Annotated in this window: 51 protein-coding genes and 1 tRNA gene; 26 read left to right on the top strand and 26 right to left on the bottom strand. The window is 74.0% G+C overall.

Features of this window, described 5'->3' with window-relative positions; genetic code table 11:
- Both PKA89_RS16290 and PKA89_RS16285 read left to right on the top strand, forming a co-directional pair.
- Positions 1–1,186 (top strand): hypothetical protein (locus tag PKA89_RS16290; RefSeq protein WP_324421234.1); only part of this gene is annotated, 1,186 nt, incomplete at its 5' end.
- Between the two features lie 84 nt (positions 1,187–1,270).
- Positions 1,271–3,187, top strand: a complete 1,917-nt coding sequence (locus PKA89_RS16285; protein WP_324421233.1) for a hypothetical protein — start codon at positions 1,271–1,273, stop codon at positions 3,185–3,187.
- Positions 3,188–3,214: 27 nt separating this feature from the next.
- Here PKA89_RS16285 and PKA89_RS16280 read toward each other — a convergent pair whose 3' ends face one another.
- The 4 genes from PKA89_RS16280 to PKA89_RS16265 form a co-directional block, all read right to left on the bottom strand.
- Positions 3,215–3,952 (bottom strand): phosphoglyceromutase, encoded by a 738-nt coding sequence (locus PKA89_RS16280; RefSeq protein ID WP_324421232.1) that lies wholly within the window; start codon positions 3,950–3,952, stop codon positions 3,215–3,217.
- Between the two features lie 64 nt (positions 3,953–4,016).
- On the bottom strand, positions 4,017–4,532 hold the full coding sequence (locus PKA89_RS16275) for a YbjN domain-containing protein (protein WP_324421231.1): 516 nt from the start codon (positions 4,530–4,532) through the stop codon (positions 4,017–4,019).
- Positions 4,529–5,845 carry a D-inositol-3-phosphate glycosyltransferase gene (mshA, locus tag PKA89_RS16270; RefSeq protein WP_324421230.1) on the bottom strand — a complete coding sequence of 439 codons (1,317 nt, stop codon included), beginning with the start codon at positions 5,843–5,845 and terminating at the stop codon, positions 4,529–4,531. The genes PKA89_RS16275 and mshA overlap by 4 nt, the downstream gene beginning before the upstream one ends.
- Positions 5,842–6,642, bottom strand: coding sequence for a hypothetical protein (locus tag PKA89_RS16265; RefSeq protein WP_324421229.1), 801 nt, complete (start codon positions 6,640–6,642; stop codon positions 5,842–5,844). Before PKA89_RS16265 ends, mshA begins: the two co-directional genes overlap by 4 nt.
- A gap of 75 nt (positions 6,643–6,717) precedes the next feature.
- On the opposite strand from PKA89_RS16265, the gene PKA89_RS16260 reads away from it, so the two are divergent.
- Positions 6,718–7,521, top strand: coding sequence for a class I SAM-dependent methyltransferase (locus PKA89_RS16260; protein ID WP_324421228.1), 804 nt, complete (start codon positions 6,718–6,720; stop codon positions 7,519–7,521).
- Here the strand turns inward: PKA89_RS16260 and PKA89_RS16255 are convergent.
- The 9 genes from PKA89_RS16255 to PKA89_RS16215 all read right to left on the bottom strand — a co-directional run bounded on the left by PKA89_RS16255 (position 7,506) and on the right by PKA89_RS16215 (position 14,266).
- Positions 7,506–7,841: a DUF2516 family protein gene (locus tag PKA89_RS16255; protein ID WP_324421227.1), complete on the bottom strand. Its 336-nt coding sequence runs from the start codon at positions 7,839–7,841 to the stop codon at positions 7,506–7,508. The genes PKA89_RS16260 and PKA89_RS16255 overlap by 16 nt on opposite strands.
- 16 nt (positions 7,842–7,857) lie before the next feature.
- On the bottom strand, positions 7,858–8,283 hold the full coding sequence (gene dtd / locus PKA89_RS16250) for a D-aminoacyl-tRNA deacylase (RefSeq protein ID WP_324421226.1): 426 nt from the start codon (positions 8,281–8,283) through the stop codon (positions 7,858–7,860).
- Positions 8,280–9,302 (bottom strand): asparaginase, encoded by a 1,023-nt coding sequence (locus PKA89_RS16245; RefSeq protein ID WP_324421225.1) that lies wholly within the window; start codon positions 9,300–9,302, stop codon positions 8,280–8,282. The genes dtd and PKA89_RS16245 overlap by 4 nt, the downstream gene beginning before the upstream one ends.
- 132 nt (positions 9,303–9,434) lie before the next feature.
- Complete coding sequence (locus PKA89_RS16240) at positions 9,435–10,139, bottom strand: hypothetical protein (RefSeq protein ID WP_324421224.1); 705 nt, start codon at positions 10,137–10,139, stop codon at positions 9,435–9,437.
- Between the two features lie 85 nt (positions 10,140–10,224).
- Positions 10,225–10,599 carry a helix-turn-helix transcriptional regulator gene (locus PKA89_RS16235; protein ID WP_324421223.1) on the bottom strand — a complete coding sequence of 125 codons (375 nt, stop codon included), beginning with the start codon at positions 10,597–10,599 and terminating at the stop codon, positions 10,225–10,227.
- A 638-nt stretch (positions 10,600–11,237) separates the two neighbouring features.
- A complete protein-coding gene (locus PKA89_RS16230) occupies positions 11,238–11,732 on the bottom strand; it encodes a DUF4395 domain-containing protein (protein WP_324421222.1) in 495 nt (164 codons plus the stop codon).
- A 151-nt stretch (positions 11,733–11,883) separates the two neighbouring features.
- Positions 11,884–12,744, bottom strand: coding sequence for a 3-keto-5-aminohexanoate cleavage protein (locus tag PKA89_RS16225; RefSeq protein ID WP_324421221.1), 861 nt, complete (start codon positions 12,742–12,744; stop codon positions 11,884–11,886).
- A gap of 74 nt (positions 12,745–12,818) precedes the next feature.
- On the bottom strand, positions 12,819–13,850 hold the full coding sequence (locus PKA89_RS16220) for a folate-binding protein (protein WP_324421220.1): 1,032 nt from the start codon (positions 13,848–13,850) through the stop codon (positions 12,819–12,821).
- Entirely contained in the window at positions 13,847–14,266 is a 420-nt protein-coding gene (locus PKA89_RS16215) for a Fur family transcriptional regulator (RefSeq protein WP_324421219.1), read from the bottom strand. Before PKA89_RS16215 ends, PKA89_RS16220 begins: the two co-directional genes overlap by 4 nt.
- A gap of 58 nt (positions 14,267–14,324) precedes the next feature.
- Between PKA89_RS16215 and PKA89_RS16210 the strand changes: the two genes are divergently transcribed.
- The gene (locus PKA89_RS16210) at positions 14,325–15,413 is read left to right on the top strand and encodes an LCP family protein (RefSeq protein ID WP_324421218.1); all 1,089 of its coding nucleotides are present in this window, start codon (positions 14,325–14,327) and stop codon (positions 15,411–15,413) included.
- Between the two features lie 38 nt (positions 15,414–15,451).
- On the opposite strand, the gene PKA89_RS16205 is transcribed toward PKA89_RS16210, so the two are convergent.
- A complete protein-coding gene (locus PKA89_RS16205; protein ID WP_324421217.1) occupies positions 15,452–15,961 on the bottom strand; it encodes an FABP family protein in 510 nt (169 codons plus the stop codon).
- A 12-nt stretch (positions 15,962–15,973) separates the two neighbouring features.
- Between PKA89_RS16205 and PKA89_RS16200 the strand changes: the two genes are divergently transcribed.
- Positions 15,974–16,345: a DsrE family protein gene (locus tag PKA89_RS16200; RefSeq protein WP_324421216.1), complete on the top strand. Its 372-nt coding sequence runs from the start codon at positions 15,974–15,976 to the stop codon at positions 16,343–16,345.
- 63 nt (positions 16,346–16,408) lie between these two features.
- On the opposite strand, the gene PKA89_RS16195 is transcribed toward PKA89_RS16200, so the two are convergent.
- Together PKA89_RS16195 and PKA89_RS16190 are read right to left on the bottom strand one after the other, a co-directional pair.
- Positions 16,409–17,323: a hypothetical protein gene (locus PKA89_RS16195; RefSeq protein ID WP_324421215.1), complete on the bottom strand. Its 915-nt coding sequence runs from the start codon at positions 17,321–17,323 to the stop codon at positions 16,409–16,411.
- Between the two features lie 16 nt (positions 17,324–17,339).
- A complete protein-coding gene (locus tag PKA89_RS16190; protein ID WP_324421214.1) occupies positions 17,340–17,645 on the bottom strand; it encodes a MoaD/ThiS family protein in 306 nt (101 codons plus the stop codon).
- A 21-nt stretch (positions 17,646–17,666) separates the two neighbouring features.
- Here PKA89_RS16190 and PKA89_RS16185 point away from each other — a divergent pair, with 21 nt between their 5' ends.
- The 8 genes from PKA89_RS16185 (at position 17,667) to pstB (ending at position 27,126) form a co-directional block, all read left to right on the top strand.
- Positions 17,667–18,383: a response regulator transcription factor gene (locus PKA89_RS16185; protein ID WP_324421213.1), complete on the top strand. Its 717-nt coding sequence runs from the start codon at positions 17,667–17,669 to the stop codon at positions 18,381–18,383.
- Entirely contained in the window at positions 18,384–19,280 is an 897-nt protein-coding gene (gene mshD, locus PKA89_RS16180; RefSeq protein WP_324421212.1) for a mycothiol synthase, read from the top strand.
- Positions 19,281–19,509: 229 nt separating this feature from the next.
- On the top strand, positions 19,510–21,831 hold the full coding sequence (locus PKA89_RS16175) for an RNA degradosome polyphosphate kinase (protein ID WP_324421211.1): 2,322 nt from the start codon (positions 19,510–19,512) through the stop codon (positions 21,829–21,831).
- 50 nt (positions 21,832–21,881) lie between these two features.
- The gene (locus PKA89_RS16170; protein WP_324421210.1) at positions 21,882–22,784 is read left to right on the top strand and encodes an NUDIX hydrolase; all 903 of its coding nucleotides are present in this window, start codon (positions 21,882–21,884) and stop codon (positions 22,782–22,784) included.
- A gap of 225 nt (positions 22,785–23,009) precedes the next feature.
- Positions 23,010–24,119, top strand: coding sequence for a phosphate ABC transporter substrate-binding protein PstS (gene pstS / locus PKA89_RS16165; RefSeq protein WP_324421209.1), 1,110 nt, complete (start codon positions 23,010–23,012; stop codon positions 24,117–24,119).
- A gap of 124 nt (positions 24,120–24,243) precedes the next feature.
- Positions 24,244–25,188, top strand: a complete 945-nt coding sequence (pstC, locus tag PKA89_RS16160; RefSeq protein WP_324421208.1) for a phosphate ABC transporter permease subunit PstC — start codon at positions 24,244–24,246, stop codon at positions 25,186–25,188.
- 134 nt (positions 25,189–25,322) lie between these two features.
- The gene (pstA, locus tag PKA89_RS16155) at positions 25,323–26,312 is read left to right on the top strand and encodes a phosphate ABC transporter permease PstA (protein ID WP_324421235.1); all 990 of its coding nucleotides are present in this window, start codon (positions 25,323–25,325) and stop codon (positions 26,310–26,312) included.
- Positions 26,313–26,346: 34 nt separating this feature from the next.
- Positions 26,347–27,126, top strand: coding sequence for a phosphate ABC transporter ATP-binding protein PstB (gene pstB, locus PKA89_RS16150; RefSeq protein ID WP_324421207.1), 780 nt, complete (start codon positions 26,347–26,349; stop codon positions 27,124–27,126).
- 101 nt (positions 27,127–27,227) lie between these two features.
- On the opposite strand, the gene PKA89_RS16145 is transcribed toward pstB, so the two are convergent.
- The 5 genes from PKA89_RS16145 to PKA89_RS16125 all read right to left on the bottom strand — a co-directional run bounded on the left by PKA89_RS16145 (position 27,228) and on the right by PKA89_RS16125 (position 31,427).
- Positions 27,228–28,259, bottom strand: a complete 1,032-nt coding sequence (locus tag PKA89_RS16145; protein WP_324421206.1) for a hypothetical protein — start codon at positions 28,257–28,259, stop codon at positions 27,228–27,230.
- Positions 28,260–28,471: 212 nt separating this feature from the next.
- A complete protein-coding gene (locus PKA89_RS16140) occupies positions 28,472–29,467 on the bottom strand; it encodes an inorganic phosphate transporter (RefSeq protein WP_324421205.1) in 996 nt (331 codons plus the stop codon).
- Between the two features lie 6 nt (positions 29,468–29,473).
- Positions 29,474–30,097, bottom strand: coding sequence for a DUF47 family protein (locus tag PKA89_RS16135; RefSeq protein WP_324421204.1), 624 nt, complete (start codon positions 30,095–30,097; stop codon positions 29,474–29,476).
- Between the two features lie 75 nt (positions 30,098–30,172).
- The gene (locus tag PKA89_RS16130; RefSeq protein ID WP_324421203.1) at positions 30,173–30,391 is read right to left on the bottom strand and encodes a hypothetical protein; all 219 of its coding nucleotides are present in this window, start codon (positions 30,389–30,391) and stop codon (positions 30,173–30,175) included.
- A gap of 391 nt (positions 30,392–30,782) precedes the next feature.
- Positions 30,783–31,427, bottom strand: a complete 645-nt coding sequence (locus tag PKA89_RS16125; protein WP_324421202.1) for a hypothetical protein — start codon at positions 31,425–31,427, stop codon at positions 30,783–30,785.
- A 143-nt stretch (positions 31,428–31,570) separates the two neighbouring features.
- Here PKA89_RS16125 and PKA89_RS16120 point away from each other — a divergent pair, with 143 nt between their 5' ends.
- The 6 genes from PKA89_RS16120 (at position 31,571) to PKA89_RS16095 (ending at position 37,021) form a co-directional block, all read left to right on the top strand.
- Positions 31,571–32,719 (top strand): YihY/virulence factor BrkB family protein, encoded by a 1,149-nt coding sequence (locus PKA89_RS16120; protein ID WP_324421201.1) that lies wholly within the window; start codon positions 31,571–31,573, stop codon positions 32,717–32,719.
- A 114-nt stretch (positions 32,720–32,833) separates the two neighbouring features.
- Positions 32,834–33,958, top strand: coding sequence for a serine/threonine-protein kinase (locus tag PKA89_RS16115; RefSeq protein WP_324421200.1), 1,125 nt, complete (start codon positions 32,834–32,836; stop codon positions 33,956–33,958).
- 122 nt (positions 33,959–34,080) lie between these two features.
- Positions 34,081–34,371, top strand: coding sequence for a DUF4193 family protein (locus tag PKA89_RS16110; RefSeq protein WP_324421199.1), 291 nt, complete (start codon positions 34,081–34,083; stop codon positions 34,369–34,371).
- 58 nt (positions 34,372–34,429) lie between these two features.
- Positions 34,430–35,071 (top strand): helix-turn-helix transcriptional regulator, encoded by a 642-nt coding sequence (locus PKA89_RS16105; RefSeq protein WP_324421198.1) that lies wholly within the window; start codon positions 34,430–34,432, stop codon positions 35,069–35,071.
- Between the two features lie 166 nt (positions 35,072–35,237).
- Positions 35,238–36,269, top strand: a complete 1,032-nt coding sequence (locus PKA89_RS16100) for an ATP-binding cassette domain-containing protein (RefSeq protein ID WP_324421197.1) — start codon at positions 35,238–35,240, stop codon at positions 36,267–36,269.
- The gene (locus tag PKA89_RS16095) at positions 36,266–37,021 is read left to right on the top strand and encodes an ABC transporter permease (protein WP_324421196.1); all 756 of its coding nucleotides are present in this window, start codon (positions 36,266–36,268) and stop codon (positions 37,019–37,021) included. The genes PKA89_RS16100 and PKA89_RS16095 overlap by 4 nt, the downstream gene beginning before the upstream one ends.
- 40 nt (positions 37,022–37,061) lie before the next feature.
- Here the strand turns inward: PKA89_RS16095 and PKA89_RS16090 are convergent, their stop codons facing one another.
- From PKA89_RS16090 to PKA89_RS16080, 3 genes are read right to left on the bottom strand one after another with little or no spacing between them, the layout of a single operon-like run.
- Complete coding sequence (locus tag PKA89_RS16090; RefSeq protein WP_324421195.1) at positions 37,062–37,790, bottom strand: glycosyltransferase; 729 nt, start codon at positions 37,788–37,790, stop codon at positions 37,062–37,064.
- On the bottom strand, positions 37,787–39,175 hold the full coding sequence (locus tag PKA89_RS16085; protein ID WP_324421194.1) for a PIG-L family deacetylase: 1,389 nt from the start codon (positions 39,173–39,175) through the stop codon (positions 37,787–37,789). The genes PKA89_RS16090 and PKA89_RS16085 overlap by 4 nt, the downstream gene beginning before the upstream one ends.
- Positions 39,172–40,209, bottom strand: coding sequence for an acyl-CoA dehydrogenase (locus tag PKA89_RS16080; protein ID WP_324421193.1), 1,038 nt, complete (start codon positions 40,207–40,209; stop codon positions 39,172–39,174). The genes PKA89_RS16085 and PKA89_RS16080 overlap by 4 nt, the downstream gene beginning before the upstream one ends.
- A gap of 161 nt (positions 40,210–40,370) precedes the next feature.
- On the opposite strand from PKA89_RS16080, the gene asd reads away from it, so the two are divergent.
- The 4 genes from asd (at position 40,371) to PKA89_RS16060 (ending at position 43,168) form a co-directional block, all read left to right on the top strand.
- On the top strand, positions 40,371–41,222 hold the full coding sequence (gene asd / locus PKA89_RS16075; protein WP_324421192.1) for an archaetidylserine decarboxylase: 852 nt from the start codon (positions 40,371–40,373) through the stop codon (positions 41,220–41,222).
- Between the two features lie 112 nt (positions 41,223–41,334).
- Positions 41,335–41,407, top strand: a tRNA-Lys gene (locus tag PKA89_RS16070).
- A gap of 232 nt (positions 41,408–41,639) precedes the next feature.
- The gene (locus PKA89_RS16065; protein ID WP_324421191.1) at positions 41,640–41,939 is read left to right on the top strand and encodes a helix-turn-helix domain-containing protein; all 300 of its coding nucleotides are present in this window, start codon (positions 41,640–41,642) and stop codon (positions 41,937–41,939) included.
- On the top strand, positions 41,936–43,168 hold the full coding sequence (locus tag PKA89_RS16060; protein ID WP_324421190.1) for a tyrosine-type recombinase/integrase: 1,233 nt from the start codon (positions 41,936–41,938) through the stop codon (positions 43,166–43,168). Before PKA89_RS16065 ends, PKA89_RS16060 begins: the two co-directional genes overlap by 4 nt.
- An 88-nt stretch (positions 43,169–43,256) precedes the next feature.
- On the opposite strand, the gene PKA89_RS16055 is transcribed toward PKA89_RS16060, so the two are convergent.
- Together PKA89_RS16055 and PKA89_RS16050 are read right to left on the bottom strand one after the other, a co-directional pair.
- Complete coding sequence (locus PKA89_RS16055) at positions 43,257–44,741, bottom strand: hypothetical protein (RefSeq protein WP_324421189.1); 1,485 nt, start codon at positions 44,739–44,741, stop codon at positions 43,257–43,259.
- The gene (locus PKA89_RS16050) at positions 44,738–45,091 is read right to left on the bottom strand and encodes a hypothetical protein (RefSeq protein ID WP_324421188.1); all 354 of its coding nucleotides are present in this window, start codon (positions 45,089–45,091) and stop codon (positions 44,738–44,740) included. The genes PKA89_RS16055 and PKA89_RS16050 overlap by 4 nt, the downstream gene beginning before the upstream one ends.
- A gap of 234 nt (positions 45,092–45,325) precedes the next feature.
- Between PKA89_RS16050 and PKA89_RS16045 the strand changes: the two genes are divergently transcribed.
- The 3 genes from PKA89_RS16045 to PKA89_RS16035 all read left to right on the top strand — a co-directional run bounded on the left by PKA89_RS16045 (position 45,326) and on the right by PKA89_RS16035 (position 47,949).
- Positions 45,326–46,186 (top strand): hypothetical protein, encoded by an 861-nt coding sequence (locus PKA89_RS16045; protein WP_324421187.1) that lies wholly within the window; start codon positions 45,326–45,328, stop codon positions 46,184–46,186.
- 256 nt (positions 46,187–46,442) lie between these two features.
- Positions 46,443–47,384, top strand: a complete 942-nt coding sequence (locus PKA89_RS16040; protein ID WP_324421186.1) for a hypothetical protein — start codon at positions 46,443–46,445, stop codon at positions 47,382–47,384.
- 193 nt (positions 47,385–47,577) lie between these two features.
- Positions 47,578–47,949, top strand: a complete 372-nt coding sequence (locus PKA89_RS16035) for a hypothetical protein (RefSeq protein ID WP_324421185.1) — start codon at positions 47,578–47,580, stop codon at positions 47,947–47,949.
- Positions 47,950–48,011: the final 62 nt, after the last annotated feature.

Raw genomic sequence — 48,011 nt, 5'->3', positions numbered from 1 at the left:
GGTCGCCTGGGCCGCCGCCGGCTCCACCGGCTCCACCGCCTCAGGGCCGCCGGTCCGGCGCACTCCGCGACCGGCGCCGTCGACGGCCGGCCCGGACGACCCCGCGTGGGCCTCGACGACCCGCTGGCCGCCTCGGGGCTCGCTGGCCGGCGACCCAGGGGTGGCGGCGCTCGTCGCCACGGCGGGCAACCTCTCCCGGCTGCTCTACGCCGCGGACGCGGGTCCCCTGCGCGTCGTCGTGGCGACCGACCCGCAGGTCGACGACCCCCTGTCCTCGGTCGTGCGGGCCTGGAGCGGACCGGCGGGCACGGCCGTCCCCGGGCTGACCGTCGCGGAGCTCGGGTACAACGGCATCTACGACCGCCAGGACCTCGTCGCCGTGGCCCTGCCGAGCAGCGGCGGCGCCCTCGTCGTCACCCTCGCCCGCCCGGACGTCGACGGCGCCGAGGTCTCGCTCGCCGTCCGCCCGCTCCCCGACGGCCGCATCGAGCGGGCCTGGCAGGCGGTCCCGATGACCGAGGGCGTCGGCGCGGTGCGGCTCGAGCGCGCCGCCGGACCGGCCAGCCGGCTGCGGATGGCCGGCTACGACGGGCCCCTGCCCCACGTCGACCCGGCGCGGAACGGCGAGGACCTGGTGGCTGCGGCGGTCGCCGACGTCGCGGCCTGCGTCGACGTCCCGGTGGGGCGGCTCGCGGTCCGCACCACCCGCTTCCCGCTGCCCGAGGGGGCGATGCAGGAGATGATGGGGAGCCCGGCCGCGGGGACGCTCGACGTCACCGCCGTCACGACGCCCGGCGGCGGTGTCGTCCGGTTCGCCTCGTACCGCACCGGCTCCGCCGAGTCCTACGCCGCCTTCACCGACCAGCCGCTCGTCGTGCCGGCCCGCGAGCGGGACGCCCCGTTCGTCCTCCAGCTCGGCACGGACGTCGAGGGACGTCCGCGCACCATCGTCACCTCCCCCGCGCAGGCGGCGACCGTGCAGGTGCTGGGCGTCGACGGGCAGGTCCTCTCCCGGCCGACGCGGCTCGTCGGGCGACTCGCGGTCGTCACCCTCACCACCTCGCCCGCCGACGGCTCCGACCTGCGCATCGTCGTCCGGGCGGCCGACGGGCGCGTCGTCCGCGACGCCGTGCACGTCGACGGGCGACCCCTCTACGACCTCTCCCCCGAGGGCGCGCTCTTCTGACCTGGCCCCGCCGACCCGGGTCGGTGCGCTGTTCCCCCTGTTCCACCCGTCCGGGACCGCCGCCGCCGGGGTGATGATGGGGCGGTGGCGGTCGACGGGCGCGGTGCGGCGGACTTCGTCACCGCGCGCTGGTCGGAGCTCGAGGCCGTCGCCCTCCTCGCCACCCTCGACCCCGTCGGGGCGCGCGAGACGACGGCGGCCGCGCTCACCGCCGTGCGCAACCGGTGGGCGGAGGTGCTCGAGGAGGGGCGCCCGACGGCGACGGCCCGCGACGAGCTGCTCGCCCGGCTGGCCCGTTCCGGTGCGCGGCCGCGTCCCCGGCGCGAGCCGCCCGCACCCACCCCCGTGCCCGAGGTCCTGCGGACAGCCGCCGTCGACCCCGCCGACCCGGACGACCCCGTGCCGCTCTCGCTCCTGGCCGCCCTCGCCCGCGAGACGCCCGGGGCCCGGGCAGTGCTGGCCGCCGGCGTGGCGTGGGACGACGACACGCAGGCCCGCCCCCCGGACGACGTCCGCGCGCGCCTGCTCGACGCGCACCGCAGCGCCCGGGCGGCGGCCGGCCTGCCGTCGGACGACCGGCTGCTCGGCCCCGACCTCGTGGCCCTCGTCGAGCGACTGGCCCGGACCCAGCCGGACCCGCCCGACCCCGCCGTTCTCGTCGAGGACCGCGTCCGGGGGATGCGCCGCCGCTCGCTGGTGGTCGGCGGCGCCCTGGCGGCCGGGGTCGCGGCCACCGGCTGGGCGGTCGGGGCGGCGCGCGACGGCTCGGGGGGCGCGTCCGCGGCCCGTCGGCCGGCCGGCGCGCCGACGACGGCCGGTCCCGACGACCCCGCCTGGACGACGACGCGCCAGGCCCGCTCCAGCGAGCGCTCAACGAGCCGGTGGCCGGCGCGCGGGCGGCTCGCGACGGACGCCGGGGTGCGGGCAGTGGTGGACCGCTCCGGCCACCGGGCCCGACTGCTCTGGGCCGACGACGTGCACGGCGTCCGGGTCGTCGTCGCCGCTCGGTTCGACGACGGCACCCCACCGGGCAGCACCCGGGTCGAGGTGTGGTCGGGGCCGCTCAGCACCCCGGCCGCGCGGCTCGCCGGCGTCCCCTACGCCGCCGACGTGCTCCACGGGTCCGAGGACGTCGTCGCCCTCGGGGTGCCCGCTCCGCGCGGGGCCGTGCTCGTCGTCCTCGGTCGGCCCGGCGTCCGTGACGGTGACTTCTCGCCGGTCGTCCACCCGACGGCCGCGGGCTCGGTCGAGCGGACCTGGCGCGCGGTCCCGGTGCGCGACGGGGTGGGCAGCGCCCTCGTCGAGCGGCCGTGGGGCTCCGCGGGCCGGGTGCGCTGCGGCTCCTACGACGGCTACGTCCTCGTGCCGACGGCCTGGGGTGCGGCGACGCAGCCGGGCCGCGGCGACCCCGTCGCCGAGCTCGTGGCGACGGTGGCCTCCGCGACCGGCCTGCCCCGCACCCGGTTGCGTGGTGAGGTCGTCGTCGACTCGATCGCGAGCGGGAGCGTCATCGACCCCTTCGCCCTCTCCGCGACCGACGGCGACGGCCGGGTCGTGCTCACCCGGGTCACGACACCCGAGGGCGCGGTGGTCCGGGCCATCGAGGTGCACGACGACGGCCGGTCCACCTCGCCCACCCGCCTCGACTTCGGGCCGTTCGTCGTCCCGGCCGACGCCGGTGACGAGCCCGCCGTCGTCTGGCTGGACGACATCCGGCCGGGCACGGGCCGCTACCTCGTCGTCGTCCCGGCCGGGGGGCGCACCTGCCGGCTCCTCGCGACGAGCACCGGCGCGCACCCGCTCTCGAAGGCGGTCCCCCTCAAGGGCCGCAGCGCGGTGGTCCCGGTGCTGGACGCACCGGGCCCGAGCGCGGTCCGGCTCGTGGTCGAGGACGCGGCCGGGAGACGCACCTACGACGGAGTCCCGCCCGGCGGCCGCGACCTGTTCGGCGCCGCCGTGCCCGGCACCACCTGGCTCGGGCTCCCGGCCGACCACGCCTGAGGCCGGCGGGCGCGGCCCCGGCTCTGGTCAGCGGCCCTGGTTCGCCACCGCCGCGGCGGCAGCGGCCGCGGCCTCCGGGTCGAGGTACTCGCCCGGGCCGGTCGGCATGAAGTCGTCGCCGAGCCGGTAGACGAGCGGCATCCCGGTCGGGATGTTGAGTCCGGCGATGTCGTCGTCGCTGATGCCGTCGAGGTGCTTGACGAGTGCCCGCAGGCTGTTGCCGTGCGCCGTGACGAGAACGGTGTGCCCGGCCGTGAGGTCGGCGCGAAGGTCGTTCTCCCAGTAGGGCATCATCCGCGGGATGACGTCGGCGAGGCACTCCGTGGCGGGCACCTCGACGCCGGCGTAGCGCGGGTCGCCGGTCTGGTCGAACTCGCTGCCGGCCTCGATCGGCGGGGGCGGTGTGTCGAAGCTGCGCCGCCAGAGCATGAACTGCTCGTCGCCGTACTTGTCGCGGGTCGCGGCCTTGTCGAGGCCCTGGAGCGCGCCGTAGTGCCGCTCGTTGAGCCGCCAGCTGCGGCGCACCGGGATCCAGTGCCGGTCGCAGGCGTCGAGCGCGAGGTTGGCGGTCGTGATGGCCCGGCGCAGCACCGAGGTGTGGACGACGTCGGGGAGCAGCCCGGCGTCCTTCATCAGCTGCCCGCCGCGCACCGCCTCCGCGCGGCCGGTGTCGGACAGGTCGACGTCGACCCACCCGGTGAAGAGGTTCTTGCGGTTCCACTCGGACTCGCCGTGCCGCAGGAGGATGAGGGTGTGCTCCGTCATGTCGCCAGCCTAGCGACGGGTGGGTGCACCGGTCCGGGGCGGGCGCCGGGCTGAGACCGGCCGGTCAGCCCTCGCGGGGCGGGTCGCCCGGCCGCTCGAGGATGTGCCGGAACGCCTCGAGGTTGCGCAGGCTCTCGCCGCGGGAGACGCGCCACTCCCACTCCTTGCGCATCGAGGAGAGGAAGCCCATGACGAGCAGCTCGTTGAACGGCTCGTCCGCGGCCGAGAGCACGACACCGAGCAGCTGGTCGAGGTAGTCCTCGTCGACCCCGGCCACCGGGACGCGTCCGGTGACGAACACGTCGCCCGAGCGGTCGACGGCGTAGGCGAGCCCGGGCAGCCGGAGGTTGCGGCTGAGGAGGAACCGGTAGACCTCCCCGTGGTTCTCGTCCGGGTTGCGGATGACGAACGCGGACACCGAGAGGGCGGTCTCGCCGCAGACGAGCGAGACGACCGTCTTGAGCTTCTTCTCACCGGGCAGCGCGACGACGACCTCGTCGTCACGGGCACCCGGCTCCCACTCGAGGCCGGACCCGTCGAGGAACCCCCGGACGGTGGCGAGGAGGTCGGCTGCGCTCACGGGATGACCGCCCGTGGCACGTCGCTGATGCGCTCCGCGTCGTGGATGGACACGTCCTTCGGGCGGGCGAGGGCGGCGCCGTAGACCTCGAGCAGCCGCTCGGCGGTGCGGGCCCAGCCGAAGCCCTGGGCGTGCTCGACGGCCCTGCGGGACAACGAGGTCCGCAGCTCGCGGTCGAGGGCGACGCGCCCGAGCGCGGTGGCCCAGTCGGCCGTGTCGTGGCCGTCGACGAGCAGGCCGCCGTCGCCGACAGCGGTCGGCAGCCCACCGACGTTCGCCGCGACGACCGGGGTGCCGCAGGCCTGGGCCTCGACGGCGACCAGGCCGAAGGACTCGCTGTGCGACGGGACGGCCACGACGTCGGCGGCGCGGTACCACTGCGCGAGCGTCTCGCGGTCGACCGGCGGCACGACCCGGAGCAGGTCGCCGATGCCGAGCCGTTCGGCGAGCTCGGGCAGGCCCATCGGGCTGCGCACACCGGAGCCGCTGGCCCCGCCCAGCACCGCGACGACGAGCCGGTCGCGCAGCTCGGGCCGGCGGCGCACCAGCTCGGCGGCCGCCCGGACGAGGACGTCCGGGCCCTTGAGCGGCTGGATCCGCCCGACGAAGGCGAGGACGACGGCGTCGACCGGCAGCCCGACCGCGGCCCGGGCCCCGGTGACCGACCCCGGGGCGAAGGTCACGAGGTCGACCCCCGGCTCCGCGACCGCCACCCGCTCGGGGTCGGCGCCGTAGAGCTCGACGAGCTCGGCGGCCTCGCGCGCGGTGTTCGCGACGAGCCGGTCGGCGGCCTCGACGACCTGGGCCTCCCCGATCTCGCGGCCGCGCGGCTCGGGCTCGTCGCCGTCGGCGAGGTGGAGGTTCTTGACCCGCGCCATCGTGTGCATCGTGTGGACGAGCGGCACGCCCCAGCGGTCGGCGGCGAGCCAGCCGACCTGGCCGGAGAGCCAGTAGTGCGAGTGGACGAGGTCGTAGTAGCCGAGGGGGGCGTGCGCGGCGACCCGCATCATCCCCGCGGCGAAGGCGCACAGCTGACCCGGCAGGTCCTCCTTGGACAGGCCCTCGTAGGGCCCGGCCGCGACGTGCCGGACGACGACGCCCGGCTCGACCTCGACGACGTCCGGCTGGGCCGCGCTCGTGGTCCGGGTGAAGAGGTCGACGGCGGTCCCCTGGCGGGCGAGCTGGCGGGCGACCTCGAGGACGTAGACGTTCATCCCGCCCGCGTCCCCGGTGCCGGGCTGCGCGAGCGGTGAGGTGTGGACGGTGACCATCGCGACCCGGCGGGGTCGCCCGGCGCCCGCGGGCTCAGTCATGGCGCCGAGTCTTCCACGGCCGGGCGGGGGGTGTCCGTGACGGTGACCACGGCCCGTGGCGACCACACATGGATGCCGATGCGGCCGTCCTGGCGCAGGTCGACGGCGCGCGGGACCTGGACCGGGCCGATCGAGACGTCGGTGCCGAGGATCCACGTGAACGCCGGCTGCTCGGTGACCGTCGGGTCGACCCAGTACGCCTTCGCCTTGAGGTTGCGCTCGGGCAGGGCCGGGGCGATGCCGGTCGTGGCCGGGCGCCAGTCGAGGTTGACGGTGACCGCCGAGGCACCCTCGACGGCGACGTCCATCCGGATGCGGCCGTCGGTCGGCTCGAAGGTGATCCGCATCGGGAGGCTGTCGGCGTCGTCGTGGACGACGCCGCTGTAGGTGACGCTCTCGCCGTCCCGGGACACGGCGTCGATGCTCACCGCCGGGTAGACGCGGGTGACCTCCTCGCGAGGGTGCTCGTCGCCCGGGTCGAGGGTGCCGCGGAGCGCGACGACCGGCGCGCCCTTGGTCACCGTGTCGGCGAGGATGGTGCTGCCCCGGGAGAGGCGGAAGCCGCGGTCGTAGAGGGTGACGGTGAGCCCCGCCCCGAGCGACTGGACGCCGAACGCGCCCTGGGCCACCTGGAGCAGGCCCGGCTCGGCGTCGGTGATGCCGATGTCGCGGGCGAGCACCTGGGGGACCCAGGAGGTGAGCCCGAGGACGAGCGCGGCGGACAGGCTGAGGACGAGCGAGACCATCGACAGGCTCACCCGCTGCTCCCGGCCCTCCGAGCGCCACCACCTCAGCACCGCTCCAGCGTAGGTGGGCCGGCCGGGCATCCGGGACGTCGGGGCGCCCCCGTGCGCGCGGCCTACGCTGGTGCGGTGGCCGTCCAGCGCCCCGTCGGGGTCATCACCCGGGGGACGACGAACCCGAACCGGCTGCGCCGCTGCGACCGGTGGCTCGCGGGTCCGCAGGCGTGGCGGCTGCGCCGGGCGCCGGCCACGCCGGTCGTCGTCGACCTCGGGTACGGCGCGTCACCGGTCACGGCCCTCGAGCTGCACGACCGCCTGCGGCGCGTGCGTCGCGATGTCGAGGTCGTCGGCGTCGAGATCGACCCGGACCGGGTGGCGGCGGCCCGGCCGCTCGAGCGTCCCGGGCTGCGGTTCGTCCGCGGCGGGTTCGAGGTGCCGGTCCCCGGGGGGCGCCGGCCGGTCCTCGTGCGCGCCTTCAACGTGCTGCGCCAGTACGCGGAGGACGAGGTGGAGCCGGCCTGGGCGACGACGGTGGCCCGGCTGGCCCCGGACGGCCTCCTCGTCGACGGCACCTGCGACGAGCTCGGCCGGCTCGCCGCCTGGGTGGCGGTCGGGGCGGGCGGCCCCGAGTCGCTGACGCTGTCGTGGCGGCTGCGGGGGCTGGAGCGGCCGGGGGTCGTCGCGGAACGCCTGCCGAAGGCGCTCATCCACCGCAACGTGCCGGGTGAGCCGGTGCACGCCCTCCTCGCCGCCCTCGACGAGGCGTGGCTGCGGCAGGCGCCGCTCGCGTCCTACGGTGTGCGGCAGCGGTTCATCGGCACGGCAACCGCGGTGCGGGACGCGGGGTGGCCGGTGCTCGGCGGGCCGTCCCGGTGGCGCCTCGGGGAGCTGACGCTCGCCTGGGACGCCGTCCGGCCTCACCAGGGGCCGTAGGGACCCTGCCGTCCGCCGCCACCGCCGCGCCCGGTCACCTGGTCGAGCGCCGGCCGGACGTCGGCGAGGTAGACGCCCGCCCCGATGATCGCCGCGATGCCGAGCAGGCCGAGCGCCCGCGAGTTGCCGACCGTGATGAAGCCGAGGAGGGCCGCGACGCCGGTGACGAGCAGCCAGAAGTTCTTCGTGCGCTTCCCGGCGGCGACGAAGGCGTCGGCGCGCCGGCGGACGCAGTCGACGAGGGCCCACAGCTCGACCCCGAGGGCGACGACCGACAGCACGAGGATGACGACGTACTGGGCGTCGGCGAGCGCGTTCATGGGTCCAGCCTAGGTGTCAGACGTCGAGGACGATCGTCACCGGGCCGTCGCCGACCAGCTCGACCTCCATGTGCGCCCCGAACCGGCCGGTGGCGACCTCGACCCCGCGCCCGCGCAGGGCATCGGCGACGGCGTCGACGAGCGGCTCGGCGACCGGGGCGGGGGCCGCGGCGTTCCACGACGGGCGGCGGCCCTTCCGGGTGTCGGCGTAGAGGGTGAACTGGCTGACGACGAGCACCGGCGCGGCCTCGTCGAGGACGGAGCGCTCGCCGTGGAGGATGCGCAGCTCGGCGATCTTCCGGGCGGTCGTCTCGACCTGGGCGGGTCCGTCGTCGTGGGTCGCGCCGACCAGCGCGACGAGACCGGGCCGGGTGATCTCGCTCACCACCTCGCCGTCGACCCGGACGGCGGCCCGGCTCACCCGCTGGAGGACCGCCCTCATCCGGGGTCCCGGTCGATGCCGACGGCGACGACCGCCCCGACCGGCTCGCCGTGGCCGAGGACCGGGGCGTCCTCGAGGCGGTCGTAGGCGGCGGACTCGACGCCCAGCCGGCGGAGCACGGCGGCCAGGACGACCGGGCGGGCCCGCTGCCCGCCGTCGGCGACCTTGAGGGCGACGCCGCGGCCGTCGGGCAGCCCGACGGCGTAGACCGACTCGGCGCCGTCCTTGGCGACCACGCCGGCCGTGCCCCGCATCAGCGCGGTCACGTCGCGCCGGGAGCCGCCGACGAGCTCGGGATGGGTCCGCATCGCGGTCGCGACGAGGCCCTCGGGGGTGGCGGGGTCGGCCGTCGCGACGCGCCCGAAGGCGCGGGCGAGGCCGGCCAGCGAGATCGCCATCACCGGTGCGCCGCAGCCGTCGACGGCCGTGGCGGCGACCGGCTCGCGGGCGAGGTCCTCGATGGTGTCGGCGACGGCCCGCTGGAGCGGGTGCCCCGCGTCGAGGTACGTGGCGGTGTCCCAGCCGGCGACGCGACAGGTCGCGAGCATCGCCGCGTGCTTGCCCGAGCAGTTCTGGGCGAGCGGGCGGGCCGAGCGCCCGGCGGCGACCCACACGTCGCGCTCCTGCGGGTCGTAGGGCAGGTCGGGGGTGTTCTGGAGGTCGGCCTCGGTCAGGCCGGCGGCGGCGAGCATCTCGCGGACGCCGTCGAGGTGGACGGGCTCGGCGCTGTGGCTCGCGCACGCGAGCGCGAGGTGCGCCACCGGGAGGCGGAGGCCGGCGCGCAGCATCGCAAGCGCCTGGAGCGGCTTGTTCGAGGAGCGCGGGAAGACCGGGTCGTGCGGGTCGCCCCACGCCTCGAGGAGCGAGCCGTCGGGGCCGGTGACGGCGATGCTGGCGCGGTGCGGGGCCTCGACGCCCCCGCCGCGCACGACGGGGGCGAGGAGGGGGGCGTCGGCGGGGGCGGGGGGGGTGGGTCGCGCGGGGGGTGGGGCGGCGGGGCGGGGGTCCTGCGTGGGCACCCGCCGACCCTAGCGCCGGGGGCCGCGGCGGCCTCCCCCGCCCACGGCCCCCACCGGTCGAACGACGAGAACATGCCGTGCTCCCTGACGGGTGCACGGCATGTTCTCGTCGTTCGTCCGGGGCGTCCCGGGTCAGTCGCCGATCTTCTCGGCGGCCTTCTCGGCGGCCTTCTCGGCGGCCTGCGCGGTCTTGCGCGCGCTCGTCGTGGCGCCCTTGGCGGAGGAGGTCGTCCGCTTGCTGGCCTTCTTCGTCGTCGTGCTGGTGCGCTTGGCGGCGGTGCGGGTGCGCTTGACCGACGCGGCGACCTCGGTCTGGGCCTCCTTGGCCTCCTCGGCGACGGAGTCGGTGAGGACGGTGGCGACCTTGGCCATCTCGTGGCGGCCGGTGGTGATGGTGGCCTTGGCCGAGCGCTCGATGTCCGCGGCGGCCTTGCGGGCCGTGGTCACGGCACCCTTGGCCTGGGCCACGGTGGTCTCGGCCTGCGCGACGAGGTCCTTGGTGGACTGCTGGGTGCGGATGCGGTTCACGATGCTCTTGCCGCGGGTGGCGAGGTCGGCGTAGCCCTCGGTGACCTTGCCACCGACGACGAGGCCCTGGTTGAGGGCGAGCGCGGGGAGCTCCTTGACCTGCTCGGTCACGGCCTCGACGCGGGCCTGGAGGGCGGCCGGGGTGAGGTCGGCGCGAGCGGCCTCGGCGCGCTTGGTCAGCTCGGCGCGGCGGGCCTCGGCGCGCTTCTGGGCCTCGCGGACCTTCTCGACGGCGAGGTCGGTGGCGCCGGCGAGGGCGTACAGCGGAGTGGTGTCGACGGTCTTGCGGAGGTCGTCGATGACGGCCATGGCGTGCTCCTTCGGATGGTGCGGTGCGGACGTGGTGCGGTGGTCTGGGGGCCCGGTCGGCGACGCTGCCGGGGGCGGTGCGGCCTCAGGGCCGGGCGTCGTCCTCGACGTAGGACAGGTAGATGTCGAGGAGGGTCTTCTTCTGCCGGGCCGTGAGGAGGGGGTCCTCGGCGATGGCCCGGCGGACGTCGGGGGCCTCGGTGGCCGGCGCGGCGTGCTCGGCGTCGAGGATTCCGGCGCGGACGTAGAGGGACTCCGCCGACACCTCTAGGCCCTTCGCGAGCTGTTGGAGGATCTCGGCGCTCGGGCGCTTCAGACCCCGCTCGATCTGGGAGAGGTAGGGGTTGGAGACCCCCGCGAGCTCGGACAGCTGACGGAGGGAGAGGCGGGCGGCCCGGCGCTGGTCGCGCAGGTACTCGCCGAGGCTCTCGCCCAGGTCGTTCAGCGGATTCTTGCTCACGCGTCCATTGTGCTTGCTCCAGTTAGCACATTGCAAACTGAGGCAAGCGTGAGGCCCGCCACACCGCCGCCCGGAGACCTCGTCGGCGGCCGATCCTCCATCCAGCCGGCCGTCGTGGGCCGTTCGCCGGGGACTATCGGTTGCCCACCCTCACGAAGCATCCCCGACGAGCGGTGACGTGCACCACCGCTCGGGGCATCCCAGACGGACGGCCCTGTGCGCCACCCCTCGACGCATCCACGACGAGCGGCGCGGTGCGCCCTCACCCTGCGCATCCCCGACGAGCGGTGACGTGCACCACCCCTCGACGCATCCACGACGAGCAGCGCCGTGCTCCCTCACCCTGCGCATCCCCGACGAAGGGCGACGTGCGCCACCCCTCGACGCATCCACGACGAGCGGCGCCGTGCTCCCTCACCCTGCGCATCCCCGACGCACGGCCATGTGCGCCACCGCTCGGGGCATTCACGACGACAGCCTGTTTGCCCCACCGCCCGGTGCAACCGACCGCTCGTCGGGGATGCGTCACGTCAGCGGGCATCCGATAGGACGCGACAGGAGTGGTACCCACCCGGCGGCCGCACCTCACGCTCCGGATCGAGCGTCGACCGGCCGGACCGCCTCGCGGGGCGGGAGGCTCAGGCGGCCGCGGGCTCGCGGCGGCGAAGGGTGATGTCGGCGCACTCGACGCAGGTGTCGTCGGAGACCAGCCCGACCCGCATGAGCTGCCCGAAGACGAAGCAGCCCGCGCAGAAGCCGACGAACGCCTCCAGCGCGGCGAACCCGAGCAGCACGGCGAGCAGTCCGATGGTCACCACCGGCGTCCCGAGCACCCACGCCACCGTCGCGGCGGTCGTGAACGCCAGGCCCACGCCCTGCGCGAAGCGCTTCGGCGCACCGGAGACCATCCGCGCGGCGCCGAGCCGCGGGGCGAGCACCTTCGTCGCGAGCTGCCCGAACGGGTCGACGCGCGGCCCGGACGCGACGCGGAGGGCGAACCCGACGGCGAGCACGGCGCTCAGCCAGAGCCATCCCGTGGCGAGCGCGACCGCCGTGACGAGCACGACCATCGCCGCGACGGCCCGCGCCGCCTTCTCGTTGACGACGGCCGGGAATCCGATAAGGGAACGCATGCTCGCCATAACCACCAATTATGGGATGGCATTCCGTCCGCGCCCAGCGGGGTCCATCCCTCGGACCGGCGCGAGTACCCGCGAACGGGTGTGAACCCGCCGAACCGTCCCGGCGGGTCCACGCCCGTTCGCGAAAGGGCCGTCGACCCGCTCAGCGGCCGGAACGCCGCTCCTTGACGCCGAGCAGCTCGCGGGCCTCGGTGCAGGTGAGCGGCGGCCGCTGCAGCAGCGTCGCCAGCTCCGCGGCGCGGGCCACCAGCTCGTCGTTGTGCTCGACCACCTGGCCGCGCCGGAAGACGACGTTGTCCTCCATCCCGACCCGCAGGTGCCCGCCCGCGGAGAGCGCCGCCGCCATGACCGGCAGGTGCCCGCGCCCGATGCCCGTCGCGGACCACGACGTGACCTCCTCCGGCAGCATCGCCACCCCGGCCATCAGGGCGGCGGTCGTCGCGGGCATCCCGCCCGGCACCCCGGTGACGAAGTCGACGTGCACCCGTCCGCCGAACGGCAGTCCGTGCGTGTCGAGCAGCCGGCGCAGCGCGTGGACGTGCCCGAGGTCGAACAGCTCGAACTCCGGCACGACCTCGCGCTCCTGCGCCTGGACGTAGAGATCGCTCATGAACGGCCACGGGTTGAGGAACACGTCGTCGCCGAAGTTCGTCGTGCCGCAGGTGAGCGAGCAGGAGTCGGGCTCCGCGTCGAGCACGGTGAGCCGCTGCTCGAGGGGGTCGTGGACCGAGCCGCCGGTCGAGAGCTGGACGACGAGGTCGGTCGCCTCGCGCACCGCGTCGACGGCCGCGCGCAGGTGGCCGGCGTCGAGGGTCGGCCGGTGCTCGGCGTCGCGGATGTGCAGGTGGATGAGGGAGGCCCCCGCCGCCTCGCAGCGGACCGCCGTGGAGACGACCTCCTCGAGGGTCGTCGGCAGCTGCGGGAGGTCCGCCTTCGCGTGCTCGGCCCCGGTCGGCGCGACGGTGATGAGCGTGCCGGTCACCCCGGCGGACGACGTCGTCATGCCGTCATCCTGTCAGGGCGGGGCAGGCCCGCGCCATCCGGCCGGACCGGACGCGAACCGGAAGATCTGCGGCGTCAGCCCGTGACGACGACGGTCTGTGCGGCGGCGATGCCGTCGACGAGGAACTCCGCGTCCTCAGGGACCGACCGCTTCACGACCGCGAGCGCCACCGGGCCGTCCTCGTGGTGCCGGGCGACCGAGGTCAGCCGGCCCACCTCTCGCTCGCCGAGCAGCACCGGCGACCCCACGGCCGGCAGCACGTGCCCGGAGCCGTCGAGGTGGAGGAAGACGAGCCGGCGCGGCGGGCGCCCGAGGTTGTGCACCCGCGCGATCGTCTCCTGCCCCCGGTAGCAGCCCTTGTGCAGGTGCACCGCCGTGCGCAGCCAGTCGACCTCGTGCGGGATGGTGCGGTGGTCGGTCTCGAGCCCCAGCCGCGGTCGCCACGCGGCGACGCGCAGTGCCTCGGCGGCCCAGGTGCCGGCCAGCGGCCGGTCCCCGACCGCCGCCTCGAGGCCGTCGCGCGGCACGAGCAGCTCGCGCCAGGCCCGCCCGGCCCCCGGGTGCCCGTCGACCGGCCCGTAGGCGACGGTGTCACCGACCAGCCCGGGCCACGGGTCGACCCAGGCCAGCGGCTCGCCGTCGGCCGACTCGCTGCCCATCGGCTCCCCGAGCACGGCCCACTCCGCCGACACGTCGGCGACCTCGACCCGGAGCATGAACCGCATCGACTCCAGCCACGCGACGAGCGCCGCCGCGGTGCCCGGCTCGACCCCGAGCCACGTCGTCGTGCCGTCGTCGACGACGTGCAGCGCGTGCTCGACGTGCCCCTTGGGTGACAGGACGAGCGACTCGCGCGAGGTGCGCGGTGCCAGCCCGGTGAGCTCCTGGGTCGTCATCGAGTGCAGCCAGCTGAGCCGGTCCGGGCCGGAGACGGTGACGACGCCGCGGTGCGACAGGTCGACGACGCCGAGCCCCTCCTCGAGCAGGCGCTGCTCACGGACCGGGTCGCCGTAGTGCGCGGCGACCCCGGCGTCGGGCCCCTCGCCCTCGACCGCGCCGTGGCGGTCGAGGAGCGGCGAGGGGGCGATGTTGACGGATGCGGTCACGGGTCCTCCCGGCAGGTGCGGCACAGCCCGTGGACGGCCGCGTGGCTGACGTCGGCGGCGAAGCCGAGCTGGTCGTCGACCCGCGCCACGAGCTCGTCGGCGGCGTCGAGCGGCATCTCGCCGACCCACCCGCAGCCCCGGCAGACGAGGTGGAGGTGGGTGGCGTGCTCGGCGACGTGGTAGCTGGGCGTGCGGTGGTCGACGTGGGTGTGCCCGACGAGCCCGAGCTCCTGGAGCGCGTCGAGCGAGCGGTAGACGGTGGAGACCGGCAGGGCGCCGGCGCCGTCGGAGGCGACCGACTCGGCGATCTCGTCGGGGGTGCCGTGGCCGAGCCGCCCGACGGCGGCGAGCACCCGCTCGCGCTGGGTCGTCAGACGCTTGCCGCGGGCCCGCAGCCGCTCACCGAGGTCGCTCACCCCTCCAATGTAGGCGGGTCGGCCTGCACCCTCGACGAAGGCTTCCTATACTGCTCCAGTGAGTGACCGGAACATCGACCTGCTCGGCTTCGACGTCGCCGAGTCAGATGAGGGGTCGGGGGGCCACGACGAGCAGACCCGACGCCAGCGCCGCACGCCGCCCCGGCGGCGGCGACTCCGACGAGCACTGATCATCGCCGGGGTGCTCGTCCTCCTCGTCGTGCTCTCCGTCGGGGGATATGTCGGCTACCTGGGCTGGAAGGTCTCCGGCAACGTGACCCAGGCCGAGCTGCTGCCCAGCGCACCGCCGCCCACGACGGCCCTGGACGGCACCCCGATCCAGGTCCCGGCGGCCGGCAACGGGACGAACTTCCTCGTCGTCGGAGCCGACAGCCGCGGCAAGAACGACCGCGGCCGGGCCGACGTCATCGTCCTCGTCCACGTGCCGGCCGACCCCACGTCGATCCAGATGATCCACTTCCCCCGCGACCTCTTCGTCGCCATCCCCGGCCACGGCAAGAACAAGATCAACGCCGCGTACGCGTACGGCGGCGAGCCGCTGCTCGTCGAGACGATCCAGAACCTCGTCGGCATCAAGATCGACCACGTCGCCCGCACCGACTTCGACGGCTTCAAGAACATGACCGACGCCGTCGGCGGCGTGCGCGTCTACGCCGAGGAGCCCAACGACGCCTCCGGCAACGGCGGCACGGCCATCAAGAAGGGCTGGAACGACCTCAACGGCACCCAGGCCCTCGCCTTCGTCCGCGAGCGCTACGAGCTGAGCCAGGGCGACATCTCCCGCGGCCGCCGGCAGCTGGCGTTCGTCAAGGCGCTGCTCCTCAAGGCGACGAGCCCGGAGACGATCCGCAACCCGCTGGCCATCGCCCGGTTCGCCGACGCCGCGACGAAGAACCTCGTCGTCGACAAGGGCCTGAGCATCGGCGTGATGAAGGACTACGCGCTCGAGCTGCGGCACATCCGGGCCTCGGACGTCGTCTTCGCCACCGCACCGTTCACCGGCTTCGGCAGCGACCCGAACGCCGGCAGCATCGACATCGTCGACACCCAGGGCATGAAGCTGCTCGGCGACGCGCTGCGCAAGGACAGGATGGACGACTACCTCGACGTGTTCGTGACGCCCTGAGGCCGGGCCGGCCGGCGTCACTCGCCGGCCGGCCGGCGTCACTCGAGGCGCTTGAGCTCCGCGGAGACGTGGGACTGGAGCGGCTGTCCGACGGCCGCCATGTCCATGACCCACATGAGGTTGGAGTTGACGTACCCGTAGAGCCGGTGCGCCGCGGTGTACTCCTTGGCGTCGGGGCTGCGCATCACGCCGTCCGTGCGCACCTCGACCTTCGCGGGCTCGGCCACTCCGGCGTACATCTCGACGAAGCCGGTCGGGTGGGCGAGCAGCAGCTCGACGTTGGAGCCGTCGCTCGAGCCGGAGACCGGGCGCCAGAAGCCGGTCTCGGTCGCGAGCGGGCGCACCTGGTTGCCGTCGTCGTCGAGGAGCCACGTGCGCGAGTCCCAGCGGAGGAAGCGCCGGCCGTCGTGGCTGCAGACGACCTCCTGCCCGAAGCGCACCGACTCGATCGTCGGGTAGCCGACGACGCCGGCCCCCGCCCAGGTGCCGACGAGCCAGGCGAGCGGGGCGAGATCCTCGTGGAGGGAGGTGTCGAGCGTGAAGACCATACGCTCCAGTCTATGGATGACCGCGCCGAAGCCCTCGTCGTCAAGGTGACCTGCGGGGTCGAGGCCCCCGAGCGCCTCGCCCAGGGGTTCACCGTGGCGGCCACGGCACTCGCCTCGGGCCTCGGGGTCAGCCTGTGGCTCACCGGCGACGCCTCGTGGATGGCGGTGCCGGGCCGGGCCGAGACCGTGGAGCTGCCACACGCCGCTCCCCTCGCCGAGCTGCGGGACGCGGTGCTCGAGGCCGGCCGGCTCACGGTCTGCGGGCAGTGCGCCGCCCGGCGCGACCTCGGGGAGGGCGACCTCGTCGCCGGGGCGACGATCCGCGGGGCGGCCGCCTTCGTCGAGGAGGTCGTCGCCCCGCGCACCCGGGCCCTCGTGTACTGACCCGACCGGGGGCGGACCGACGGGGCGGACCGACGGCCCTGTCGGCCGGACACGGCCGACGTGTCAGCCGAGGACGAGAGAGACGCCGTAGGCGACGACGCCGGGGACGAGCACCGCGGCGGCGCCCACCGCCAGCTGGCACCGGATCGCGGTGACCGGCGGCAGGACGACGAGCATCCGGCGCAGCGCGTGCGAGACGGCGGCGGCGAGCACCCCGACGAGGGCCGCCGTGCCGGGACGCGGGCTGCCGAGGACGCTCGCCGCCACGACCGCACCCGCGGCGCCGAGCACCATCGTCAGGGGCAGCAGCCAGGCCCGCAGCCGTCGCCGGCCGGCGGCGAGGTCGACGAGCGCGCCGACGGCCACGGCCACCAGCGCCGCGGTCGCGAGATCGGTGGGCCGGGCCGAGCGGGCCAGCGGCAGCCACGTCGTGCCGACCGCCACGAGGCCGATACCGAACCCCGTGACGCCGATCGACTCGGTGAGCCGGGGCCGCCCGTCACGGCGGACGATCTGGTGGACGAACATGACCCCGAGGGCGACCGCCAGCGCGACGGGGACGAGGCGCAGCCACGGCTCGTCGGTCGTCGCGGCGCCGGCGGCGGGAGCGAGGACGCCGGCGACCCCGATGGCCAGCGCGGAGCCGAACCGGCTGGAGCTGCCGAGCAGCCGGGGCCATCCCCACGCGAGGACGAGGCCGGTCCAGGCGAGCACACCGGCGAGGACGACCGGGTCGGTGCGCAGCGCCGGCACGAGGAGCGCGGCGAGGACGACGGTGACGAGCACGACGACCGGACGCGGGACGGTCGCCATCTCGGGCAGGACGGGGTTGCGGCGCAGGGCCTCCAGCCGGGCCCGGCGACCGGCGCGGGTCTCGGGCTGGGACCGCTCGGGGCGCTCGGGCTCCGGCGGGCTCGCGGCCTCGTCGGCGGGCCCGGGCGTCGCCGGCTCGGCCGCCGGCCCGGTCTCCTCGTCCACGTCCGGCATCCTCGCATCACCCGCCGGCGAACGGCGGGAGCACCTCGACGACGGCCCCCGGCGGCACGGAGTCGTCGCCGGACGCGGCGAGCCCGTCGACGAGGAGCGAGCACACGGGCAGCACGGAGCCGAGGGCCGGGTGGGCGTCGGCGAGCGCCGCCGTCAGCGCCCCGACCGAGCCGGGCACGGGCAGCGTCTCGGCGTCGACCCCGGCGGCGGCCCGGGCGCCGGCCCAGTAGCGCACGGTCACCGCGCCGGCCGTCGCCGACCCGGGCGTGGCCCGCGTCCCATCAGGGGCCGAGGCCCCGTGCCGTGCGTCCATGACCGCCTATCCTGTGGGGCGATGGCCCACCTGCTGCTGTTGACGAACACCTTGGCGCCCGCCGCCGAGGTCCTGCCGGCGCTCGGGCTGCTCAGCCACCATGTTCGCATCCTCCCGGCCGAGGCGTCGGCGCTGGTCGACGCCCCCGAGTCCGACGCCGTCCTCGTCGACGCCCGCCGCGAGCTCGCGATGGCCCGGTCGCTGTGCCGGGTCCTCACGACGACGGGGGTCGCCGCCCCGCTGCTCGCCGTCGTCACCGAGGGCGGGCTGGCCGGGCTGACGAGCGAGTGGGGCATCGACGACGTGCTCCTCGACACCGCGGGTCCGGCCGAGGTCGAGGCCCGGCTGCGGCTCGCGGTCGGGCGCCGCGCCGAGACCGCCGAGGACGAGACCGGACCGATCACCGCCGGGGCCCTCGTCATCGACGAGGCGACGTACTCGGTGCGGCTGCGCGGGCGGCTGCTCGACCTCACGTACAAGGAGTTCGAGCTCCTCAAGTACCTGGCCCAGCACCCGGGCCGCGTCTACACCCGGTCGCAGCTGCTCCAGGAGGTGTGGGGCTACGACTACTTCGGGGGCACGCGCACCGTCGACGTCCACGTCCGCCGGCTGCGGGCCAAGCTCGGCACCGAGCACGAGCTGCTCATCGGCACGGTCCGCAACGTCGGCTACCGGTTCGTCCCCGAGGCCGCCGAGGCGGCCGAGGGCGCGGTGGACCTCGAGGAGGTCGAGGGCTGAGTGGCGGCCACCGAGCGGCTCGACGCCGTCGACGACGCCACCGTGCCCGCGGTGCGTGCACTGTGGGGACGGGCCGAGGAGGCCGACGGCGTCGGAGCGGTGTCCGAGGCCTTCCGGATGGCGCTGGGCGCGGCCCGCCCCGGGGTCGTGCACCTGCTGCGGCGCGACGGCGAGCGGCTCGTCGGGTACGGCCAGGTGGCGGAGGCCGGCTCGCCGGACGCCGTCGCCGAGCTCGTCGTCGACCCGGCGGCCCGGCGCCGCGGCCACGGCCGGGCGCTGCTCGACGCCGCGCTCGCCGAGGGCACGCGCTCGGTCTGGGCGCACGGCGACCTCGACGCGGCGCGGGCGCTGGCGGTGGCCGCCGGGCTCGACCGCCGCCGCGAGCTCTACCGGATGACCCGCCCGCTGACGTCCGCCGACGCCGTCGACCCGGTTCTCCCGGAGGGCTACTCGGCACGCTCCTTCGAGCCGGGGCGCGACGACGAGGACTGGGTCGCGCTCAACGCCGCCGCCTTCGCGAGCCATCCGGAACAGGGCCGGCTGACCCTCGCCGACCTCCACGAGCGGATGGCCCAGCCCTGGTTCGACGCCTCGGGGTTCGTCCTCGTCGAGCGCGCCGGCCGGGTCGTCGCCTTCCACTGGACCAAGGTCGAGCCCGGCCCCGGGGAGGGACCCGGTCGGGTGGGTGAGGTGTACGTCGTCGGGGTCGACCCGGCCGAGCAGGGGCGCGGGCTCGGCGGTCCGCTCACCGCGCTGGGCCTCGCGCACCTCGCCCGGCGCGGGCTCGCCGAGGTCGAGCTCTACGTCGACGGCGACAACACCGCCGCCCGCCGCACCTACGCGCGGCTCGGGTTCGTCGACGCCGCCGTCGACGTCCAGTACGCCGTCCGCGGCTGACCCCCTTCCCCGCCACCGGGCTACGGCGCAGTACGGGCTGTGCCGGGCTACGGCGCAGTAAGGGCTGTGCCGGGCTACGGCGCAGTACGGGCTGTGCCGGGCTACGGCGCAGTACGGGCTGTGCCGGGCTACGGCGCAGTAAGGGCTGTGATGACGACGAGTACTGCGCGGTAGCCCGCCATCGTGCGCGGGCCTTCCGCATCGGCCGCGACCTGACAGGATGGAGGTCATGACGGAGCAGACGACGGTCGACCCGGAGGCGCACGACGACGCGACGGCGCGCGACGCCGCCGCGGAGGCCTCGGCGGAGGCCGCGATCGTCAGCGAGGTGTCCATCGCGAGCGCGTCGGCCACCGAGACCCGCCACCAGCAGCAACCTCGGGGCACGAACGGCCGGTTCGTCCGCAGCGCCCACCACGCGGAGCACGTCGACGAGGACACCCTCCCCGCCGACCGCTTCCTCGACCGCGAGATCTCGTGGCTGCAGTTCAACGAGCGCGTGCTGCAGCTGGCCGGAGACGAGAACGTGCCGCTGCTCGAGCGCGCCCGCTTCCTCGCCATCTTCGCGTCCAACCTCGACGAGTTCTTCATGGTCCGGGTCGCCGGGCTCAAGCGGCGCATCGCCACCGGCATCGCGATGCGCTCGGCGTCCGGGCTCGAGCCGCGCGAGGTCCTCGAGCAGATCTCGCTCGTCGCCCACGAGCTGATGACGATGCAGGCGCGGGTCTACGCCGAGCAGGTGCGCCCGGCCCTGGAGAGCGAGGGCGTGACCATCGTCCGCTGGGACGCCCTCTCCGACGACGAGCGCGACCGGCTCGCCACCGTCTTCACCGACCGCCTCTTCCCCGTCCTCACCCCGCTCGCCGTCGACCCGGCCCACCCGTTCCCGTACATCTCGGGCCTCTCGCTCAACCTCGCCGTCATCCTCGTCAACCCGCGCAGCGGCAAGGAGCACTTCGCCCGCGTCAAGGTGCCGCCGATGCTCCCGCGGCTCGTGCGCGTCGAGCCCGGCCCGGACGAGTCGCCGCTGGCCGACATGTACGACACCCGGTTCGTGCCTCTCGAGGACGTCATCGCCGCCCACCTCGACCACCTCTTCCCCGGGATGGAGGTGCGTGAGCACTTCACCTTCCGGGTCACCCGCAACGAGGACCTCGAGGTCGAGGAGGACGACGCCGAGAACCTGCTCACCGCGCTCGAGCGCGAGCTGACCCGCCGGCGCTTCGGCCCCCCGGTGCGGCTCGAGGTCGAGGAGGCGATCGACGACCACGTCCTCGACCTCATCGTCCGCGAGCTGGGGGTGCACCCGAACGAGGTCTACCGGCTACCGGCGCCCCTCGACCTGCGCGCGCTCAACGTCATCGCCGACCTCGAGCGCTCCGAGCTGCACTTCGAGCCGTTCGTCGCGCGCACCAACGCCGACCTCGCCCCGACCGAGTCGGCCAAGGCCCGCGACATCTTCGCCTCCATCCGCAAGCAGGACGTCCTGCTCCAGCACCCGTACGACTCGTTCTCCACCTCGGTGCAGGCGCTCCTCGAGCAGGCCGCGGCCGACCCGCACGTCCTCGCGATCAAGCAGACCCTCTACCGCACGAGCGGCGACAGCCCGATCATCGACGCCCTCATCGACGCGGCCGAGGCGGGCAAGCAGGTGCTCGCCGTCGTCGAGATCAAGGCCCGCTTCGACGAGGAGAACAACATCTCCTGGGCCCGCAAACTCGAGCACGCCGGCGTCCACGTCGTCTACGGCATCGTCGGCCTCAAGACCCACGCGAAGCTCTGCCTCGTCATCCGCCAGGAGGCCGAGGGGATGCGCCGGTACTGCCACGTCGGCACCGGCAACTACAACCCGAAGACGGCACGGCTCTACGAGGACCTCGGCCTGCTCACCGACGACGCGCAGGTCGGCGAGGACCTGAGCCGGCTGTTCAACCAGCTCTCGGGCATCGCGCCGCGCAGCAAGTTCCGCCGGCTCCTCGTCGCGCCGCGCTCGGTGCGCTCCGGGCTCGTCGCCCACATCCACCAGGAGATCGAGCACGAGCGCGCCAACCCCGGGTCCGGGCTGATCGACTGGAAGGTCAACTCGATCGTCGACGAGCAGCTCATCGACGCCCTGTACACCGCCTCCCAGGCGGGGGTCCGGGTGCGGCTCTGGGTCCGCGGCATCTGCGCCCTGCGGCCCGGGGTGCCGGGGCTCTCGGAGTCGATCGAGGTCCGCTCGGTGCTCGGCCGCTTCCTCGAGCACTCCCGGGTCTTCTGGTTCGGTGGCGGTGGCGAGCCGGTCGCGTACATCGGCAGCGCCGACATGATGCACCGCAACCTCGACCGCCGCGTCGAGGCGCTGGTGCGGCTCACCGACCCGCGCCACGTCGACGACCTCCGGGCGCTCATGGAGCGCGGCATGTCCGACCGCTACTCGCACTGGGCCCTCGGCCCGGACGGCCGCTGGACCCGCCACCACCTCGACGACGAGGGCCAGCCGCTCGAGGACCTCCAGTCCGCCCTCGTCGAGATGCACGCGAAGCGTCGCCGCAAGGCGCGGCGCCGCTGACCGGCTCGATGCCGACGACGATCCCCGCCGCGGGGACCCTGCCTTGGCGGGTGCACGACCACACCCTCCAGGTCGCCCTCGTGCACCGGCCGCGCTACGACGACTGGGCCTGGGCCAAGGGCAAGCTCGACCCGGGCGAGGAGTGGGCGCCGGCCGCCGCGCGGGAGACGCACGAGGAGACGGGGCTGGAGGTGCGGCTCGGGGTCCCGCTGCCCGAGGCCCGGTACACGATGCTCGACCGCGACGGGAAGCCCGCCGACAAGGTCGTGCGGTACTGGGCGGCGCGGGTCGTCGGCGGTCACGGCCGGCTGGTCAACGAGGTGGACGACGTCGCGTGGCTCGACCACCGCGCGGCCCACGACCGCCTCGACTACGCGCGCGACCGCGACCAGCTGCGGGCCCTCGTCCGCCACCACCAGGCCGGCACCCTCGACACCTGGCCGTTCGTCGTCGTCCGCCACGCCCACGCCGTCGGCCGCGGCGCCTGGAGCGACCCGGACGACACGCTGCGCCCGCTCGACGGCCCCGGGCACGCGCGGGCGGCGGTGCTCGTCGACGTCCTCGGCGCGTACGCCCCGGAGCGGGTGGTCAGCTCGCCGTCGGTCCGCTGCGTCGACACCGTCGCCCCCTTCGCGGCGGCAGCGGGACTGCGGGTGCGGACGCGGCCCGGGCTGTCGGAGGAGGGCTTCGCCGAGGACCCGGCCAAGGCACCGCGCCGGGTGCAGAAGCTGCTGGCCGCGGGGCGCCCCGTGGTCCTCTGCTCGCACGGTCCGGTGCTGCCCGCGGTCCTCGACGTCCTGACGCCCCTGGCCGGCGACGCGACGGCGGAGGACCGCGCGCGGCTGGCCGCCGCGAGCGACGCGAAGCTGGCCAAGGGCGAGGCGCTGGTCTGCCACGTGGCCGGCCGCGGTGCCGCCGCGCGGGTCGTCGCCGTCGAGCGCCACCTCCCCTGACAGCCGGCCGCGGCGTCGTCCCGGCTCGCGGGGTCCGCCGGGCGGTCCGCGGCCCTTGACCGGGCGGTCGTGCAATGGCCCGCCGTCGTTCACGCCTCGTTCACCGCGTACGGCCCGACGCGTCATCCACCGTTCCTACGTTGCCGGTGTACGACCACGAGGGTCCTCTTCGGTGCCTCCGAGGGGGAACCCGGGTGGCCCCCCATCCGTAGAGAGGCACTACCCGTGAAGCGCACCACTTCGGCCCGGGCGGCGGTCCCCGTCGCACTCGCCATCTCCCTGACCCTCGCGGCCTGCGGCGCCGCGAACGAGGACAGCGGGTCCGGATCCAGCTCGTCGGGCTCGGCGAGCGGTGGCACCACCGTCTCGGGCACCATCGCCGGTGCGGGCGCCAGCACCCAGACCGTGGCCCAGCAGACCTGGAAGGCCGGTTTCGAGGGCTCGAACCCCGACGCGACCGTCAACTACGACCCGATCGGCTCGGGCGGCGGGCGTGAGCAGTTCCTGGCCGGCGCGACCCAGTTCGGCGGTTCCGACGCCTACCTCAAGGACGAGGAGCTGGCGAAGGTCCCCTCGACCTGTGGCGAGGTCATCGAGTACCCGGTCTACGTGTCGCCCATCGCGATCGCCTACAACCTCAAGGGTGTCGACAACCTGAAGCTCGACGCCACGACGCTCGCCAAGATCATGAAGGGCGAGATCAAGAAGTGGAACGACCCGGCGATCAAGGCGCTCAACGAGGGCGTCGACCTGCCGGCGACGACCGTGGTCCCGGTGCACCGCAACGACGAGTCGGGGACGACCCAGAACTTCACCGACTACCTGCACGCCGTCGCCCCGGACGTGTGGACCGACAAGGCCAGCGGCGAGTGGCCGATCTCCGGTGGTGAGTCCGCCAAGGGCACGCAGGGCGTCGTCCAGGCCATCACCGCCGGCGACGGGTACATCGGGTACGCCGACGCCTCCCAGACCGCCGAGCTCGGGAACGCCGAGATCAAGGTGGGCACGAGCTTCCAGGGCCCGAGCGCCGAGGCCGCCGCGAAGATCATCGACGAGTCCGAGCGGGTGTCCGGCCGCGGCAAGTACGACTTCGCGATCGACATCAAGCGCGATGTCGCGTCCGAGGGCGTCTACCCCATCGTCCTCGCGTCGTACACGCTGGCCTGCACGAAGTACGCGGACCAGAAGACCGCGGACCTCGTCAAGGCCTACCTCACCTACACGGTGAGCCCCGAGGGCCAGCAGGCCGCGGCCAAGGCGGCCGGCAGCGCGCCGATCAGCGACAGCGCGACGAAGAACGCCCAGACGGCCATCGCCGCCATCTCCGCGGGCTGACCGGGTGCGGCGCGGAGGTCGTCCCACGGGACGGCCTCCGCGCCTCGCCACGCCAGCCCGACGGCGGGCGGGCGAGCCCCGGCTCGCGCGGCCCGCCACCGACGGACAGACCAAGGAGAGACCTGTGAGCACCACATCGGACAAGCCCGGGGTCGCGCACGACGCACCCCGGTACGGCGACCGGATCTTCGCCGGAGCGGCGACCGGTGCCGGTGTCCTCATCCTCCTGGTGCTGGCCGGCGTCGCGGGGTTCCTCCTGTGGCAGGCACTCCCGGCACTGACCGCCTCGCCCGCGGACGTCCGCGGCGGGGAGGGGCTCGCGCACTACATCTTCCCGCTCGCCTTCGGCACCATCCTCACCGCGCTCATCGCCCTCGTCATCGCGACGCCGCTCTCGGTCGGGATCGCCCTCTTCATCACCCACTACGCCCCGCGGCGGATCGCGATCGCGCTCGGCTACGTCGTCGACCTGCTCGCCGCCGTGCCGAGCATCATCTACGGCCTGTGGGGCGTCTACGTCGTCGCGCCGGCATCGGTCCCGGTGGCGACCTGGCTCTCGACCTGGCTCGGGTTCCTCCCGTTCTTCGGGCCCGACCCGAGTGCCTCCGGTCGCACGACGCTCGTCGTGGGCGTCGTGCTGGCGATCATGATCCTGCCGGTCATGACGGCCGTGAACCGCGAGGTCTTCCTCCAGACGCCACGGCTGCACGAGGAGGCGTCCCTCGCCCTCGGGGCCACCCGGTGGGAGATGATCCGCCAGGCCGTCCTGCCCTTCGGGCGGTCCGGCGTCATCTCGGGGGCGATGCTCGGACTCGGGCGAGCCCTCGGGGAGACGATGGCGGTGGCCATCATCCTGTCCGTCGCCGCCGGGGTGCACTGGGACATCATCGGCACGGCGAACTCGGGCACGATCGCCGCCGACATCGCCCTGCAGTTCCCCGAGTCCAGCGGACTCGACGTCAACACCCTCGTCGCGTCCGGGCTGGTGCTGTTCTTCATCACCCTGCTCGTCAACATGGCCGCGCGGTGGGTCATCGCCCGCCGGTCCGACTTCTCGGGAGCGAACTGATGCCCGACACCGACCTCGACGCGCCCGACCAGCCGTCCCTGACGACGGTGCACGAGCCGACGACCTCCACGTCGAGTCCGCTCGGCGGCATGCCCCTCCTGCGCCCCACCCTGCCGCGGCTCGCCCCGCCCCTCATGCTGCTCGCGGCCTTCGCCGTCGCCGTCGTCCTGGGGCTCACCGTCTCGTCGCTCAACCCCGTGGCGCTGCTCGTCGAGACGGCGGTCCTCTACGGCGCCGCGATCTACACGACGAGCGCCGTCGTCGAGGGCCGGCGCAACGCGGTCGACCGCCTCGTGACGGTCGTGGTCACGACGTTCTTCCTGCTCGCGCTCCTCCCCCTCGTGTCGGTGCTCCTCGAGGTGGTCCGCGACGGCTACAAGCGCTTCGACGTCACGTTCTTCACGTACTCGATGCGCGGCGTCGTCGGCGAGGGCGGCGGTGCCTACGCAGCGATCATGGGCACGCTCATCATCACGGCCCTGACGACCGTCGTGTCGGTGCCGATCGGCATCCTGACCGCCGTCTACCTCGTCGAGTACAGCAAGGGCAGCCGCCTCGGCAAGGTCCTGACCTTCTTCGTCGACGTCATGACCGGCATCCCCTCGATCGTCGCCGGCCTGTTCGCGGTGGCGCTCTTCGTCCTCTTCCTCGGGCCCGGCGCGCGTGCGGGCGTCATCGGCGCGGTGGCCCTGAGCGTGCTGATGATCCCGGTCGTCGTGCGCTCCACCGAGGAGATGCTGCGGCTGGTGCCGAACGAGCTGCGCGAGGCCTCGTACGCGCTGGGGGTCTCCCGCTGGCGCACCATCACGAAGGTCGTCCTGCGCACGTCCGTGGCCGGGATCGTCACCGGCGTCACGCTGGCCGTCGCGCGGATCATCGGTGAGACCGCCCCGCTGCTCGTCACGGTGGGGACGACCACCTCCTCGAACACCAACCCGTTCTCGGGCCGGATGGCCACCCTGCCCGTCTTCTCGTACTACGAGTACGCCCAGCCGGGCATCCCGCGCGGGCCGTACCTGGACCGGGCCTGGGCCGCCGCGCTCACCCTCATCATCATCGTGATGGCCCTCAACCTCATCGCCCGCCTCGTCAGCCGGTTCTTCGCCCCGAAGACCGGGCGCTGACCCCCGACCCCCACCGCAAAGGACGACACCGACCGTGGCCAAGCGCATCGACGTCAAGGACCTCGACATCTACTACGGGGACTTCCTCGCCGTGAAGGACGTCACGATGACCATCGAGCCCCGTGCGGTCACGGCCCTCATCGGCCCCTCCGGCTGCGGGAAGTCGACCTTCCTGCGCAGCCTCAACCGGATGCACGAGGTCATCCCCGGCGCGCACGTCAAGGGCGAGGTGCTCGTCGACGACCAGAACCTCTACGCCCCGGGTGTCGACCCGGTGGGGGTGCGCCGTCGGGTCGGGATGGTCTTCCAGCGGCCCAACCCGTTCCCGACGATGTCGATCTACGACAACGTCGTCGCCGGCGTGAAGCTCAACAACAAGCGGATGAGGAAGTCCGAGATGGACGACCTCGTCGAGGGCTCCCTCAAGGGCGCCAACCTGTGGAACGAGGTCAAGGACCGCCTCGCCAAGCCCGGTTCGGGGCTCTCCGGCGGCCAGCAGCAGCGGCTCTGCATCGCCCGGACCATCGCGGTCAAGCCCGACGTCGTCCTCATGGACGAACCGTGCTCGGCGCTGGACCCCATCTCGACGCTCGCCATCGAGGACCTCATCAACGACCTGAAGTCGGACTACACGATCGTCATCGTCACGCACAACATGCAGCAGGCGGCACGCGTCTCGGACATGACCGGGTTCTTCAACCTCAAGGCGACCGGTGAGCCGGGCCGGCTCGTCGAGTACGACGAGACGCAGAAGATCTTCAGCAACCCCGCCGAGAAGGCGACCGAGGACTACATCAGCGGCCGCTTCGGCTGACCGCCCCCGCCCCTGGCCCCCTCCCTGCCGACTCTTCCCGACTTCTCCCGACTTCTCCCGACTTCTCCCGACTTCTCCCGACTTATTGCGGATTACCCACCTCAGGCGGCCCATCCCGGGCCCTTCGAGGTGGGATATCGGCAATCAGTCAGGTCACGACGGCAGCAGCTGCACACGAGCCGGCCGCGGAAGCGCTCCGGGCGAGCCCGCTCGACGGCCGCGGCCCACCGGGTCCGCAGGTCGTCGAGGCGGGACACCGCGTCCACGGTGTCCCAGCGCACCACCTCGAGGCCGAGGTCCCGGACCCTCGACTCCCGCACCCCCTGCGCGACGACCCGGCGGGCGGCCACGACGTCGGCCGGGTCCTCGGGAGGGGCGTCCGCGAGGTACTTCCCCCGCCCGTCCGCCTCTCCCACGACGCCCTGCTCGGCCCAGCCGACGTCCGTGCGGGCCACGAAGCACCCCGCGCCGTCGAGGACCACCACCTGCGGCACACCGGGCGGCAGCCCACACTCGTGGAAGGCCCAGGCACTGAACGACTCGAGCCAGTTCTCCCGACGTCCGTCGGCCAGCTCGAGGAGGGCATCGGCCACGGCGATCCCGGGCCAGCGCCGCTCGTGCTCGCGGATGCGCCGCAGCGCCGGGACCGTCACGAGCCCCCGCCGGAGCGCCCCGTCGACCACGGCGAGCGCGTCACCGGGAGGGAGCTCGCGCAGGCAGTCGATCACCGTGCGCGCCGGGACGAGGTGTGGCGTCCTGCCCTGGATCCAGACATGGGAGGCGGGAGTCGCTCCCCGGTGGAACTGCCGCCAGGAGTCCGCCGAGGAGGTACGAGTGTCGTCGAGGAGCGTCATCGTGGCGCGCTGCGGCGGAGTCGGCGGCATCGGCAGCCCGAGGAGCGCGGCGGCACTGGCGTGGCTGACGATGGCATCCGGCGTGACCCGGGAGGCGGTGCGGGCGAGGGCGAGATGACGCTCCCAGGGGCGCAGCTCCTCCCAGGCGGCGGCGGGGGCGTAGAGCCCGGCGAACACCCGGGTGAGCGCGCAGCTCCTCAAGGCGGCGTCCAGGCGTCGCCCGGTCCATCCGGCGGCGAGGGCCTCGGTCCGGGTGAACGGTGGTGGCGGCGTCTCCATCCGACCACCGTGGTCCGGGCGCGAGGTCCGGTCGAGGTCGCGCGACCGACCTGTGGACGACCGCTCCGGATCCCCCTCCCTGTGGACGGTCCTCGCTGCCACCCGACTTCTTGCGAATCGCCCACCTCGACGGCCCGGTTTCGGCGCCTGATCGGTGGGAAATCCGCAATAAGTCGGCAGCAGGCAGTCGGCAGCAGGCAGCAGCCGGGGGGTCAGGTGAGGGGGGAGAGGACGGCGTAGACGAGGGCCGCGGCGAGGCCGGCGCCCGGGAAGGTCAGCACCCAGGCCACGACGATCGAGCGCGCCACCCCCCACCGGACCGCCTTCGCCGACCGGGTCGCGCCCGCCCCGGTGATGGCCGCCGTGATGGCGTGCGTCGTCGAGATCGGCGCCCCGGTCATCGTCGCCACCCAGAGCACCGACGCCGCCGACGCCTCCGCGGCGAAGCCCTGCGGCGGGTCGAGGTGGATGATCCCGCGCCCCAGCGTGCGCATAATGCGCCAGCCGCCCGCGTACGTCCCGGGCGACACCACGACCGCCGACAGCGCGAGCGCCCACCACGGCACCGAGGTGTCCGACCCGGGCCGGTGCCCTCCGGCCACGAGCGCCAGGACCACCACCCCGGCCGTCTTCGACGCGTCCTGCATCCCGTGCCCGAAGGCCATCGCCGCGGCCGACACCGTCTGCGCGTACCGGAACCCGCGCACCGCCGGCCCGGGCCGCGCCCGCCGGAACAGCCACAGGATGAGGGTCATCAGCGCGAAGCCGCCGAGCAGCCCGACGACCGGCGAGACGACCATCGGGATGACGACCTTGTCGAGGATGCTCTCCCACTTCACCCGCGCCCCGGCCGCGAGCGCCGCCCCACCGAGCCCACCGATCAGCGCGTGCGTCGACGACGACGGCAGGCCGCGCCACCAGGTGAGCAGGTTCCAGCCCGTGGCCCCGACGAGCGCCCCGACGCACAGCGTGATCCCGGTCGCCCCGGCCGGAACCGACACGATGTCGCCCCCGACCGTCTCGGCCACGCGCACCCCGACGAAACCACCGAGCAGGTTCATCACGGCGGCGAGGACCAGCGCGATCCGCGGCGTGAGCGCGCGCGTCGAGACCGACGTGGCGACGGCGTTGGCGGCGTCGTGGAAGCCGTTCGTGTACGTGAACCCCATCGCGAGGACGACGACGAGGGCGGCGGGCCACCAGTCCACGACCGGTCAGGACTCCCGGACCGCGATCGCCTCGACGGTGAGGGCCACCCGCTCGAAGCCGTTCGCCGTCGCCTCGAGCGCGTCGATGATGTCCTTGTGCTTCATCACCGTGATGGGGTCGGCCTTCTTGGCGTTGAACAGCTCCGCGAGCATCCGCCGGTACTGCTTGTTCGCCCGGTTCTCGAGCCGGCTGATCTCGACCCCGTAGTTGCCCATCTCGCGCAGCGAGCGCAGCCGGGGCATGGCGTCGGCGGTCAGCTCGGCCATCCGCGAGATGACCTCGACCTGCTTGGCCACCCGCGGCATCAGCTCCTCGACCTGGTAGAGCACGATGAGGTCGACGGCGGCCTCCATGAGGTCGACGCACCGGTCGAGGGCCACGGCGAGGGCGTGGATGTCCGAGCGGTCGAACGGCGTGACGAACGAGCCGCCGACCTTCCGGACGATGGCGTGCGTCGCGTCGTCGGCGGCGGCCTCGATCTCGTGCATCCGCTTGAGGAGGGCCTCGCGCTCCTCGTCGTCCGCCCCGAGGAGTGCGGTCAGCGCCCCTGCGCCCTCGACGAGCTGGCGCGCGGAGTCGGCGAAGAGCTCGAAGAAGGAGGGGTCCTGCGGGGTGAGGCGAAAGCCCACGACGGTTTCTCCCGGGATGGCCTGGTGCTGGGGTACAGGCTAGGCCAGCGACCACCCCTCGCGGGCACCGGTCGTTCAGCCCGCGGACGCCTCCTCGACGCCCCCCGCCGACGCGTCGCCACCCCCCGCCGACGCCGGGTCCGCAGCGGCCTCCTCGTCGCTCACCCCGAGGATCTCGTCGATGCGCTCCTGGCTCAGCGGGCCGTCCGCCTCGGAGGCCTCGAGCACGAGGGCACCGACGAGGACGATCTCCTGCTGGAGGTCGTCGTCGGTGAGCGAGGGGTCCCCTGGCATCCCCCCACGGTACGGCCGAAGGCTGGGCGGCGACTGCATGCTCGCCGCGAAATCGCCCGGCGGTCGACGCCTCGCGGAGCGGGTGCGCCGGCTGGGACCGCAGGGACTGCTGGGGCGCGACCGGGATGGTGCGGGACGAGGAGGGCGGGTGCCGGACCGGGAGCGCCTCACGGCGCGTGGCCGCTCGTAGCGGCTGATGTTGGGACCCGGGGCTGCCGCGGCCCGGCACCCACGAGAGACCCTAACGCCTCCCCCCGCCCGAGGTGTTCCCGACGGCGAGGTCGGGTTTCGCGGTGTCGCGCCCCGTGGCGTGGGCACGGCACCCGGCGCCTTCGGGCCCGGCACCCGGTGCCGTGGTCACCGTCCGGGCCGACGGGAGGCGCCGCCGCGATCAGTCGAGGTCGCCGGCGCGCCACAGGTGCGCGCAGGCCCGCAGGTCCTCACCGGTGGCGAGGAGCGCCCCGCCACTGTGGGTGAGGCCGGTCGCGGCGTCCGGGTCGAGCTGCTCGGTGTCGTGCGCCAGCTCGGCCCGCCCGGCCGCGATGACCGCGCAGAACGCCGAGGCCCGCTCGAGGGCGACCGCGAGGTCGCCGTCGAACACCCCCGCGAGGATCTGGTCGGCGACCCGCTGCAGCTCCTCGGGGCGGGGCGGTTCGGCGATGCCGGCCACGGCGTGCGCGACGTCCGTGAAGCGGATGCCCGCCGCGTACTCGCGACTCGCCTGCTCCGGGCTGCGACGCACCCACTCGCGCAGCGCGTAGAGCCGCCAGAGCGCGCCGGGGAGGGTGCGCGCCGGCCGGGAGGACCACAGGTCGGCGACGGTCGAGAGGCCGAGGTCGTCGACGAGCCCGACGAGCCGGCTCGTCACCTGGGGGTCGTGGGCCGCACGGCCCGCCCCGACGAGGATGGCCGCCGTCTGGTGCGCCACCTCGGTGGTCTCGGCCGGGCCGGGCAGCGTGCCACCGTGCGCCTCGAGCGCGTCCGGGCCGAAGTGCACGGGGCGCCGCGGCAGGTGGCGTCCTCCCTCGGTGGTCACCGGTCCAGTCTCTCAGGTCGCCCCGACGTCCGCGGCGGGTCCCGGTCCGGACGACCCTCACCTGCACGGATGCCCCCCGCCCCGGCTAGGTTGGAGGCGACCGCAGGTGCCGGCCGGCACCGCCCCCGACCGCGGAGGACGCCATGGCCACCGACGGAGCCGCCGCGACCCGCGCGCGCACCGCACCGGCACCCGACAGCCGCCGCAAGGCCGACTCGCCCACCGAGCTCGACTCCCGGGGCTGGCGCACGACCGCGAAGTCGGCCTTCGCCGAGTTCCAGCGCGACCAGTGCACCGACCTCGCGGCCGCGCTCACCTACTACTCGGTCCTCTCGATCTTCCCGGCGATCCTCGCGCTCGTCTCCCTGCTCGGCGTCTTCGGCCAGGGCGAGTCGACGACGCAGGCCCTGCTCGACGTCGTCCGCCAGCTCGGTCAGGGAGACGCCGCGGACCAGCTCGCCGGGCCCATCCGCTCGATGGTCGGGGCCAGCGGCGCCGGCGTCGCCCTCGTCCTCGGCATCGGCACCGCCCTCTTCTCGGCCTCCGGGTACGTCGGAGCCTTCGGCCGGGCGATGAACCGCGTCTACCAGGTCGACGAGGGGCGGCCGGTGTGGAAGCTGCGCCCGCAGCAGGTGCTCATCACCCTCGGGCTCGTCGTCATGGCGGCGCTCGTCCTGCTCGGGCTCGTCGTCAGCGGCTCGGTCTCGACGGTCCTCGGCCGGCGGGTCGGCCTCGAGGACGCGACGGTCACGGTCTTCGAGGTCGCCAAGTGGCCGCTCATGCTCGCGATCGTCGTCGTCATGGTCGCGGTCCTCTACTACTGGACCCCGAACGTCCGCCAGCCGCGCTTCCGCTGGGTCTCGGTCGGCGCCGCCGTCGCCATCCTCCTGTGGGTCCTCGCCTCGGTCGGGTTCGGCTTCTACGTGACGACCTTCGGCTCCTACGCCAAGACCTACGGCTCGCTCGCGGGCATCGTCGTCTTCCTCCTGTGGCTGTGGATCACCAACCTCGCGCTGCTGTTCGGGGCCGAGGTCGACGCCGAGCTCGAGCGGGTCCGCGAGCTCGAGGCGGGCATCAAGGCCGAGCGCACGCTCCAGTTGCCCCCGCGTGACACCTCCGGGTCGCAGAAGGCCAGGGACAAGCTCGACGAACGAGTGCGCGAGGGCCGGCGGCTGCGCCGGGCCTCCACGGCCGAGCCGCCTCGGGCCGGGGCGCCTCTGGCCGCGGCCACCCGCACCGGTGGCGTCGACCTCGAGCCGCTGCCCTCCGAGGAGGCTCGCAGCCGGCACTGAGGTCGGCGGCCGGGGCTCGGCGACCGGGGTGACGGGCCCTCGACCTCGCACGTCAGGACGTTTGGAGGCGTCCCCGGCGGGTACGCTCCACGACGTGCGACCAGGCCCTCTCCGGTGAACCGGCTCCAGCCCGACTACTGCCTCGGGGAGCGCTACCGACTCATCTCCCGGATCGCCTCCGGAGGCATGGGTGACGTCTGGCGGGCCGACGACACGGTCCTCGACCGCACGGTCGCCGTCAAGGTCCTGCGGCCCAGCACCGACGCCGAGCCGGTCTTCGTCCGGCGCTTCCGCGACGAGGCCCTCTACACGGCGGCGCTCAGCCACCCGAACATCGCCTCGCTCTACGACTACGGCGAGGAGGACACCCTCGCCTTCCTCGTGATGGAGCTCGTCGAGGGCGAGCCGCTCTCCGAGGTCGTCCGTCGCGAGGGGCCGCTGCCCACGGAGCAGGTGCGGGGCATCGTCGCCCAGGCCGCCCTCGCCCTCGGCGCGGCGCACGAGGCGGGGGTCGTGCACCGCGACGTCAAGCCCGCGAACATCCTCCTGACGCCCGACGGCGTCGTGAAGCTCACCGACTTCGGCATCGCGCGGGCCGTCGACGGCAGCGCCCACACCCAGACCGGCGAGATCGTCGGGACGCCGCACTACCTCTCCCCCGAGCAGGCCCTCGGGGAGCCGGCGACGGGAGCGAGCGACCTCTACGCCCTCGGGATCGTCGCCCACGAGATGCTCACCGGCAGAAGGCCGTTCGACAGGAACACCCCGGTCGCCACGGCGCTGGCCCAGGTCAACGACCCTCCGCCGCCACTGCCCGACCACGTCACCGGCACGCTGCGCACCCTCGTCGAGCAGTGCCTCGAGAAGCGGCCCGAGGCCCGTCCGGTGAGCGCCCGCGAGCTGGGCGAGCGGCTCGGGCTGCCCGAGTCCGAGCTCGGCGAGGCGGGACGGGTCGCCGCCGAGGTCGTCGGCACGGCGGCGCGCGCCGAGTCGGCCCAGGAGGCGCTCACCGACCCCACCCCCACCCCGGAGGCTCCGGCCGTGCGCGCCCGTCGCTTCCGCCGCGAGCGGGCCGGGTCGCACGCTGCTCGCGCCGACGCGCCGCACGTGCACTGGGCCTGGGTCCCGGCCACGGGCATCGTCGCGGCGGTCCTCGTCGCCCTCGCGCGCGGTCTCGGCCGGGAACAAGGCGGGCCGCGGGACGCCCCACGGGAACACCACGGACCGCCCCGCCGTTGAGCGGCTGAGAGACCTTCGTCGAAGTTTCCACAAACCTTTGACACAGACCCCCTGACCTCGACATACTCGGCGTCCCGGCCCAGCCCGGACCCCGCCGGCTCGACGACCGAAAGGTGCACCCCATGGCCACCGACTACGACGCTCCTCGAGTCCGCGACGGCGAGGAGGAGAAGGCCGACAACATCATCGAGCTCGACAGCGCGCGGTCGCGCACCGCGACCGACCTGCTCGAGGAGGACACCGAGGCCGTCGACGGGCACACCCTGCCCGGCGCCGACCTCTCCGACCTCTCGCTCGAGGTCCGCGTCGTGCCCCGCCAGGCCGACGAGTTCTCGTGCATCAGCTGCTTCCTGCTGGTCCACCGGTCGCAGGAGTCCAAGCCCGGCACGAGCATCTGCCTCGACTGCGCCTGAACCGCCGGGCCCTCCCGCCCTCGCCCGTCGCCACGCCCGCGTCCCTACACTGCGCCCCATGGCGGCCACCGAGACGAGACTCCTCCTCCTCGGCTCGGTGATGATCTTCGAGCCGGTCAACGGCTACCAGATCCGTCGCGAGCTCCTGTCGTGGAACGTCGAGGAGTGGGCGCACGTGAACCCGGGCTCGATCTACTCCGGCCTGGCCACCCTGACCCGGCGCGGTGAGCTCGAGCGGCACGACGTGCAGGACGGCAGCCGCGAGGTGGCGGTCTACACGACGACGCCGCCCGGCCGCGAGGCCTTCCGGGGGATGTGGAGCGACGCCGCCGAGACGGTCGACCTCCTCTCGCCCCTCGCCTTCCACACGGCGCTCGCCCTCATGGCGCTGATGCCCCGCGAGGAGGCGCTGGCGTCGCTGACCACGCGGCTCGCGCACCTCGACGCCGGGGTCCGCCGGCAGGTCGCCACCCACGGCGGGATGGAGGGCTCGCCGCCGCACGTCCGCGCGATGGCCGACCTGTGGATGGGCCTGGCCGCCACCGAGCGCGAGTGGCTCGTCGACCTCGTCGCGCGGGTGCGCGCCGGCGACCTCGACTTCGCCGGCGACCCGCCCAGCTGGGCCCCCAGCGCGGACGACCCCGGCTGGCAGATGGCCCGCGACCGCGCCCGCTACGTCGAGCTCCTCGGCCGCGACTGACCCGAGCCGGGTCCCGGCGGCTGCCGGCCCGGCGGCCCGCGCACCGATGAGTTCCTGTCGGTGGCCCGGTCCATCCTGTCCGGAGGTGCCGGAGTATGCGCTTGACGGCCTCTCTTCAATGTTGAACACTACCGATGTTCAAGTTTGACCACCTTGGAGGACGATGATGATCCACGCACGGGGGCTCGTGCAGACCTTCGCCACCCGCGAAGGCCGCCAGAAGAAGGAGGTCCGCGCCGTCGACGGCGTCGACCTCGACGTCGCCGAGGGCGAGGTCGTCGGCTTCCTCGGCCCCAACGGCGCCGGGAAGACGACGACGCTGCGGATGCTCGTCACGCTGTTGCGCCCCACCGCCGGCACCGCCACCGTCGCCGGGTACGACGTCGTCCGCGAGTCGGCGAAGGTCCGCCGCAGCATCGGTTACGTCTCGCAGAGCGGCTCCACCGGCAGCTTCGCCCGCGCCGGCGACGAGATCGTCGACCACGGGATGCTCTACGGGATGTCCGGTGCCGACGCACGCCGCCGCGGCCACGAGCTCTTCGAGCAGCTCGACCTGCCCGGCCTGTGGACCCGGCAGCCGAAGTCGATGTCCGGGGGGCAGCGCCGGCGGCTCGACATCGCGATGGGGCTCATCCACGACCCCACCCTCGTCTTCCTCGACGAGCCGACCACCGGCCTCGACCCGCAGGCCCGGGCCAACCTCTGGGGCCACATCGGCGGGCTGCGCAGCGAGCGCGGGGCGACGGTGTTCCTCACGACCCACTACCTCGACGAGGCCGACACCCTCTCCGACCGGATCATCGTCATCGACCACGGGCGCATCGTCGCCGCCGACACGAGCGACAACCTCAAGGCCCAGGTCGCGGGTGACCTCGTCGACCTCGAGGTCGCCGACCACGCGCAGGTCGGCGAGGCCGCGGCGCGGCTCGAGGCGATCGCGGGGTCGGTGGAGATCGACGGCCGGCACGCACGTGGCCGGGTGCCGCGGGCCGCCCAGGCCGTGCCGGGGCTGCTGCGCGACCTGACCACCGCGGGCGTCGACCTCGCCACCTTCGAGGTCAAGCGACCCACCCTCGACGACGTCTTCCTCAGCCTCACCGGCCGCTCGCTGCGCGACGCCGAGGCCGCCACCGAGCGGCCGGAGCTCACCGACGACGCCGACCCCTCCGAGCCCGTCCCGTCAGGAGCCCAGGCATGACCTTCCTCCGCGAGTCCTTCATCGTCTTCCGCCGGCAGCTCCGGATGAACCTGCGCAACCCCGCGTGGGTCCTCATCGGGCTGATGCAGCCGGTCCTCTACCTCTTCCTCTTCGGGCCCCTCCTCGAGCCGATCGCGAAGCAGTTCGGCTACGAGAACAGCTGGACCTTCTTCGTGCCCGGGATGCTGGTGCAGCTGAGCCTCTTCGGGGCGTTCTTCGCCGGCTTCGGGCTCATCTCCGAGTGGCGCGACGGCGTCGTCGAGGCCGAGCGGGTCACCCCGGCCAACCGCACCGCCCTCCTCATGGGCCGGCTCTGGCGCGACCTCCTCCAGCTGCTCGTCCAGGCCGCCGTGCTCATCGGCCTCGGCTACGTCCTCGGGATGGACGCACCCGGTCGGGGAGCGCTGATGGGCGTCGTCATCACCCTGTTCATGGGTGGCGCGTGCGCCGCGGCCTCGAACGCCCTCGCGCTGACGACGAAGAGCGAGGACGTCATGGCGCCGGTCATCAACGTCGTGATGATGCCCGTGCTGCTCCTCTCGGGCATCCTCCTGCCGATGACCCTCGGCAAGAAGTGGCTGCAGAACGTCAGCGACTTCATGCCGGTCAAGTGGATCACCGACGGGGTGCGCTCGACCTTCCTCGGCGACTTCGGCAACGACAAGGTCCTCTACGGCACGCTGTGGGCCGTCGGCCTCTTCGTCGTCGCGATGTGGTGGGGCACGGCGACCTTCCGCAAGGAGGACGCCTGAAACCCCGGCGACAGGGGGTCGGCCGGCGAGCGCGGCGTGGTCAGCCGGCGCGCTCGCCGGGCAGCCCCGGTGGTGTGGTGAGCGCGGCGAGGTAGCTCGCGAACCCGCCCTCGGCCCGCCCGACGCGGCGGGCCGAGGCGCGCACCCGCGCCCGGTCGGTGGCGACCCAGGGGCGGCCGGTGGCCCGGACCCGCTCGACGAGGGCCACGTCCTCGTGGATCGGCAGGTCCGGGAACCCACCGGCCGCCAGGTACGCGTCGGCCCGCACGCCGAGGTTGGCCCCGTGCACGTGCCGGTGACCCTCGCGCAGCTGGTGCCGCGCGTGCCACGCGGCGAGCACGGCCGGTTCGAGGCCGTCGGCGGGCTCGACGCTGCCCACGACGAGGTCGTGTCCGGCCTCCGCGAGGAGGAGCTGCGCGATGAGCCAGTGGTCGGGCACCTCGGAGTCGGCGTCGGTGTTGGCCACCCACACCGCCGACGCGGGCACCTCCCGCCCGAGCGCGCGACCGAGGCCGAACTCGACGCCGCGTCGACGGGCGGCGCCGACGCGCCCCGCGGCACAACCGAGGACGGTCACCGGGTACCGGCCGGCGACCGCGGCGGAACCGTCGAGGCAGGCGTCGAGCACGACGACCACCTCGAGCCGCACGTCCGGCCGCTCCTGCGCCAGTCGGCGCCCGGCGCGACCCACCGACTCGAGACACGCCCCGAGCACCGCCTCCTCGTCCCGGGCGGGGACGACGACGAGGACCTCGGCGACCCGGCTCACCGCCGCCCCTCCTCGGCGGCGAGCGAGACCGGGCCGCCGAGGACGTCCAGGAGGAGGTCGGCGTCCTCGTAGCGCGAGCGCAGCGGCAGGTCGCCGAGCGCGGACCGGGCCTGGTCGTGGACCGCGGGTCCGTCGAGGGGGATGCCGTCCGTCGGGTGGCGCCAGTGGACGAGGACCACCTCGCCCCCGGGCGCGAGCCGGGCGCGGACCAGCCGCAGGGTCTCGAGCAGGTGCAGCGGCGTGAGGAAGTAGCCCACCTCGGAGAGCACGACGAGGTCGAACCGTCCCACGGGGACGTCGGCCGGCACGCCACCGAGCACCCACGTGACCGCGGGTGGCCCGTCGCGGCGGGCCACCTCCAGCGCCTCCGCGCTGACGTCGAGGGCCGTGACGTGATCCGCGCGGGCGGCGAGGTCGCGGGTGAGGATGCCTGTCGCGCAACCGATCTCGAGGGCCGACCGGTACCTCCGCCGGCCGAGGGCCGCGACGGCGAGGGCTCGCTTGCGCTCCTCGTAGAAGGACCCGACCATCCGCCAGGGGTCCTCGTCGCCGTCGTACATCGCGTCGAAGGTCCCGGCGGCGTCGTCCTCGGTGGTGGAGGGCCGGATCGGGAGGGTCCCCGGCTCGGCGAGCACGACCTCGGCGAGCCGTCGGGCGCGGCGCAGCACCGGGCCGGTCACGACGGGCTCGTCCCCGGCCCCGGGGCCGATCGGCGTCGTCTGGGAGCGGTGGGCGGCGAAGGCGGCCTCGCGCGCGTCGAGGGCCGCGCGGTCCAGCTCGACGACGTGCACCCGCGACCAGTCCAGGTCGTCGGGGGTGCCCCAGTGCCAGAGCCACAGCGGGTAGTGGGCCACCGCTGCCCCGCTGCGCCGGCCGGCCTCGAGCGCGGCCCGCCCGGCGGCGTCGTGGTCCGGGTGGCCGTCGTCGAGCCAGGGGGCGAGGAGCAGCGTGCGCGGCCCGGCCCGCTCGGCGACGGCGTCGGCCAGGGCCTCCTCGAGCGCGTCGAGCCCACCGTCCGGCATCCCGAGGTGCTCGACCACCGCACCGGCCACCAGGCGGTTGACCGCGGCCTCCACCTCGGACCGACGGACCCGCCCCAGCAGCTCCGGGGTCCACGCGGTCGCTTCCGGGTGCGAGGCCTCGCCGTCGGTCGCGACGACGACGCGGACCGGGAGCCCGTGCCGGCCGGCGAGCGCGACGAGGCCCCCGACGCCGAGCGACTCGTCGTCGGGGTGCGCGGCGAGGACGAGCAGCTCGTCGAAGTCGTCCCGGAGCCGGCCGACGTCGGTCACCGCCGACCCCGCCCACCGCTCGTCGAGCAGCCAGACGGGCTCCGGGGTGCCGGCGTCGGTGTGCCGGAAGGCCGGTCGGGCGCCGACCGTCACCTCCCGGCCTCCTCGGCGAGCAGCAGCCCCCCGAGGGCGGCCCGGTCGCGCAGGGCGTGGTGCTGGCGCAGGTAGACGGTGAGGTCGGCGACCCTGCGGGCGTGCTCCTCGTCGTGGGTGAGGGGGGCCGGGCCGAGGCCGTGCCCGACCTCGCGCAGGACGACGTCGCAGGCGTCGGCCACGACCGCGCGGGTGCGGGCGGCGACGAGCGACCCGGCGGCGCCGGCGGCCTCCCCGGCGGCGATCGCCCGGGCGGCCTCCCGCAGCGAGAGCAGCGCCGCGTGGAGCACAGTGTCGACGGTGCCGAGGTGGACCAGCGCCACCTGGTCCGGCGTGCGCCGGGCGGCGGCGTCGAGCAGCCGCCCGGCCACCGCCGCCGCGCCGCCGAACCAGACGGCCGCGACCCCGATCCCGCTCCAGGCGAACCCCGGTCGCTCGAGGTACCAGCTGCCCTCGCCGACGGGCACGGCGGGGACGTCGGTGAACGTGACCGGGCCGGTGCTCACCGCGCGGAGCCCGAGGGATGCCCAGCCGGCGACCTGTGCGTCCACCCCGGCGTGGTCGAGCGGGACCGCGTAGAGGCCGGGCCGGTCGCCCTCGTCGACGGTGACCAGGGCGTGGCTCACGGTGCCGGGCAGCGAGCACCAGGCCTTGGTCCCGCTGACCCGTGGGCCGTCGGTCGACTCCTCCACCCGGAGCGTGGCCCCGGGGGCCCGGGCCGCGTAGACCCCGAAGGTGCTGGCCGGGCCGGCGCCGATGCGGCCGAGGTCGGGGTCGCCGGCCTGGGCGAGGATCGCCACGGCGTCGAGGTGGGGCTCCGCCGCGCGCGCCGCGGTGAGGTCACCGGCGCCGAGGGTGGCCAGCGTCGCCAGGTAGGCCCACGGGTCCTCGGCCAGCCCCCGGGCCACGTCGGCCAGCAGCCGGGCCGCCTCGAGGGCCCCGACGACGTCGCCGGAGACGGCCTCGACGCCCGGCACGGCCCACTCGTCGGCCCGCCAGACGGCGCCCGGGCTCGGGTCAGGCGCCGAGGACACGGGACCCTCGGCTCGGGTGCGACGGGACGGACGGGGGCGGTGGGGTCAACGCGGATCCTCCGGACGGTGGACGGACCCTCGTCCCGTACCCGTTCCGGGGCGCCCTCACGCGCGCGGGCGCGACGACGGCCGGCGGCGCCCGGCGTTGTTAGGGTCGCGTCGTGGCCGGACGACTCCTCATCCTCCTGCTCTCGGTCCTGCCGAAGCACGCGTTGAGCCACGGCGCCGGCTGGCTGGCCTCCCGCACCGTCCCGGTCCGCTGGCGCGCTCGCGTGCACCGGGGCTACAGCCGGGTCTTCGGGGCGCGCCCCGAAGAGGCGGCCCTCCCCCTCGAGCAGTACCCCACCCTCAACGCCTTCTTCACCCGCCGGCTGCGGCCGGGGCTTCGGCCGGTCACCCCCGACGCGCTGGTCTCCCCCGTCGACGCCACGGTCGGCGCCTACGGCCCCGTCGCCGACGACACCCTGCTCCAGGCCAAGGGCCGGAACTACTCGCTCGCCGCGCTCCTCGGCAGCCGCACGCTCGCCGACGCCTTCGACGGCGGCACGTACGCGACGCTCTACCTGTCGCCGAGCGACTACCACCGCATCCACGCGCCGCTCACCGGCCGGGTCGTCGCGGCCACCTACGTGCCGGGTGAGCTCTGGCCGGTCAACGTCGCCGCGGTCACCCATGTCGCCGACCTCTTCGCGGTCAACGAGCGCATCGTCGTCGAGCTCGAGGCGGATGGCGGTGGGCGGTTCGCGCTCGTCGCGGTCGGCGCCACGATGGTCGGGATGACCCGGCTCGCCTTCGACGACGCGCTGCACACGAACGCCCGCCGTCGCGAGGTGCAGCGGCGCACCTACGACCCGCCGGTCGAGCTCTCGGCTGGTGACGAGCTGGGGCACTTCGAGTTCGGCTCGACGGTCGTCCTCGTCTGCGCGCCGCAGGTCGGTGCCGTCGAGCCGCTCGCGCTCGGCGACATCGTCCGGCTGGGCCAGCGGATCGGGTCGCTCGCCGCGAGCGGCTAGTCGGCACCCCCGCCCGGCGCCCGCCCGGTGGGGTGGGGTGCGTGGCCGCCGCCCGGCGACAGGCTGCCGGTACCCTCGGGCGTCGTGGGCGGACCGCGGTCGGCCCGCGCACGGGCCTCTAGCTCAATTGGCAGAGCTGCGGACTTTTAATCCGTAGGTTGTGGGTTCGAATCCCACGGGGCCCACTCTGCGACACCCCAGGTCAGGCAGGCTCTCGACGAAGAATCGAGAGTTCTGATGAGTGATTTTCGGGTGCGAGTGGTGCAGTTTCCGGTGCAGTTGCGCACCGCGATGAGACGGTGTGAGACTGTCCGGCCGTATCCGTCGCAGGGTGTGTCACCGCGGGTCAGGGTGTCTCAGACTCCGCCCGATCTGACCACCCGCACGCCTCGCTGCGCGTTGGTGGCCGTGACGGAGATGACGCCCACCGAGATTCGCTCGATCGCCGAGCGCATCGAGGCGCGGCTGGAGTCGATCGCCGAGCACGAGACGGCCATCCGCAGCGACCTGCAGGTGCTGGCCGCACTGACCTCGCCGTCGGGTGATGACCACCTGCTCGACGTCGATGAGGCAGCCGACTGGCTCGGAGTCTCCCGCGCCACGATGTACCGCCTGTTGCGGACCGACCCCCGCCTGCGATGCGTGAAGATCGGGACTCGCACGCGCTTCCGGCCCGACGACTTACGGTGCTACACGGCAGGTGGAGCGGCGTCGTGAGCCGGACCCGGTCGGCCAACGGCCGGTCGTCGGTCTACCGGGACTCCTCGGGGATCTGGCACGGGTGGGTGTCGATGGGCCGCGACGAGAAGGGCAAACCGGTCCGCCGGCACGTGCGGGGTCGGACGCGGGCCGTCGTCTCCGAGCGGGTCGCCGACCTCGAGCGGGAGCGGGCGAGCTCGGCGGGTCTCGCCGCCGCCCACCGCCGGCCGACCCCCCGCGAGGGGCCCCCCCGGCGGCAGACCCTCGGTGAGTGGCTCGACGAGTGGCTCGTGCTCGTCAAGCGCAGCCGGAAGCCTCGCACGTTCACGACCTACGACGCCCTGATCCGCACCCACTGCCAACAGCTGCGCTCGGTCAAGCTCCACGAGGTCACCGTCCGCCACATCGACGACCTCCTGCACCACGTCGCGACCACGGTCAGCCCGACGACAGCCGGCAATCTGCACCGCACGCTGCGCTCCGCCTTCACCGTCGCCGTCCGCCGCGGGCTCGTCAGCACCAACCCGTGCCGCTACGCCACCGTGCCTCGGGTCGCACACGTGGAGGTCGAGCCGCTCAGCGTGGCCGAGGTGCACCGGCTGCTGAGCATCGCCGCCGGCGAGCGCAACGCAGCGCGATGGGCGGTCGCGCTGGCGTTGGGGCTACGCCAGGGTGAGGCGTTGGCTCTCCAGTGGTCGGACATCGACCTGGAGAACGGGACGCTGGCGGTCCGCCGTCAGCTGCAGCGCCACCCGTGGGAGCACGGGTGCGTCGAGAGCGAGCCTCGACACCCTCCCGCCGAGTGCCCGCAGCGTCACTCCGGCGGCTTGAGGTTTGACGACACCAAGAGCGGCGCGGGGCGGCGGGTCCTCGCTCTTCCACCGCAGATGGTCCCGCAGCTCCTCGATCACCGACGTGCCCAAGCCGCCGAGCGTCTGGCGGTCGGCTCCGCCTGGGAGGATCACGACCTGGTCTTCCCTCGCCCGGGTGGTGGGCCTGCCGACCCACGGAACGACCACCGGGTCTGGAAGCGGCTGCTGGCTCGTGCGGAGATCCGCGAAGCCAGGTTGCACGACGCCAGACACACCGCCGCCACCATCCTGCTCGCCCAGGGCGTCGACGGCCGGGTGGTGATGAGCCTGATGGGCTGGAGCCAGGCCGTGCTGCTCACCCGGTACCAGCACGTCATGGACACCATGCGGGTCGAGGCCGCGGCGAAGGTCGGCACCGCGATCTGGGGTGACTGAGCCGAGCCGGTCTACCGAGAGTCGGCAGTGATAGGACTCGATGTCCCTCACGTTCGGAACGCCCTTGACCAAAGCGCCAGCGGACAGATCAGCGTTCGCAGCGCGGACCGGCTGGTCCCCGCGCGGTCCCCACTGCGAACGCGCGCTCCGCGGCTTCACGTCCGAGGCTCTTCGGCTGGTCGGTCGCCGGGGTCTGCGATACCACCCGACCGGTGAGCGCCGCGCCGGCGCTCATGGCGGCGGCGGCCGCGTCCGTCACGACGTCGGCGGCCTTACAGAGCTCGGCCCGGACGACCGGCAGGAGGGGTAGTGAGCGGTTGGCCAAGAGGTCCTGGGGGGTGATGCCGACGCTGACGGGACTGTGGTCGAGGATTCGTGGGTCGAGGGACGCCTTGTGCGCGGCGGTGGCGATGTCGTGGATGCCTCGGGCGCCTCCGGTGAGGCGTTCGTCGTTCATCGCGTCGCGGGTGACGTGCGCCAGCTCGAGGTTGGCCGCGAGGGCTTGGCCGACGAGGTCGCCCAGCCGGCTCAGGTCGGTCCGTTGCCCGACCACGTCCGCGGCGGCGGCGCGGGTTCCGTCGACGAGGATCTCCCGCAGCGCGGCCCGCACCTCGAGGCTGGCGGCGGTCAGGGCTCGGTCGGCTCGGCGTTCCAGCGGCGGGGCGAGCGTGGCCAGGGTCGCGGCGAGGGTCTCCCACCGGTCCTGGGTGGTGGCGATCGCGGTCTCGAGGCGGCGCCGGTGCTGCGCGGTGTCGATGTGCCCGGTCTGGCTGGCCGCGTGGAGCAGGGCGTCGCTGCCGCTGAGGATGACCGCCTGAGTGCGTGCGGTGAGCATGAGCTCGGACGTGCGGGGGGTGTTCACCAGGGAGCGGTGGGCGGCGACGTCCCAGCGGGCGAGGGCGTCGGCCAGACGGTTGGCGATCGGTGGCGCCCGGTGCTCACCGGCCAGGGCGCCGGGGTAGGTCTGCGCAACGTAGGCTCCGGCCACCCGCTCGAACGCGGCGATCCGCTTGTACGCCGTCCGGGCCTGCCTCAGCGACTCCCCTGCAGGGATCGCGCGTCGGGCGGCGTGCACCTTCGCCAGCGCCCGCACGTGCGCGGCGAGGGCGACCGCGACGCCGTGAGCGCCGACGTACAGGGTGTGCATGATCCGCACTCGTGCGGCGTCGCGGTCGGCGAGCGCGCGAGCGGTCACCGGAGGGTGCTTGCGGCTGGCGTACCGCTCGACCAGCTCTTCTGCGCGGGCGAAGGACTCGGCGATCCGTAGATGGCGGTCGTCGGCAGGCCCGTCACCCGGCCAGCCCCGGGCGCCGCTGCGGTGCTGCGCCCGGCTCATCGAATCCAGTCGCAGGATCGTCAGGTCGGAGGCGTCCGGACGTGCTAGGGCCTCGTCTCCCACCGGCCCGGAAGCGGGTAGGGCCTGCCACAGCTCGGAGGCCGCCTGGACCACCTCGCCCCAGGTACGCAGCATCGTCGCCGCGTCCATCTCTGCGACGTCGACCAGGATGGTCCGTGCTGTCGAGTCGGCCTCCAGGAGCAGCTCGCCGACGCTGCGTCGGTCGATGTCGCTCACGGGGCGCTCTCCCGGATCAGGTCGCAGATGTCGACGACCAGCTGCGACGTCCCGGGCGGGAACTGCTCGATCGGCAGCAGCCGCAGACAGCCCTCGGCCGCGCGCACCAGCTCCTGGACGTTGGTCGCGAGAGCATCGGCGCCGGGGACGTCGACGTCGAGGCCGGAAGGAAGCAGTCGGGCGGCCTCACACGCGGCGAGGTCGAGCCCGAGCCCGAGGAAACGCTTCTGCGGGCTCGGGTCGGTCCGGACCTCGGACCATGTCAGGTCAGACGCGTGCGCCAGCAGGGCGGCCGTGTGGGCCAGGATCGAGCGGGCGTCGTCGCGGGTGGGTCGGGTATCGGTGCTCATGGTCGTCGGGCTCCTCGTGCGGATCGAAAGGGGTTGCCTCCCCATCCACGCAGCACGCCGGCGGCCGCGACAGGACACTCTGGGGGCCTGTGGACAACCGGCCTGGGATGTCATGGGTGGGGATGACACTGCTTCTCGATGGCCGAAGGCCGCCGACCAGCGCGTGATGGTCAGCGGGTTTGGCGGTTGAGACTTCTGCACCAGCAGGTCAGCCACTCCTGAGAGGTGGTCGAGATGAGAACGACGTCGAGGAAGGTGCTCGCCTACGGGCCGGCAGTTACGTTCAGCGGGCTGGTCACGGTCATGCTCGGAGCCCTTCTCCCGCCGCTGGTCGGGCTGGTCGCGTTTGTTGCGCTCGTGGTCCTGGCCGTCGCAGTGCTCTCGAAAGTGGCGGAGGGTCCGGTGGTGAGGGTCGTGGGGCAGGCGCGGTCGTTGGCGGCTTTGGAAGTCGACGCGCTGGCCCCGGCCGTCGGGTTCGCCTGCCAGCACGGGGTGCCATTGGCGACGCTCGAGCTCCGCGTCCGAGAGTCCTGGGCGGCCGTCGCTGCCTACGGCGTCGGTCGACGGACCGTGGTCGTCACCGGCGGCTACATCCGAGCAGTACGCGACGGGAGACTCCCGGTGGACCAGGCCGCCGCTGTCCTGACGCACGGCGCCGCGGCTGTTGTCAGCGGCGCGGTCCGGGCCGACCTCGCCCTCGATCTCTGCACGCTCCCCTGGCAGATCGCCCGCGGCATCCTGTCCGCCCTGACCGCGCCCTTCCGCCGGTCACCGCTGCTGTCGCTCGCGTGGAAGGGTCGCTTCGTCGTCGCCACGATCGCTGGCGTCCAGGCAGCCATGGCCGGCCAAGTCGGGGTGGCGGTCGTCATCGTGACGGTGTGCGCACTGACCTACCTGACGGGTAGATGGGAACGCGCGTGGGCGCGGGCTCTGGTCACGATCGGCGACACCGCGGTACGCGAGGCCGGGCTCGGCGACGCCCTCGCACGCTTCCTTCTCCGCCGCTCGAGATCATTCGAAGCCCACGAGCGAGCGCACGCCCTCTCCCGGCCGGCACACCGAGCTCGTCTCGCGGCGGTTCCTATGCCCCACTGACTCGCGCCAAGCCGCTGGCCGTCCTTCACTTCGCGGCGGCGCGTAGCAGGCCGGCTCCGGCGCCCGGACGAACGCTGATAGCGGCTCCTCTGCTCGTAGCCGCGGTGGGCTGCGCAACCTATTCGCGGCTCAGTCACTGCCCGGCCGCGTCGCCCGCGTCGCTCACTTCGACCAGCGCGCACCGCGGTGTCCATCGCTTGTTCGCCCCCCGCATTGGTCCACGACGGCGAGGTCGCGCGAGCACCAGGGGCAGACAATGGCCTACAACAAGGCGTGGCGGGTCAACTACGAGCGCGAACGCGCCCAGGGCCACCGACGGTACGTCCCTGCCGAGGACACCCGCGTCCGGCTGCAGACGCTGGTGGACGCCCACGTGTCACTCCGGACGATCGCGCGCGCGTCTGGACTCAGCGACACCTCTGTCGGCCGCCTGGTGGCGGGCGAGCAGCGCTTCGTCCGGCGAACAACGGCGCGCCGCGTCGCCGCTCTGCGCTTCGCCGATGTCTTCGAGCAAGAAAGTGGCAACGTCCCCAGCATCGGCACCATTCGGCGCATCCAGGCATTGATGGCCATCGGGTGGCGCAAGTCAGACCTCGAAGCCGCTGGTGTCCCCGCCTCGAACCTGATCACACGCCCTGACCGCGAGTGGGTGGCCGCGACCGGTTGGAGACGGACCCGCGACGTCTACGACCGCCTCAGCATGACGCCCGGCCCATCACAAGTGTGCCGCGACCGTGCCCGAGCGCGCGGATACCTACCTCCGCTCGCGTGGGACGACGACACCATCGACGACCCACGCGCAGTCCCAGCAACGGCCGCGGCAGGCCCCCGCGAAGTCGACCAAGTCGCCGTCGACCGGGCTGTCGCTGCGGGCACCGCCGGCGTGACATGTGAGACCGCCGCGCTCCTGACCCCGGACGAGCGGCTCGCGGCCATCCGTGTGCTTGCCTTGAGGGGATCGTCCGACACCGACATCGCCCGCGCCGTCGGTGTGGTTGACCGAACAGTCCTGAGACTCCGTCAGCGCAATGCCATCGAGTCGATGCATCCGGCCGCCAAGGCCGGGCCCCTCCGCTGTCTCCCGGTCGACGCCTCCGGGACCGAACGACTACAGCGCTCTCAGCGGCTGAGTAGCGCCGGACGTGACAGCACGGCGACTCCGCTGGCCCAGAATCCAGGAGCAGCAGTCGGACTCTGACGTCATCAGGGTCCTTGCTGCCGGCCCCATCGACCGGACAGCCCGGCGGCACGCCCTATGGCGGCCCAATGACGCACTTCGATTCTGGGCTCGCCCTGCTTTACAGACGTGCGCCACGATCAGGTCAGCCATGCGGGCCTTCTTCCGCGGCAGCACCGACCTCTTGGACGTGGTCGGCCCTACGATCCCAATCGTGACGACCGTGACGGACCAGTCGATGGCGAACAGAGAGTCCTTCGCGCGTAGCCGCCCGCTCTTTCTTTCGCTCCTCCTCGCCGCCTTCGCGGCCTTGGCCTTCTCGATGAGTTGGTTCTTCGCCGCTGTTCCGCTCACTGGCGTCGAGCCCAACGCGGCCTTCATCGACTGCGGACCCGCTCTAGTGGACAGACCCAGCCCACTACCCGACCCCTCCTGCGCAGGCGCATACGGTGAGGTCATCTTCTTGAGCGTGCTCTCTGGCCTGACTGGTGCGCTGTGTCTTGGGGGCGCGGTCGTTGTCGCCGTCCGCGCTAGGGGCAGCCGGGTCGAACCTCTGTCGTCAGACCAAGAGGCGGCTTCGAAGTAGGTCGACACGCGGCGGTAAGACGCAGGTCATGATGCGATGAGCGGTGGTCCTGCGATGCAGTG

It is taken from the genome of Phycicoccus sp., from assembly GCF_035325325.1.
Taxonomy (GTDB): Bacteria; Actinomycetota; Actinomycetes; order Actinomycetales; family Dermatophilaceae; genus Phycicoccus.
The sequence above is the reverse complement of the archived record's forward strand: the minus strand, read 5'-3'. Positions and strand labels throughout refer to the sequence as shown.

Bases quoted from the DNA above. Each gene is read 5' to 3' on its own strand.
- PKA89_RS16280 (WP_324421232.1), bottom strand. From the start codon at position 3,952: ATGACGGAGCACACCCTCATCCTCCTGCGGCACGGCGAGTCCGAGTGG.
- mshA (WP_324421230.1), bottom strand. From the start codon at position 5,845: ATGACTGAGCCCGCGGGCGCCGGGCGACCCCGCCGGGTCGCGATGGTC.
- PKA89_RS16255 (WP_324421227.1), bottom strand. From the start codon at position 7,841: ATGAACGCGCTCGCCGACGCCCAGTACGTCGTCATCCTCGTGCTGTCG.
- dtd (WP_324421226.1), bottom strand. From the start codon at position 8,283: ATGAGGGCGGTCCTCCAGCGGGTGAGCCGGGCCGCCGTCCGGGTCGAC.
- PKA89_RS16240 (WP_324421224.1), bottom strand. From the start codon at position 10,139: ATGGCCGTCATCGACGACCTCCGCAAGACCGTCGACACCACTCCGCTG.
- PKA89_RS16230 (WP_324421222.1), bottom strand. From the start codon at position 11,732: ATGCGTTCCCTTATCGGATTCCCGGCCGTCGTCAACGAGAAGGCGGCG.
- PKA89_RS16225 (WP_324421221.1), bottom strand. From the start codon at position 12,744: ATGACGACGTCGTCCGCCGGGGTGACCGGCACGCTCATCACCGTCGCG.
- PKA89_RS16205 (WP_324421217.1), bottom strand. From the start codon at position 15,961: ATGGTCTTCACGCTCGACACCTCCCTCCACGAGGATCTCGCCCCGCTC.
- PKA89_RS16200 (WP_324421216.1), top strand. From the start codon at position 15,974: ATGGATGACCGCGCCGAAGCCCTCGTCGTCAAGGTGACCTGCGGGGTC.
- PKA89_RS16190 (WP_324421214.1), bottom strand. From the start codon at position 17,645: ATGGACGCACGGCACGGGGCCTCGGCCCCTGATGGGACGCGGGCCACG.
- PKA89_RS16185 (WP_324421213.1), top strand. From the start codon at position 17,667: ATGGCCCACCTGCTGCTGTTGACGAACACCTTGGCGCCCGCCGCCGAG.
- PKA89_RS16175 (WP_324421211.1), top strand. From the start codon at position 19,510: ATGACGGAGCAGACGACGGTCGACCCGGAGGCGCACGACGACGCGACG.
- pstA (WP_324421235.1), top strand. From the start codon at position 25,323: ATGCTGCTCGCGGCCTTCGCCGTCGCCGTCGTCCTGGGGCTCACCGTC.
- PKA89_RS16145 (WP_324421206.1), bottom strand. From the start codon at position 28,259: ATGGAGACGCCGCCACCACCGTTCACCCGGACCGAGGCCCTCGCCGCC.
- PKA89_RS16130 (WP_324421203.1), bottom strand. From the start codon at position 30,391: ATGCCAGGGGACCCCTCGCTCACCGACGACGACCTCCAGCAGGAGATC.
- PKA89_RS16120 (WP_324421201.1), top strand. From the start codon at position 31,571: ATGGCCACCGACGGAGCCGCCGCGACCCGCGCGCGCACCGCACCGGCA.
- PKA89_RS16110 (WP_324421199.1), top strand. From the start codon at position 34,081: ATGGCCACCGACTACGACGCTCCTCGAGTCCGCGACGGCGAGGAGGAG.
- PKA89_RS16105 (WP_324421198.1), top strand. From the start codon at position 34,430: ATGGCGGCCACCGAGACGAGACTCCTCCTCCTCGGCTCGGTGATGATC.
- PKA89_RS16100 (WP_324421197.1), top strand. From the start codon at position 35,238: ATGATCCACGCACGGGGGCTCGTGCAGACCTTCGCCACCCGCGAAGGC.
- PKA89_RS16095 (WP_324421196.1), top strand. From the start codon at position 36,266: ATGACCTTCCTCCGCGAGTCCTTCATCGTCTTCCGCCGGCAGCTCCGG.
- PKA89_RS16065 (WP_324421191.1), top strand. From the start codon at position 41,640: ATGACGCCCACCGAGATTCGCTCGATCGCCGAGCGCATCGAGGCGCGG.
- PKA89_RS16050 (WP_324421188.1), bottom strand. From the start codon at position 45,091: ATGAGCACCGATACCCGACCCACCCGCGACGACGCCCGCTCGATCCTG.
- PKA89_RS16045 (WP_324421187.1), top strand. From the start codon at position 45,326: ATGAGAACGACGTCGAGGAAGGTGCTCGCCTACGGGCCGGCAGTTACG.
- PKA89_RS16040 (WP_324421186.1), top strand. From the start codon at position 46,443: ATGGCCTACAACAAGGCGTGGCGGGTCAACTACGAGCGCGAACGCGCC.